We start from the raw sequence: 57,671 nt of genomic DNA, 5'->3' as shown, positions 1-57,671 counted from the left end.
TTGCGAGCAACAAAGCGATTATTATTGATGGAAGAGATGCTGGTACTAACATACTAAAGAACGCTGATTACAAGTTTTATTTGGATGCATCACCCGAAGTTAGAGCCAAAAGAAGATTTAACGAACAAAAAGACGATTCATCTTATGAAACGATTCTAAAAGACATAAAATTAAGAGATGAACAGGATAAAAATAGAAAATATGCTCCTTTGAAACGAGCCGAAGATGCTGTTTATATAAATTCTGATGATATGAATATTGATGAAGTTGTTGAAAAAATAATAGAGATAATTAGAGGTAGAAATGTTTTATAGATTTGCAAGATTTTTATTGAAAATAGTATTTAAAATAAGATACAAATTAGTTGTTCATGGAAATACGAAACTTCCTGAAACTCCTTTAATTATTTGTGCAAATCACATAAATTTATGGGATCCAATTTTATTAGCGATAATTTTTGAGAGACCCATACGATTTATGGCAAAAAAAGAATTATTTGATAATAAATTTCTAGGTTTTTTACTAAACAAGTTTGGAGCTTTTCCGGTTGATAGAGATAATGTAAATATTAAAACGATAAAAGACGCTATCAAGCTTGTAAAAAACAATGAAGTTTTGGGAATATTTCCAGAAGGAACAAGAGTAAAAACAGTTAGTGAAGAAAATATGAAAACAGGAGTTGCTATGATTGCGTCAAGAGCAGGAGCAGATGTTATCCCAGTATTCATAAATTCTAATTATAAGTTCAGATCAAAAGTAGAAGTGTTTGTAAGAGATAAAATAGCTATATCAAGTTTTGATGATGTTTCAAAAGATAGAAGAAATAAAGCAATAACTAGAGCTATATACGAAAATATTTACAAGGTGAATTGATGAATATAATAGTACAACAAAATGCGGGATTTTGTTATGGAGTTAAAAGAGCAATAGAGATAATTGAAAATGACCCATCAAAATTAAAGTATACTTTGGGTCAGCTTATCCATAACGAACAAGAATGTAAAAGATTAGAAGCTTTGGGTATAAAACAGATAGACGATTATACTCAAGCTGAGAAAGGCTCTACGATTTTTATTAGATCTCACGGTGCAACATTAAAATTAAAAGAAGAAATAAAAAATAATGGATACAAATTAGTAGATTTAACTTGCCCATCACTATTAAAAATTTATGAAAAAATAAATAAAAAACACGAAGAAGGTTACAAAATTATTATTATTGGAGATCCAAATCATCCGGAAATTATAGCGATGAAAGGACAAGTCGAAAATAATGTTGAAGTTGTTAACTCAATTGATGAGGCAAAAAAAATAAAAGGTGAAAAATTATATGTAATTTCACAAACTACTAATTTAAAGAGGAAATTTTTGGAAATTTCTGATATAATAGTAAGAGGTAATACTAACGTTGTGATAGATAATACTATTTGTGGGGCTACAAAAAGCCGACAAATGGCTTGTTTAGAGCTTTCTAAGAATGTCGATTGTATGATTGTGATTGGTGGCTTGAATAGTTCTAACACAAATAAATTGTATGATATTGCAAAACAAAATTGCAAAAAAGTTTTAAGAATTGAAACATACAAGGATATTTGTATCGATGATAGTATTATTGAATCTAAATTATTAGGTATTACAGCTGGTGCGTCCACACCGGCTTGGATTATTGAGGAGGTTGTAAATTTAATGGATAATTACAGCAAGGATTTTATGGAACAAGTAGAAGAAAGCATGAATAAGATTTACCCAAAAGAAATCGTAAAGGGTGAAGTTATTTATGTAACAGATGATGAAGTCATGGTTAATATTGGCTATAAGGCTGATGGTATTATTAAATTAGACGAATTATCAACAGAAGAAGGTAAATTACCTAAGGATTTGTACAAACAAGGCGACGAAATCGAAGTTTACGTTATTAAGCTAGATGACGGAGAAGGAAATGTTGTACTTTCTACAAAAAGAGTTGAAGGAATTAAAAACTGGAAGAATTTAGTTTCTAGTTTTGATAATGATTCAACTGTAGAAGCAAAAGTAACACAAGTAGTAAAAGGCGGCTTAATAGCTACAATTGATAATGTAAGAGCTTTTATACCAGGTTCTCAAGTAACTACTCACTTTGTAAAAGATTTATCTAAATATGTAGGAGAAACTTTGGTATGTAAAGTTTTGAATATAGATGAAAAGAAGAGACGTTTAGTTTTATCTCACAGAGCTGTTGTAGAAGCAGAACAAAAAGAAATTGAAGATAAGGCTTGGGAAAACATAACTGTTGGTGAAATAATAACTGGTAAGGTACAAAGATTAACAGACTTTGGTGCATTTATCGATTTAGGTGGAGTAGATGGTTTACTTCATATTTCAGATATTTCTTGGAATAGAATTGAATCCCCAGAAGATGTTTTAAAAGTTGGAGATGAAATCGAAACTTTAGTTCTTAAAGCTAACAGAGAAAAGAATAGAATCTCACTTGGCTTGAAACAATTACAACAAAAACCATTTGACGCTTTCGTTGAAAACAATCACGAAGGGGATGTTATTGAAGGAGAAGTTGTAAACTTAGTTGACTTTGGTGCTTTTATTAAATTAGCTGAAGGAATTGAAGGCTTAGTTCACGTTTCTGAAATTTCAAATGAACACGTTGATAAACCATCAGATGAATTAAATATTGGTGATACAGTTAAAGTTAAAATCTTAGAAATCAATCCTGAAAAGAAAAGAATAGCTTTAAGTATGAAAGCTTTATTACCAAAACCTGAAAAACCAGAAAGAAAGCCAAGACCTAAAAAAGTTAAACCTAAAAAAGTAGAAACTAAACCAGAATCAAGTGAAGAAACTTTGATTAACAGTGATTTAGGTGCATTATTAGATTTAAAATTAAAAGAAATCGAAGAAGATAACTAAAATCTACTTTATATACAAAAGCCAAACAGGTGTTTGGCTTTTTTTAATGTATTTATGAATTATACACCGTGTTTTGGGGTATATAAAAAATATAGATTAGGGTGTGATTTAATATGAATGTAGATTTTAAATTATATGAAAATTATTATAGTGAATTTGCTACAAAATCAAATGAAGCTGCGAGAATTCAATCCGAACCAAATGATAATTTAAGAAATCCGTTTCAAATTGACAGAGATAGAATTATTCACTCAAAATCTTTTAGAAGACTTAAACATAAAACACAAGTGTACTTAAATCCTGAAAAAGACCATTACAGAACAAGGTTAACGCACACATTAGAGGTTACCCAAATAGCTAGAACTATTGCAAGGTGTTTACGTTTAAACGAAGATTTAGTAGAAGCAATAGGCTTGGGACATGATTTGGGACATACACCTTTTGGGCATGTAGGTGAAAAGATATTAGATAAACTCAATCCAAAAGGATTCAAACATTATAAACAATCCATTAATGTTGTCCAATATATTGAACATTCAAGTTCTAGAATAGGTCTTAATCTAACGAAACAAACATTAGATGGAATAGTGAATCATTCAGGTAGCAACAAGGCAAATACCTTAGAAGGGCAAATTATTAAATATTCAGATAGAATTGCCTACATTAATCACGATATTGATGATTCTATTAGATCAAATATTATAAAACATAGTGATTTACCTATAGAAATTACAGAAGAACTAGGAGATAGAGGTTCAAAAAGAATTAATTTCTTAGTAAATGATTTAGTTGAAAATAGTTTCGATAAAAATCACATTGAAATGTCTGATAAAACTTATAGACTAATGGAAGATTTGCGATCATTTATGTTTAAGAACGTATATTTTAACGACATAGTAAGAAAAGATGATAAAAAAGTAGAATATGTACTAACTAATCTATATAGTTACTATTTAGAAGATATTAGTAGATTACCAAAATCACACACAGATATTTACAATAATATTGAGTTACAAAATAAAACCAAAGATGATATAGTTACAGATTATATCGCTGGTATGACTGATTCATTTGCAAAAAGAACTTTTAAAGAAATTTTCATACCAGATTCTTGGAGCATATAAAGATAGGATGATAAGATGGGATTTATACCACAAGATAAAATAGATGAGATAAAAAGTGTTGCAGACATAGTTTCTGTAATTGGAGATTATGTTGAATTGAAAAGGGCTGGTTCAAATTATGTTGGACTATGTCCATTTCACAATGAGAAGACGCCGTCTTTTAGTGTATCGCCATCAAAAGGCATTTTTCATTGTTTTGGTTGTGGTGTTGGTGGCGATGTTATATCCTTTATAATGCAAAAAGAGGGCATGTCATATCCTGAAGCTATTAAATTTTTGGCAGATAAGTTAGGTATTTTAGTCGAAACAAATGAAGTAAATAAAGAAAAATACGAACATCGCAAAAAATTATTTGAAATTAATAATGAAGCCAAATTATTTTATTACAAAAATCTATTGATAAATGACATACCGAAGGATTATATAAAAAAAAGAAATCTTAATAATAATTTGATTAATAAGTTTATAATAGGTTACGCTGATGGGAAAAACAGTCTTTATCGTCATTTACTACAAAAAGGGTATCAAAAAGATGATATAATAGAAGTCGGCCTCATAAATCAGGACGAAAAAGGGAATGTTTATGATAAATTTCGAAATAGGTTGATGTTTCCTATTATAGATATAAGAGGCAATGTTATTGGTTTTGGTGGTAGATCTCTTGCGGATTCAAGGGCAAAATATATGAATTCTCCTCAGAGCCTAGCTTACGATAAAAGCAAGAATGTTTATGGAGTTTCTAATTTAAAAAATTCTACTAAAGTTGGGAAAATCATATTGGTAGAAGGATATATGGATGTTATCTCATTGACAAATTATGGATTTGACTATGCTATTGCTTCATTAGGTACTTCTCTAACACATGATCAAGCAAAATTAATCAAAAGATATTGTAAAAATATTTATATATGTTATGATGGTGACTCAGCAGGTCAAAACGCAACATCACGTGCTATAGAAATATTTAAAGAGCAGGATATTAGTCCTAACATTATTGTCATACCTGATAATATGGATCCTGATGATTATATTAAACAATACGGAAATGAAAGTTTTAATAGGTTAATAGATAACGCAATGGATAGTGTTATTTATGAATACAAGAAAATACTTCAAAAATACGATATTAATGATGTAAAAGAAAAAATACAACTTATAGATGATTTGACAACTTTATTATCAAAATTAGATAGAGAAGTCATTAGGGATGAATATATTAAGAGATTTTCTGATGATTTAAATATAGAATATTTAAGTTTAAAAAAAGATGTCTCTAGTAAATTGAATGAAGTTAAGCCTAACATTACTTTTCATAATGAGAGAACTGATGATAAAAAAATTACAGAAAAAGATAGTATTAACAATCAGGAGAAAATAACCGCAATTGATATAATGACAATTGCTTGTTTTCATAGAGATATATATGATGATTTAAAAGAAGAATTCTTAAAATTCAAGACTAAAATCAGTTCTTATAATAATTTTATGGAGTTTGTGGATTTTTATTATTCTAAAAATAATGAAAATCAAATTGATGAAAAATCGGCTAGAGATTATTTCAAAAATGATATTCAAATGGATCGTACTATCGATTATTTATATCAAAAATCTAGAGATTCAATTAATATTAATAACATCGGAAGGGTTGTATTGGAGATTAAAAAATACCTAATGACCCAGGAAAAGGAGAATATTAAATCTCAGTTAGATCTAATGCAATCAGTAGAATTTAATGAAAAGATTAATAAAGAATATAATGAAATTTTGAATAAAATCTTAGAAATTAATAGACAAATTAAAGAGTACAAATAGTCAGAAAGGAGTTTTTTATGTCAGAAGAAAACTTGGATGTTGAACAAATAAAAAAAGAAGCATTAAATCAATTAATAGAGATAGGTAATGAGAATGATGGCATAGTAACTATCAAAGACTTCAAAAAGATTGATGATATTTCTTCTCTTGATGAAGATGATATAGAAGATATAAGAAATTTGCTAATTGAAAATAATATTGAAATTTTTGAAAGTAATGATGAAATAGAAAAGAAATCATCTTCAAAGGATGACGACAAAGACGATATCGAAGATGACGAGTCTATTGATGATGAAGAAGATGACGATATTAAGGATGACAAAAAAATCATCGAAGATGTTTCTGATATTAAAGGAATTAATGTCGACGACCCAGTAAAAATGTATTTAAAAGAAATCGGAAAAATTCCTTTGTTATCAGCTGAAGAAGAAGTTCAATTAGCGCAAGAAATGGAAAATGGATCTAAGAGAGCTAAGAAAAAGTTAGCAGAAGCAAACTTACGTTTGGTTGTAAGTATTGCTAAAAGATACGTGGGACGTGGAATGAGCTTTTTGGATTTGATTCAAGAAGGTAATCTTGGTCTTATGAAAGCAGTGGATAAATTTGACTATACTAGAGGTTTCAAGTTTTCAACATACGCTACTTGGTGGATAAGACAAGCTATTACAAGAGCGATTGCTGACCAAGCTAGAACAATAAGAATTCCTGTACACATGGTAGAAACTATTAATAGACTTGTAAGAATTGAAAGACAATTATTACAAGATTTGGGAAGAGACCCTACAAATGAAGAAATAGCAAAAGAAATGGGAATTGAAGTAGAAAAAGTTAGAGAAGTTAGAAAAATAGCTCAAGAACCTGTAAGTTTGGAAACACCTATTGGTGAAGAAGAAGATAGTCATTTAGGAGATTTTATTGAAGATGATACTGCTATCGCTCCAGATGAAGCAGCAAATTTTACTATGCTTAGAGAAGAATTAGAAGGCATTTTAAACACTTTAAATGAAAGAGAAAGAAAAGTATTAGCATTAAGATTTGGACTTGTTGATGGTACTCCTAGAACACTTGAAGAGGTTGGCAAAGACTTTGATGTCACAAGAGAAAGAATCAGACAAATAGAAGCAAAAGCTTTGAGAAAATTAAAACATCCATCTAGAAGTCAAAAATTAAAGGATTTTTTGGAATAAAATGAAAAAACGTAGGCTTGAAGAAATAATTAACTTAGTAGAAGATAATTCAATAGTTGCTGATATAGGAACAGATCATGGAATTGTTCCGTATGAATTAATAAAATCAAATAAAGCAAAGAAAGTTATCGCATCTGATATTAGTGAAAAATCATTAGATAAATTAAGAGAAAAACTAGATTATCTTGATGAACCTGAAAAAATAATACTAAATGTATCCGATGGCTTGGATAACCTTAACGAGTATCAAGTTGACACGATAATAATTTCAGGAATGGGAGGAAATTTAATCGTTGATATATTGAACAAAAATATCGATGTAGCTAAAAGTGCAAACTGCTTAATCCTAGGAGCAAATAATTCGCTTTCAGTACTAAGAAAATTTTTACATGATAATTCTTTTGAAATTGTCGAAGAAGTTGATTTGTTTGAAAATGACAAATATTATCAAATAATTAAAGTTAAAGTCGGTAAGCAATTATTTTTAAATGAATATGAGTATGAATTTGGAAAGTTTTTAATAGATAATAAATCTGAAAATTTGAAGCAATATATACAACAGCAGGTAGATAATAAAAAAACAATATTGTCGAATATATCAGAAAAAGACTCTGATAATGTAAAAAATGCTATTGATAATATTAATGTCGAAATAAAAGAACTTGAGAAAGTGTTTAATAAAATTGAAGCTTAAAGATTTTATAACTTGGTATGAAAAATTAGTTCCTTTAGAACTTCAGGAAGACTTTGACAATAGTGGTATTCAATTTGGTAATTTAAATAGAGAAATAAATAAGATTTTGATTTCCTTAGATTTAGATGATAATTGTCTGAATAGAGCTATTAGAGAAAAATATGATTTGATATTTACACATCATCCAGTTATTTTTCATCCATTAAAAAATATTATAGAACAAAAAAATAGTGTAAATACACGATTAATTAGTGCGATAAAAAATGAAATTTGTATTTATTCTTCGCATACCAACTTAGATAGTGTCGAATTTGGAGTAAGTGATGCGCTAGCTAAACAATTAGGCTTGACTAATACTAAAATTTTAGATTCTCATAAAAACAATACCGGATATGGAAAATATTCTGATATTGAAGAGGATTTTGCAGAGAATTTTATTTGTGATTTGAAAAATAAATTAAATCTTGAAAGTGTAATTGTATACGGTAATACAAATCGAAAGATTAAAAGAATAGCGGTGCTAGGCGGAAGTGGTGGCCACTTCATTGAAAATTGTATTGATACTAATTGTGATGTATTTGTATCTTCTGAATTTAAACACGATGAACAGATAGATGCACAAGATAACAATCTTATACTAATAGATATTGGCCACTATGAATCAGAAAAATTTATTCTTGAACCGTTAAGACAAACTATTCAAAAATCTTTTCCAGATATCAAAATAGATGTTCATTATTTAAAAAAACCAACTAGAAAAATTTTCTAATTATGTTATAATGTTATGGTGACTAAATCAGATAATCGCATGAATTCATGAGGAAAGTCCGTGCACTATAGAGCGAGGATGCTGGATAACGTCCAGTGGGGGCGACCCTAAGGCTAGTGCAACAGAGATATACCGCCATTTATTGGTAAGGGTGGAAAGGTAGGGTAAGAGCCTACCAGCATAAAGGTGACTTTATGGCTATGTAAACCCCATTCAGTGCAAAATCAAATAGGAATAAAGACGGCTGCTCGTCGTCTCCGGTAGGTAGATTGCTTGAACTAATTGGTAACAATTAGTCTAGATAGATGATTATCAAATACAGAACACGGCTTATAGATTTGGTCATAAAAAAAGATTGGTAGCATTATTGTTACCAATCTTTTTTATTTTACAATTATATCGTCATCAAAAGAAATCATCATAACTGTACCTAAGTTTAGTTTTGAATTAACTGATATATCAGCTCCGATTATATCAGCGTAGTTTTTTACAATTGACAAACCTAACCCGTAACCATTTTCTTTTGTGTTTCTACAATCATCAACTCTGTAAAATCTTTCGAAAATTTTAGGCTTATTTTCTTCACTAATTCCTACTCCAGTATCTTTTACTGAGATAACAATTTTTCTGTTGATATGTCTAGCTCTTAATAATACTGAATCTTTTGTTTGACACGCTTTAAGTGCATTAGATAATAAGTTGATAATTATATTAGCTAACTTTTCTTTGTCAGTATGGATATCCAGATCCTCTGATATTTCCATATCAAATAAAACTCCTGCTTTATCATATTGTGTTTTCATAGATTTAAATATTTCATGTAAAAATTCAGTTAGATTAAAATCTGTAGGATTATATATAGTTTCTGGAGTTGATTTTTTAAATGTATTATTTAGCTGATTAATTAAGCTAGTCAATCTATCAATTTCTATAAGAAGAGTACTTACATTTTGTTCATTAGGTTCCATAATGCCGTCTTGAATCAATTCTAAATTTAACCTTAAATTAGTTAAAGGGGTTCTCAATTCATGACTAATATTTTGTGCATATTGTTTTCGATTAAATTCTTGAGATTTTAAAGAATTTGCCATGTAATTGATATTTTGGGATAATTGATTTACTTCAACTATATTACTTTTTATAATTGGTAGAATGTAGTTTTGTTTTCTTATATTGACGGTAGCTTGAGTCAATTCTTCAATAGGGTTGGTCACCTTTCTTGAAAGGAAAATTGATATTATCAAACTTGTAAAGTATGATAAAAATGTGGATAAAATTATTAATCTTAATAAGTTTGTTATGAACACTTCTCCTCTTTGTTTGAAATTATTATTAATCCTATAAATATATTTGATATGACCTATTTTTTTGTTGTTTTCATCGTATACATCTTTTACTATAGTGTTATAAAGTGGAGTTTTCTTAGCTAATTCGAATCCTTCTTTAAAAGAATATAATTCCTTATCGTTATTGTCATAAAAAATAACATCAAGATCTAACTCGCTCAAATACCACATGTACTTATCAATACTTTTTATGCTCAGTCCTTGTTGTTGATCTAAAAATAAGTTTTTAGTTAGCTGTTCAATTTTGTTTCGTCTGTTTAGTTCTTCATTGTCAACAAAATTTTTGAATGATAATTGAAAAATGAATACCGCAATAAATGACAATAACATGATAGGAAATATAATAGCTCTTAAAAACTCATATAATATTTCCGACTTAAGCTTCATCGTATACACCTAACTTATAGCCGACGCCATAAATTGTTTTAATATAACGAGGTTTTTTTGGATTATCTTCAATTTTATGTCTAATATTTTTAATGTGAGTATCTATAGCTCTGTCAAACGCCTCATAATCATAACCAAATGATAATTCTATTATTTCATCTCTCGTAAATATTTTATTAGGATTCGAAAATAAAGTTTTGATTATTTGAAATTCATTGCTAGTGAGATTTATGCTTTCTCCATCTTTGATAAATGTGTTATCATCAAAAGAAATACTTACACGTCCATTATCAAAATAAATTTTTTCTGATTTTGGAAGGCCAAGCTTTTCAACTCTTCTGAGAATAGTTTTTACTTTTTGGACTAAGATTTTTAAACTGAATGGTTTAGTAATATAATCGTCAGCTCCAAGTTTTAAACCTTCTAATATTTCGGATTCATCTATTTTAGCTGTAACCATTATTACTGGTGTTTCAGTTCTTGATCTAATTATTTCCATTACTTTTTCACCACTAATTTTTGGCAACATTAAGTCTAAAATAATTAATGAATAATCAGTTGTATTAATCATATCAATTGCTTCTTGTCCATCAAATGCTTGATCAACTTCAAATCCTTCAACTTCTAGGTATTTTTTTTCTGCGTTTGATATGCTTTTCTCATCTTCAACTATTAAAATTTTTATATCGGTCAAATTTTCTTTAAACAATTACAAAACCTCCATTTGGACTTAATATTTGTCCAGTCATAAATGAATTTTTATCAGATATTAAAAATTCTACAAGATTTGCAATATCTTCAGGTGTTCCAAGTCTTCCCATAGGAGTGTCTTCTATAACGTAATCTAAATCATTACTTGAGATATTGTCTAACATAGGTGTATCTATAGCTCCGGGTGCGATTGCATTTATTTTAATGTTGCTGTATCCAAATTCCTTAGCTAAAGATTTTGTAAGACCAATTATTGCAGCTTTTGTTGCGGAGTAACAAGATTCCATAGAACCACCGATCATTCCCCAAATTGAAGAAATATTAATAATATTTCCTTCCTTGTTATCTAACATATCTTCCAATGCCAATTTAGACATGTGATATGTTCCGTGAACATTAACATCGAACATATTATACCAATCATCAACACTAATATCTTGGAACTGGTTAACAATAGATATTCCAGCGTTGTTAATCAATATGTCAACACATCTAAATTTATTTCTGATGAAATCGAACATTTTTTCGCATTCATCAAATTTTCTTAAATCACACTTATAAGCTATTGCATCTATGCCTTTATTTCTAATATTTTCAACGATTTGTTTTGCTTTTTCTTCATTATTAAAATAGTGCACAACGATTCTGTATTCTGGATGATTTTCTAACATTTTACAAATTCCTTCTCCAATACCACCGCTAGCACCAGTTATTAAAATTGTCTTCATTTTTTCTCCTTGTAACTGATTATATTATAACATATAGTCAAATTAACAAGTCAAAATGTTTATGATATAATATTAAAACATGTTAAAATATATTAGAGTATAGGATTTGATAATAAGTGAGAGTTTTAGGAATTGACCCTGGTATAGCAATCGTTGGATATTCTATATTGGATTATGATAATAACAAAATAAAATGTCTTGAATATGGTTGCATCACAACAAGTTCAAAATCACCATTACCTGACAGATTATCATTTATTTACAACGAGATGAACAAAATTATCGATGAATTTCAACCTGAAGATTGCGCATTTGAAGAATTGTTTTTCAATAAAAATGTAAAGACAGCAATAACTGTATCTCAAGCAAGAGGAGTAGAAATTCTAAGCTGTATCAATAAGAATTTATGTCTTTATGAATATACGCCTCTTCAAATTAAACAAGCAGTTGTAGGATATGGAAGAGCTGATAAAAGACAAGTACAAGAAACTGTTAAAACAATTTTAAAATTTAACGATATACCTAAACCTGATGATGCTGCAGATGCTGTAGCTGTGGCTTTGTGTCACATTTTTGGAAGTAAATTTAAATATCTAAATGAAATGAAATAGGAGATAATATGTATTCGTATATTATTGGAGTTATTACTGAAGTTCATGAAAATTACATAGTATTGGAAAACAACAAAATTGGTTATAAAATATTCATAACTGATTTTTTTAGGGATAATGTTAGTGCATTTGATGAATATAAAGTATATACTGAATTTGTCGAAAGAGAAGACGCAAGTATTTTGTACGGATTTTCATCTCAAAAAGAAAGAGACTTATTTAATTTGTTAACAGATGTAACATCTATTGGTCCAAAATATGCAATGAATATACTATCAACTATGACTGTTGATGAATGTAAAACCGCTATTATTACTGATGATATTAAACTTCTAACACAAGCACCAGGCGTTGGCAAAAAAACAGCATCAAGGATTATTTTAGAGCTAAAAGAAAAAATCGAAAAAGATTTTGTGCCATCAGAAAAACCTGTTAACAAAGAAGTGAAAAAATCAAGTGATTCAGAATTTGCAAGAGAAGCATTATTACAACTTGGTTATTTTAAAAATGATGTGGATGCATTTATCGAAAACACTGATATTTCAGGATTATCAATTGAAGATATAATGAAAAAAGCAATGAAAAGCTTGGACAGTAGTAGGTAGGTGAGAAAATGGAAGATAAAAACGATAGAATTGTTGGAGCATCTTTTACGAAAAGCGACGAAGATATTGATTTTAATTTAAGACCAAAATGGATGAGCGATTATATTGGTCAAGATAAAGTCAAGAAGAAATTGTCAATTTTTATTGAAGCTGCAAAGAATAGAAATGAACCATTGGATCACGCTCTATTATATGGACCACCTGGATTAGGTAAAACTACTTTAGCACACATTATAGCTAATGAAATGGGAGTTAACCTAAGGGTTACTAGTGGACCTGCAATCGAAAAGCCTTCTGATTTAGCAAGTATTCTTACAAATTTACAAAAAGATGATGTCTTGTTTATAGATGAAATACACAGAATTAATCGTTCTGTTGAAGAAATTTTGTATCCTGCAATGGAAGATTATGCTTTGGATATTATAGTGGGAAAAGGACCTTCTGCAAGAAGCTTACGAATAGATTTGGAGAAATTTACACTTATTGGTGCTACAACAAGATCAGGTCAATTAACAGGACCACTTCGCGATAGATTTGGTGTTCTATTAAACTTAGAACTATATGATATAGAAAGTTTGAAGAAAATAGTTACTAGATCTGCGGGTGTTTTGGGAATAGGTATTGATGAAGAAGGTGCTATGGAAATAGCAAGACGAAGTAGAGGCACTCCAAGAATCGCTAACAGGCTATTAAAAAGAGTTAGGGATTATGCAGAAGTTAGAGCAGACGGAACTATTACAAAGGAAATAAGTAATCGTGGTTTAAATTTGTTAGAAGTAGACAAATGTGGGCTAGATTATGTTGATAGAAAAATAATAATGACAATGATTAATAATTTTGATGGGGGACCTGTTGGTGTTGATACAATTGCAGCGGCAACTGGTGAAGAAAGAATTACTATTGAAGATGTTTATGAACCTTATTTGTTGCAAATAGGATTCATCAATAGAACCTCAAGAGGAAGAATTGTCACAGATAAAGCGTACAAACATTTTAATATAGTTAGAAAGAGGTGATTTTATAAGATGAATACAGATGATTTTGATTACGAGTTAGATGAAAAATTTATCGCACAAACTCCATTAGATAAAAGAGATGAATCTAAGCTAATGGTTATGGATAGATTTAACGGAAATACAGAAATAAAAAAGTTTTATAATATTATAGATTATTTAAACCCTGGTGATGTTTTAGTATGTAATAACACACGAGTTATTCCCGCTAGACTTTTTGGACACAGACCAGGAAAAGAAGAAAAAATTGAGGTTTTACTTCTACAACAAACAGAAGATAAGTGGGAATGTTTGGTAAAACCTGGAAAGAAAATGAAATTAGATCAAGTAATAGAATTTTCTGATAAAGTAAGCGCAAAAGTCGTAGACATTACAGAAGATGGATCTAGAATTTTAAAATTCGATTATGAAGGAATTTTTGAAGAACGATTAGATGAACTTGGAAATATGCCACTTCCTCCATATATTAAAGAAAAATTGGATGATAAAGAAAGGTACCAAACAGTTTATTCAAAACACAAAGGAAGTGCAGCAGCACCTACGGCAGGTCTTCATTTTACAAATGAACTTTTAGAAAAAATCAAAGAAAAAGGAATTTATGTAGTATTTTTAACATTACATGTGGGACTAGGAACATTTAGACCTGTTAAAGTAGATGATGTTAAAGATCATCATATGCATTCTGAATATTATACTATAAGTCAAGAAGCTGTAGATATTATTAATCGGCAAAAAAGTGAAGGACATAAGATTATAGCGGTAGGGACTACAAGCGTAAGAACTTTAGAAACAGTTACACACAATAATAATTCAAAACTAGTAGCTGAAAGTGGCTGGACAGATATTTTCATCTATCCAGGCTTTGAATTTAATATCGTGGACAGCTTAATCACTAACTTCCATTTACCTAAGTCTACTTTAATGATGTTGGTTAGTGCTTTTTCAAAGAAAGAATACATTTTTGATGCTTATGAAAAAGCAAAGCAAAATGATTTTAGATTTTTTAGCTTTGGGGATGCTATGTTCATAAATGGAGGCAAGAATGTTTAAATTTACACTAGAGAAAAAATCGTCTCAATGCAAAGCAAGAACAGGGACAATAGAAACAAATCATGGTGTTATAAAAACACCTGTGTTTATGCCTGTAGGCACAAGAGCAACAGTTAAAGCAATGAACAATGATGAATTGAAATCTATTGGTTCTCAAATAATTCTATCTAACACATATCATTTATACTTAAAGCCGGGTCAAGAAATTATCAGAAAAGCAGATGGCCTTCATAAATTCATGAATTGGGATAGACCAATTCTAACAGATAGTGGTGGATTTCAAGTTTTTAGTTTAAGTAAGACAAGAAAAATTACTGAGGAAGGAGTTCAGTTTAGAAGTCATATTGACGGATCAAAACATTTTATTTCTCCCGAAAAATCAATGGAAATTCAAAATGATTTGGGATCCGATATAATGATGGCTTTTGATGAATGTGTTCCTTATCCAGCAAGTTATGAATACACAGAAGACTCAATGAAAAGAACACTAAGATGGCTTAAAAGATGTAAAGATTATCATAAAAACACTGATAAGCAAAATCTTTTTGGGATTATTCAAGGTGGTATGTACAAAGATTTAAGAGAATATTCTGCTAAGAATACAATTGATTTTGATTTGCCAGGTTATGCTATAGGTGGATTATCCGTAGGCGAACCTAGAGATTTGATGATTGATTTATTAGATTTTACAACTGATTTTATGCCAGAAAATAAACCAAGATATTTAATGGGTGTTGGGACACCGGATTATTTATTTGAAGCAGTAGAACATGGTGTTGATATGTGTGATTGTGTTCTTCCTACAAGAATTGCTCGTAATGGTACAGCCTTAACTTCTAAAGGTAAATTAGTCGTAAAAAACGCAAAATATAAAGATGATTTTTCTGCACTTGACGATAATTGTGATTGTTATGCTTGCAAAAATCATACTAGAGCATATATCAGACATTTACTAAATGTAGATGAAATCTTAGGGGCTAGATTATTGTCTATTCATAATTTGAGATTTTTAATCAAATTGATGGAAAATATTAGAAAATCTATAGAAGAAGATAGATACTTAGAATTCAAAGATGAATTCTATAGAAATTATGGTTATGATTATCATCAAAAATGTGATAATATTAAATAAGTAAATATTTAAAGGAGGATTATTATGCCAAAAATGTTAGCATCATTATTGCCTTTGATTGCACTTTTTGCTGTAATGTATTTTTTAATGATTCGTCCACAACAAAAACAACAAAAACAATTAATGGATATGAGAAACGCTATAAAAGTTGGAGACGAAGTAATTACAATTGGTGGAGTTAAGGGAACAATAGTTTCTGTAACTGATGATAGTGTCATCTTGGAAACTTCATCACAAAAAACAAGACTTGAATTTGTTAAAAATGCTATTGCATCAAATGTAAAAGCAGCAAAAGTAACAGAAAGCAAAAAAGAAGATAATGAAGAAAAATAGAAATTGATTTATAGCTCAAACTTAAAATTTGAGCTATAAATCCATTTTTTTATTTGGAGAAAATGAATGAATAAATGGTTAATAAACAATAGAGGTAATAATTTTAGCGAAGTATCTCAAAGATATAATATTCATCCATTAATAGCAAAGATTTTATTAAATAGAAATATTACAAATTTTGAAACATTTTTGAATCCTAATGCCGAAAATTCATATCATAATCCTTTTTTAATGAAAGATATGGACAAAGCTGTGGAAATAATTATAAATGCTATTGAAAATGAGCAAAATATAAGAATAGTTGGTGATTACGATCAAGACGGAAATTCATCGACTATGACTTTATTAGATGGTCTTGGATATTTTACAGATAAACTTTCTTATGATATTCCTAATAGAATGATTGATGGATATGGGATTTCTTTTAGCATAATAGACAAATGTATTGAAGATAATATTGATTTAATAATAACATGTGATAATGGTATAAGTGCTATAGAACAATGTAATTATGCCAAACAAAATGGAATAAAAATAATTGTGACTGACCATCACCAAACAATAAAACTTGATGGAAAAGAAATCATTCCAAATGCTGATGCAGTTATTAACCCCCAACAGCTGACTTGCAATTATCCATTTAAAAGTTTATGTGGCGCAGGGGTTGCTTATAAATTAATTCAGGCTATAAATAACAAAAAAGGATACGGTATGTTAGAATGTGAAAATTTGCTCCAATATGTAGCAATGGGAACTGTATGTGATATCGTAGATTTAAAGGACGAAAATAGATATTTTGTGACTAAAGGATTAGAAGAAATCAATAATACAGAGAATTACGGATTAAAATGCTTGATTGATATGACTGGAATTAAAAATGGAGTAAATGTTTACAGTTTAGGATTTATTATTGGTCCATGTATTAACGCCGCCGGAAGATTAGATACTGCAAAATTAGGCGTTGAACTATTTCGTGATGAAAACATGGATAATGTAGAAGCTTACGCTAAAGTTTTAGTTGATCTAAATGAAAAAAGAAAAAAATTAACAGAAGATGGATTTAATAAAGCTGTTGAAATAATTGAAAACACAGGACTGATAAATGATGATATATTGATTTGTAATGTTGAAGGAATTCATGAAAGTGTTTGTGGAATCATAGCTGGAAGAATTAAAGATAAATACAATAAACCAACGTTAATACTAACACAATCAGAAAATCAAGATGTTCTTAAAGGATCAGGAAGAAGTATTTCAGAGTATGATATATTCAAAGAATTTGATGAGTTTAGAGAACTGTTTGTATCATTTGGTGGTCATCCTATGGCGTGTGGATTATCAATTGAAGTAGATAAATTAGATGAGTTTAGAACTAAAGTTAATCAAAGAAGCAGACTTACCAAAGAGGATTTTGTAAAAAAAATCCTTATTGATTCAAGCTTTTATGTAGACAAGATAGATTTTGATTTGATAGAAGAAATCGACCGTCTTCGTCCTTTTGGCAAGGATAATCCTAGACCGATTTTGGGAGATAAAAACTTGGAAATTATTTTTGCAAGGATGATTGGAAAAAATAAGAATGTTTTGAAGTTGAAATTACTCAAAAATAATAAAACAATTGATGCAATTATGTTTTCAGAAGCTATAGAAAAATATAATTATTTATTAGAAAAATTCGGTGAAAATGTAATGATTCAACTTGAAAACAGTATTTCTAGTAATGCAAAAATAGATATAATATATTACCCTGAGATTAATAATTTTAATAATGTGAAGAATATTCAATTAAATTTAATTGATTTAAGATAAGTGTTAACAATAATGCTCATGTTATGGTATAATTATAACAAAATAATTATTAGGAGGTAGCTTTATGCATTATGAACAATCGGATTTACAAAGTTTGATAAAATCTATAAAATCATATAATCCAAATACTGATGTAGATGAGATAACTAGAGCATATGGCTACATGGTTAGAGCTCATGAGGGACAATTTAGAAATTCTGGTGAGCCTTATGCAATTCATCCGATGGCTGTAGCTAAAATTTTGGCTTCTTTGAACATGGATGATGCAACTATTATAGCCGGGCTATTTCACGATGTCGTAGAGGATACAGAAATAACCTACGAAGACCTAGAGTATCTGTTTAGTAAAGAAATAGCTGACCTGGTCGATGGTGTAACAAAATTAAAACAAATTAAATTTAAAACTAAAAAAGACAATCAAGCGGAAAATTTAAAGAAAATGATATTGGCAATGGCCAAAGATATTAGAGTTATAATAATTAAGTTGTCTGACAGGCTTCACAATATGAGAACTTTGGAATACATGACTCGAGAAAAGCAGATTGAAAAAGCCAATGAAGTTTTAGAAATTTATGCACCACTTGCTCACAGACTTGGTATGTCCACTATAAAATGGGAATTAGAAGATTTAAGCTTAAAGTATTTGGAACCAAATATTTATCAAGATATTGTAAATAAAATAAACGAAACTAGACAACAAAGAGAATCCCAAATACAAAATATTATAAGACAATTTCAAGATGAACTTGAAAAATATAATATAAAAGCGGAGATTTTTGGAAGGCCAAAAAGTATTTTTTCAATATATAAAAAAATGTACAAAAAACATTTGGCTTTTGAAGAAATCAAAGATTTATCAGCCATCAGAGTTATAGTCAACAAAGAAAGTGAATGCTATGATGTTTTGGGAATTGCTCATAGATTCTTCAGACCAATTCCTAATACTTTCAAAGATTATATTGCAACTCCAAAACCTAATATGTACCAATCTTTACACACTACAATATTAGCTCATGACGGAAGAACGTATGAGATACAAATAAGAACTTGGGAAATGCATAAAACTTCTGAATATGGTATCGCTGCACATTGGAAGTACAAGGAAGGTACAACTAATAAAAAATCGAAATATGATAGCAAATTAGCATGGCTAAGAGAAATCATGGATTGGCAAAAAGATTATACTGATTCAAAAGAATTCATGGATTTATTCAAAGAAGAATTTGCCAATGATGAAGTTTTTGTTTACTCACCAAAAGGTGATGTAATGGATTTGCCATCTGGTTCAACACCGATTGATTTTGCGTACAAAGTTCACTCTGCAGTAGGAAACAAATGTGTTGGTGCAAAAGTAGACGGAAAGATTGTACCATTAACTTACAAATTAAAAACAGGAAATGTTGTTGAAATTCTTACAAATCCAAATTCAGGTCCTTCAAAAGACTGGCTAAAAATTGTAAAATCATCTCAAGCTAAAACAAAAATTAAACAGTGGTTTAAAAAAGAACAAAGAACTGAGAATATTGTTTCTGGAAGAGATATGCTTGAAAAAGAAGTTGCAAAAATGGGCTATAGTTTCAATGAATTACTAAAAAGAGAATGGCTTGAAGAAATTGCAAGTAAATTAAGCTTTTCATCTATTGATGATTTGTACGCTGCTATTGGTTACGGATCTACAAGGGTTACGCAAGTTATTCCTAAGCTAAAGGAATACCACAAAGACTATTACGAAACAGACCAAGTTGTAAATAAACCAAATCATGTCGATTTTGTTAATGAAGAGCCAAAAGAAAGTGGAGTAGTCATTGATGGAATTGATAATGTAGAAATAAAACTTGCTAAATGTTGTAACCCAATTCCTGGTGACGAAATAGTTGGCTACATTACTAGAGGTAGAGGAATTAGTGTTCACAGAAGAGATTGTTCCAATGTAAAATCAGTCAATGACAAAGATAGATTAATCACAGTTAGATGGGGCAATAATTTAATCAATCATAATTATCAAGTTGAACTTCAAATAATATCTTTTAGTAATGTCGGTTATCTTGCTGATATAACTAAAGTTATAAGTGAGTGCAAATTAAACATTAAAACATTTAACACTAGAACAAATAAAGATAAAACAGTAACGATTAATATAATATTAGAAATTAGTTCTAGTTCTCAGATCGATACAGTAATTGCTAGAATTAAAAATATTAAAGGAACTATAGACGTTTTTAGGGTGAATTCATAATGAAATTATTAGTTCAAAGAGTTAATAAAGCAAAAGTTGAAATAGATGGTACAACAAAAAGTGAAATTAAAGATGGTTTTTTAGTACTATTAGGAATTCATATGGAAGATAATGAACAGGATATTGATTATTGCATCAGAAAACTTGTTAATTTAAGAATATTTTCTGATGAAGAAGATAAGCTTAATCTTTCAATTAAAGATTTAAATTATGAAATTTTACTTGTCTCTCAGTTTACATTGTATGCAAGTACTAGAAAAGGGAATAGACCATCATTTGATAAATGTGCCAAAGGAGAATTTGCTAGAGATTTATACGAAAAGTTTATTGAAAAGTTAAAAAAAGAAAATGTACCTTTTCAAACTGGGGAATTTGGAGCTGATATGAAGGTATCACTTACAAATGATGGACCAGTTACGATAATTATAGATAGTAGGAGTGAATAATGACATTAGACAAAATAGTTACTACAAAATATGGAGAAAACATGTACATTTTATCGGAAGATAATAAATGTTTTGTTGTGGATCCAGGTGCACAATCTGATGATATTTGTGAATATATCAAAAATCGTAATTTAGAAATACAATTTATATTGATTACACATGGTCATTTTGATCATATATTTGCAGCTGAAGAATTAAAAAATAAGCTAAATACAGTTATTTACGCTCCAGAAAAAGAAAAAGATTTACTCGAAGATCCTGAAAAAAATTATACAAGAAAAGTTGGAAATCCAATTACTTTAAAAGCAGATTATTATGTAAAAGAAGGAGATACAATTGAGTTTAATGATTCTAAAATATCAGTTTTAGAAACTCCAGGTCATACTTATGGCTCTAGTTGCTATATTTACAAGGATGTAATGTTTTCAGGAGATATGTTGTTCAAGAATTCAATAGGTAGATATGATTTGCCAACTGCAAGTTTTGAAGACATTAAAAATAGTGTTGAAAAGCTAAAACTTTTAAATAATGATATAAAAGTTTATCCTGGACACGGACCAGAAACTAATATTGGTGACGAAAAGAAATACAATCCATATTTTAAATAAAATTTAGGAGAATTATGAAAAATTTAGAAAAAAATTACAATCCAAAAGATTTTGAAGATAAGATATATAAAATTTGGGAAAATGAAGGTTACTTCAAAGGCGTTATTGATAATGATAAAAAACCATTTACAATTGTAATGCCACCACCAAATGTAACAGGTAATTTACACCTTGGACATGCGTTAAATAACACTATTCAAGATATATTGATTAGAAAAAATAGAATGGATGGATATAGTGCTCTTTGGGTTCCAGGAACAGACCATGCTAGTATTGCAACTGAAGCAAAAGTTGTAAGTAAATTAAAAGAAGAAGGAAAATCCAAAGAATCTTTAGGTAGAGATAGATTTTTGGAAGCATCTTGGGACTGGACACGTGAATACGGTGGAAATATCAAAAATCAATTAAAAAAATTAGGAGTATCTTGTGATTGGAGTAGAGAAGCTTTTACTCTTGATGACAATTTAACAGAAGCAGTAGAAGAAGTATTCATAAAAATGTACAATGATGATTTGATTTACCAAGGTGACAGAATTGTAAATTGGTGTCCAAATTGTCATACTGCAATAAGCGACATAGAAGTTGTCCACGAAGATGAATCGGGACATTTTTGGAATATTCGATATAAATTCAAGGATTCTGATGATTATATTGTAATAGCTACTACTAGACCAGAAACATTGTTGGGTGATTTGGCAGTCGCTGTAAATCCAGATGATGAAAGATATACTGACATTGTTGGAAAAACTTTGATATTACCATTAGTTAATAGAGAAATTAAAGTTATTGCTGATAGCTATGTGGATATGGAATTTGGAACTGGAATTGTTAAGATTACTCCTTCACATGATCCTAATGACTTTGAAGTAGGTGCAAGACATGAGCTAGGTCAATGTGTTGTAATTGATGAGGATGCAAAGATTGTTGAAGGATATGGTAAATATTCTGGATTAGATAGATATGAAGCAAGAAAATTAATTATCGAAGATTTGGAAAAAATCGGACAACTAGATTCAGTAAAAGAACATGAACATGCTGTAGGTCATTGTGAAAGATGTCATACTACTGTTGAGCCATTAATCAGTAAACAATGGTTTGTTAAGATGGATAAGTTAGCAAAATTAGCTTTAGACGCTTATAAAAATGAAGAAATTAGATTTATTCCAAAAAGATTCGAAAAAGTTTATGTAAATTGGTTAGAAAACATTAGAGATTGGTGTATTTCTCGCCAATTATGGTGGGGACATAGACTTCCTGTTTATTACCATAATGAAACAGGTGAAGTTGTAGTTGCAAGAAAAAATCCAGACCCTGAAAAATATACTCAAGATCCAGACACTTTGGATACATGGTTCTCATCTGCGTTATGGCCATTTTCAACATTAGGTTGGCCAAACGAAACAGAAGATTTGAAATATTTCTTCCCTACAAATGTGTTAGTTACTGGATACGATATTATTTTCTTCTGGGTAATTAGAATGGTATTCTCTTCACTTTATAATTTGGGGGAAGTTCCTTTCAAAGATGTTTACTTGACAGGATTAGTTAAAGACTCTCAAGGAAGAAAAATGTCAAAATCTTTGGGAAATGGTATTGATCCTATAGAAGTTATAGATCAATATGGAGCAGATGCGTTAAGATTTGCGTTAATCACTGGTAATACCCCTGGAAATGATTCAAGATTCTACATGGAAAAAGTAGAAGCGAATAGAAATTTCTGCAATAAATTATGGAACGCATCCAGATTTGTTTTCATGAATGTAGAAGATGATGTTAAAAACATCGATGATGTCGAATTACAAATTGAAGACAAGTGGATTATATCAAGCTTAAATGATGTCATTGATGAAGTATCTACTAATTTAAATAAATATGAAATTGGTATAGCAGCTGAAAAAATATATGATTTTACTTGGAATGTATTCTGTGATTGGTACATTGAACTAGTTAAACCAAGACTTTATGGAGATGATTCTATTTTAAAAGAATCTGCAATCTCAGTTTTGATTTATACGTTGACTAATGTAATAAAATTATTACATCCATTTATGCCATATATCACAGAAGAAATATATAGCTATCTTCCTAATAAAAATGATATGTTGATTAACGAAACATGGCCAAAATATTCTGAAACAAAATCATATAAAAACGAAGAACAAATTATTGACAAGTTAGTTGAATCTGTAATTAGTATTAGAAATTCAAGACAAGAAATGAATATTGCGCCTAAAAAACAATCTGATATATATATATTGACATCTGATAAGAGCTTAGAGGAAGATTTTAAACAACTAGAGTCACTATTTAGATCAAGCGTTTCTATAAACGAATATAAGGTTAACGAAGATATATCAGAAGATAATAATATTGTAATTGTTAAAGATTCTTATAAAATCATTATTCCATTGAATGATTTAATTGATTATTCTAAAGAATTAGAAAGACTAGAAAAAGAATTAAATACAGCTAAATCAGAATTAAAGAGAGCGGAATCAAAACTTAACAATGAAGGATTCTTAAAAGGGGCTCCTGAAGCTCTTGTAGAGAAAGAAAAAGAAAAAGTCGAAAAATATTCACATTTAATTGACGATATTAATAATTCTATTAGTTCTATTAAGGAAAATATGTAATGAAATTCAAAATCATATTTGGTTTTGTTTTGATTATGGTGTTGGTCAGCGTACAATATACTTTAAATAAAATTTTAGTATTATTAGAGAAGATTGAAAAAAAGATAGATGAGAATGTAAATAGTTCAAATACAGGGGTGAATAATGAAAGAAGAAATATTATTAAGTGAACAACAAATTAAAGAAAAAGTTAAAGAATTAGGTGCTCAAATTACCAAAGATTACAAAGATAAGAATTTATGTGTAGTATCTCTTCTTAGAGGAAGTTTTATGTTCATGTCTGATTTGGTTAGACAAATAGATATGCCAATTTGTATTGATTTTATGACTACATCTTCTTATGAAGACGCTGAAAAATCAACAGGTAAAGTAAAAATCCTTACTGATGTAAGAGAAAATTTAGAAAACTATGATGTGTTAATAGTTGATGACATTATTGATTCTGGAAATACAATCGTAAATACTTTGGAATATATTAAACAAAAAAATCCAAAAAGTGTAAAAACATGTGTATTGCTAGATAAACCAAGCAGAAGACAAGTTGAATATAACGCTGATTACGTTGGTTTTGAAATTGATGATGTTTTTATAGTTGGTTATGGTTTGAACTATAAATCATCATATCGAAATATACCTTACATTTTCATTTGGAATCAAGATGTATAAAGAATTTGCGTATATTTATGATAAATTAACTTTTGATATTGATTATGAAGAGTATTCTGAAGTTATCAAAAAAGAATTAAAAAAATTAGACATAAAACCAGAATCTATTCTTGAGTTAGGAATCGGTAGTGGAAATATGACAAAATACTTCTATAACTCTTCAATTAATTATACTGGAGTGGATCTTAGTAAAGAAATGTTGAAAATTTGTGCAGATAAATTTTCTAATATCAATATTATTAATGGGGATTTATGTCAATTAGAGCTAACAAAAAATTATGATTTTATTTTTTCTACTTTAGATACAATAAACTATATACTAGACTCAGAAAAACTACAGAATTTGTTCTCAAATATTAATGAAAATTGTACAGGAGTGTTTATGTTTGATGTAAACACTCCTTATAAGCTAATAGAAGTAATGGGTAACAATCACTTTGTGTATGAATATGAGGATATTTTTTATACTTGGGTTAATCAATATTACGAAGAAGATAATTTGATAGATTTTTATATTGACTTTTTTGTGAAAAATCAGGATAATTCTTATCAAAGGATTAGGGAAACTCAAACAGAAAAAGTTTATAGTTTGGATGCACTAAGATTTATGTTGTACAACAGTGGATTTAATACTGTTAAAATAATAGATTTTGATACAGGTAAAACTCTTAATAATTGTACCCAACGTGCATTATTTATATGTTATTAGGTAACGATAATTATTTCGTTGTATATTTTTATTGTGTATGTTATATTAATATAGTAAATGAAAACTACGTTAAATATTGGAGGAAATATGACAAAAGGGACTGTAAAATGGTTTAATGCTACAAAAGGCTTCGGATTTATCTCAACAGAAGATCATGGAGATGTGTTTGTGCATTATACTGCATTGGAAGATAACGGCGAATATAGAAAACTAGAAGAAAATCAAGAAGTTGAATTTGATATCGCCGATGGACCTAGAGGTCTTCAAGCTTGTAATGTAAAAAAATTATAATAAAATATTATTAATATGCCCCTTTTTAGGGGGTTTTTTATTTGGAGGTTATATGATAAATAAATTATATATTGCTACCGATTCTACAGAATCATTTAGATTTATAATTGTAGATTCTACGGAGTTAGTACACTCAGTAAGAGATATTCATAATACATCAGCAACAGCATCCGCTGCGTTGGGAAGATTAAGTACTATGGCGTCAATTATGAGTCACGAATTAAAAAATGACAAACACAATATTACATTAAATTTACAAGGAAACGGACCAGGTGGAATGTTAATTTCTACAGTTAACGGTAGAGGAGAGGTAAAGAGTTATGTAAGTCATCCAGAAGTTGATTTACCACCAAAATCTAATAAAAAATTGGATGTTGGTAATTTTGTAGGAAATGATGGTCTACTTACTGTTATAAAAGATTTTAAATTAAAGGAACCTTATATAGGTCAAACTAGTTTAGTTAGTGGTGAAATAGCTGAAGATTTTAGTAATTACTTCTATCAATCTGATCAAAGACCAACAGTTGTGGCTTTAGGTGTCTTGGTAGATACTGATTTATCGATAAAAAGCGCTGGAGGATTATTTATTCAAGCATTGCCAGGATATGATGAATCATTAATTGATAAATTGGAAAAAGATATTAATAATTTCCCACCAATTTCTTCTCTATTTGTAAATCATGAAAATCCTTTTGACGTTTTAAATCAATTTTTTGCAGACTTTGATTTAAAATTATTGGGGGAAAAAGAAGTAAAATATTTATGTGATTGCAATAGAGATAGAGTTGAAAGATCTTTGATTTCATTGGGAAAAGAAACGTTAAATGAATTGATTGAAGAGGATGGAAAGGCTGAATTGGTATGTGATTTTTGCCATGAAAAATACAATTTTACTAAAGAAGACTTGATAAAATTAAGAGATAATATATAAAGGATGGTGTTAATTGAAAACTAGAAATCTTACTGAAGGTAATATTTATAAGGAATTAATAAGCTTATCATTACCAATTATGGCAACATCTTTTATACAGATGAGTTATAATCTGATGGACTTATTTTGGTTGGGAAGATTGTCTATAGAATCAGTAGCTGCGGCTGGAACTGTAGGGTTTTTTGGATGGTTGAGTTATGCGATATGTATGATGTTAAGCGTAGGTGCACAAATATCTGTAGCAGATTGCATTGGTAAAAAGGATATGGATTCTGTACAAAAATACATATCTAATGCGATAAAATTTGCATTAATAGTTGGATTTGTATTTATTTTATTAATGATTTTATTTAAAGTACAAATAATACATTTCTTTAATCTGGATGAATCGGTCACAAAACTAGCATTTGAGTATTACGGATTTTTTGTAGCTTCAATATTTTTTAACTTCATAAATCCAGTTCTAACAGGAATATTAAATGGACAAGGGGAAAGTAAAATTCCTTTTATAATAAACACAATTGCTTTAGGAATTAATATAGTGTTAGACCCTATTTTGATATTTGGATTTGGTTTTATAAACCCAATGGGAATAAAAGGGGCCGCCCTTGCCACTTTTATCGCTCAAATGTCAGCATGTATTATGTTTATGATAGTTAGATTTGAATATTTCAAATACTTGAAAGAAAAAATGCATTTAATTTATGCAAAGAGACTTTTTAATTTAGGATTTCCTATAGCCCTCCAAGAATGCCTTTTTGCGACGTTTTCTATAATAATGGCTGCTATTATAGCTCATTGGGGAAAAGAAGCTATAGCTGCACAAAAAATAGGCAATCAAATAGAATCTATTACATGGTTAACTGTAGGTGGATTCAGTGTTGCATTATCTACCTTTATTGCTCAAAATAATGGAGCGAAAAACTATTCCAGAGTAATGGAAGGATACAAAAAAGGTATGAAGATATGTGTTGGTATAGGAATATTCACAACTATATTCTTATTCACTTTTGCTCCTCAATTATTTAAGCTATTTATTCCAGATGATCCTGATACTTTAAATATTGGGGTAGTGTATTTAAGAATATTATCAATTTCTGAAATATTTATGTGTGTAGAAATAGCTACTACTGGATTTTTGAATGGAATTTCATTAACTAAGTATCCTTCTATAAACGGAATTATATTTAATTTCATCAGAATTCCATTGTCCCTTCTGGTTATGTATAATAACTTGAGAATTGAATGGATATGGGTAATTATATCTTCACTTGTTATATGTAAGGGAATTAGCTTGTTTATTGTATTTTACAGAAAAGTTTACAAAAATAAATTAAAATATTTATTGGATTAAAAAACTAGGATTGATTATTATATCAATCCTAGTTTTTATATTATCTGTGTTTTAGCGCAAATTCAAATAATTTATTTATAAATTTATTAAATACTATATCGAACTCTCCAATTGTAGCTAACATTTCAGTGCCAAATCTTTTCTTAAATTCATATAATCCAGCTTCATGGTCTTCTACATTATCTTCCGGAGTATAACCTGATACTCCACCGAAATCATAAGATGTGCATCCTTTTTCTATAGCTCTTTTCATCATAGTCCATTGCATTAAATAATTTGGACTTAAATCTCTGAAATCATTTGAAGATGCTCCGTAAAGATAGTATGATTTTTTTCCACAAAATGTTAATAATGCTCCTGATAATACAATTTCCTCAACATCATTTTCGATGTATCCATTCATTTGCTCGATTAAATCTTTACATCTTTTTCTTCTATTATCTAATACATCTAGTTCTTTTAAGAAATTATTCTTTTTTTCTTCCGTTATATCTTTTTCCAATTTATTTTTAGTTTTTAGCTCTTGTTTATCTATTTGATCTAATTCATCTTCATTTGATTTTTTTACACTTGATGGAATAAGCTTAGTTAGGTATAATTCACAATCATCATCTGGATTTAAAACATCATATAAATTCTCGAAATATTCATGACTTCTGTGATTGAATTCATCTCTTTTAGCTGTAATTTCCATTAATTTTGAAAACTTAGATAATTCATTCTTGTCGCATCTTTTACATACAAGTCCATTTTTTAAAGATTTTTTTACAACACTTTTAGTTCTAGATTGAAAAGAATTCAAGACTTCTTTTTCAGATTTATCTATATCAGTTATCATATAATATCTAGGTTGATTATATTCTAACCCTTTTTTTAAACCATGATGGTAACATCCAAGTTCTTTTAAGTAGTCAATTAATCCATCAATTTCCACAGAAACTTGAGGGTCAAATTTCAAAGAAAAAACTTTGTTTTGTTTGCAAAAATCCTTTAAAATTTGGATAGTCGATTTTAAATCATCTTTATTTTCATAGTCAATCACAGGTCCTTTTGGAGCATAAGCAAAATAATAGGGAAGAACCGGTAGTTTTCTCAATAAAATTAAACATGCACCAACAAGTTTGCCATCTTTTTTAATTCCAATATTTTTTCCAATCCATCCTTTTTTTACAAATTGCCATTTATATATTTGATTTAATTCTCCATATTTATGGTTTTTAACAAAATTATCATGTTCTTCACTACTAAGTGTAATCATTTCGTAAGCCATTTTATCACTTCCTTAACTTCATACATTATACCACAAATTGTTTCTATAATAAGTTATTAGAAATCAAAAAAAAGATAGAGTAAACATGTTTACTCTATCTAATTAACCTAATTATTTTAATTTTTCTCTTGCTGCTGCTTGAGCTGCTGCTAATCTTGCGATTGGAACTCTGTATGGGGAACAAGATACATAATCTAATCCAATTCTGTGACAGAATTCAACACTTTCAGGATCTCCACCATGTTCACCGCAAATACCTACGTGCAAATCAGGATTTGAAGATTTACCTCTTTCAATAGCAATTTTGATTAGCTGACCAACACCTTCTTGGTCTAATCTTTCAAAAGGACTTCTTGAATAGATTTTATTTTCTTTATATTCTGATAAGAATTTACCAGCATCATCTCTCGAGAAACCAAAAGACATTTGAGTTAAGTCATTTGTACCAAAACTGAAGAAATCAGCTTCTTCGGCAATTTCATCAGCCATTAAACATGCTCTTGGGATTTCAATCATAGTACCAATTTCATAATCTAATTTTTGATTTTTTTCTTCAAATACTTGATTGATTTCTTCAATTATTTGATCCTTAACGTATTTTAATTCTCTCTTTTCTCCAACAAGCGGAATCATAATTTGAGGAACTATTTCATGTGAAGTTTCTTCTTTAACTTTTAGAGCAGCACTAATAATTGCTCTTGCTTGCATTCTATAAATTTCTGGATAAGTTACAGCTAGTCTACAACCTCTGTGTCCAAGCATTGGGTTTACTTCGTGAAGTTCTAAAATAATATCATTTACTTCATCAAAAGTTAAATCCATTTCTTTCGCTAATTCTTCAATATCATGTTTTTCTTTTGGTAAGAATTCATGAAGTGGTGGATCTAAAAGTCTAATAGTAACTGACAAATCTCCCATTTCTTTGTATATATTATAGAAGTCATCTTCTTGGAAAGGTCTTAATTTATCAAGAGCTTTTTGTCTTCTTTCGGTAGTGTTTGAGAGAATCATTTGTCTAACGATTGGAATTCTTTCTTCGTTGAAGAACATGTGCTCAGTTCTTGTTAATCCTATACCTTCAGCACCAAATTCTTTTGCTTGATGTGCATCTTTAGGAGTATCAGCATTTGTTTTTACGCCTAATCTTTTAATTTCATCAACCCATTGCATAAATTGTGCAAAGTTACCAGTAAGTTGTGGACTTACTTTAGAAATTTCTCCTTTATAAACATATCCAGTACTACCATCTAATGAAATCAAATCTCCTTCTTTGATTTCGATATTTTTACCTCTTATTATTTTGTTCTCTTCGTCTACTCTTATTTCACTAGCACCTGCTACACAACATGCACCCATTCCACGAGCAACTACTGCAGCGTGAGATGTCATACCTCCTCTTGCAGTTAATATACCTTCGGCTTTAATCATTCCTTCGATATCTTCAGGAGATGTTTCTTGACGAACTAATATTGATTTAATGCCCTTAGATGCAGCTGTTTTACAATCTTCAGCACTAAAATAAACGTGACCACTAGCGGCTCCAGGTGAAGCAGCTAAACCTTTTGTAATAACTTCAGCATTTTCTAATTCTTTTTGATCAAAAGTAGGGTGTAGGAGTTGATTTAAACTATTTGGTTCTATTCTTAAGATAGCTTCTTCTTTTGAAATTAAACCTTCATTTACTTGATCTACTGCAACGTTTAATGCACTGATAGCAGTTCTTTTTCCGTTTCTAGTTTGAAGTAAATATAATTTAGAATTTTCAATTGTGAATTCCAGATCTTGCATATCTCTATAGTGTTCTTCCAATCTTTTAGTTATAGAATGGAATTGTTCATATACTTCAGGCATAACGTCTTGTAATTGACTGATTGGTTGAGGAGTTCTTATACCAGCAACAACATCTTCACCTTGTGCATTCATTAAGAATTCACCAAATAATTTATTTTCACCAGTTGCAGGGTTTCTTGAGAATGCAACACCTGTTCCAGATGTATTTCCCATGTTACCGAATACCATTGATTGAATGTTTACTGCAGTACCTAATTTATCATCGATGCCGTTTAATTGTCTATAAATTTTGGCTCTAGGATTATTCCAAGATCTAAAAACTGCTTCTATTGCATATCTCAATTGATCGATAGGGTCTTGTGGAAAATCTTCGCCCATTTCTTCTTTGTAGATTTGTTTGAATTTTTCAACAATTTTCTTTAAATCTTCGCTATCAAGATCTGTATCATCTGTAACGTTTTTTTCTTCTTTTATTTTATCTAATTCGTTTTCAAATAATACTTTAGGAATTTCTCTTGCAACATCTGAAAACATTTGAATAAATCTTCTATAAGAATCATAAGCGAATCTTTCGTTATTTGTTGATTTGGCTAAACCGATAACAGATTTATCATTTAAACCTAGGTTTAAGATTGTGTCCATCATACCTGGCATAGATATTACAGCGCCAGAACGAACAGAAAACAGTAGAGGATTTTCTTCATCGGAAAATTTCTTGTTTAATTCTTTTTCTGTTTCTTCAATATGAGATTTGATTTCTTCAAATAATCCATCCCATAATTTTTCGTCTTCTTGATAAAATTTGTTACAAGCTTCAGTAGTAATAGTAAATCCTGTTGGAACAGGTATATCCATATTAGTCATTTCGGCTAAGTTGGCACCTTTTCCACCAAGAAGGCTTCGCATGTCTTTATTACCTTCTTTAAAACTGTAAACATATTTTTCTGTCATTTAAAAAACTCCTTTTTAATCATTCATTTTTTTTAGATGTCTGATAATAACTTCTGCCGTTTCTTCAATTGCTCTGTCAGAAACGTTTATAATAGGACATCCGATTTTCTTCATTACCTTCTCAGCATAATCTAATTCGTCAAGTATTCTACCCAAATCAGAGTATGTACTTTCAGTTGGCAATCCCATAGATTTTAGTCTTTCTTTTCTGATTTTGTTTAGCTTATCAGGAGAGTTAGTAAGACCGATGACTCTTTTTGGTTCGATTTCAAAAAGTTCCTTTGGGACTGGTGACTCTGGTACAAGTGGAATGTTGCAAACTTTGTAATGCTTATTTGCAAGATACATAGATAATGGTGTTTTCGAAGTTCTAGAAACACCAATAATCGTTATATCAGCTCTAGCGACTCCTCTTGGATCTTTTCCATCATCATATCTTACAGCAAATTCAATTGCATCAATTCTTCTAAAATAATGTTCGTCAAGTTTACGTAATGCACCTGGATTTGTTGCTGGAGATCGTTTGGTTAGCCTTTGGATGGCTACAATTGATGGAGTTAAAATATCTACCGATATGAGATTATTCATATCACAAAATTTCTTTAAACTATCAATTAAACTTTCTTCAACTAAACTATAATATATAATAATATTATCCATTTCTAAGCATTTTTGTAATGTAGAATTAAGATGCTCGATAGATCGGATATGTCCAAATAAGTGAAATTTAGCATTTTCACAAGTAATATCAAATTGAGCTAAAGCGGCTCTTGCTATTTGATCACCTGTGTCCCCGGTAGAATCTGATAAAACTACCAGATTAATATTTTCCATAATTCACCCCTTTAATGTATCATCAATTTAATTATACATCATTTTTTACAATTTTAAAGCAAATCTTTGTTATTTTATTTAAAATTATCACAAATTTAATTAAGTATAGATTATAGAAAAAGTATAATTTAATATAAATGTTTACTAGTGTTGTGTATTTATGATATCATTCTAGGTACAGAAATAATTAATAGAAGGTGATAAATTGAAAGATGATTTACAAAAATATGAAGACAATAAAACTAGTCAAGTAAATAATGAGTCTTCAAAAAATAATAGTATTTATAAACTGAAAGAATCACAAAAATCACACTTATGGATTTGGGTTGTATCAATTCTTTTAGGTATTTATATATTGGTTTCAATATTTTTTAGCTTCATGACTTATCCTAACGCAAAAATTAATGGTGAAAATTTAGGTGTAAGAAAAATTTCTGATGTTAAAAATATTTTTGATGAACAAACCACATCAATTATCGGAAGAGATAATAAAACTGTTGCATTGAATAATTCACAAGCGGGTTTAAAACAAGTTGCTTTGGAAAATCAAACCTATGTGCAACATGGTTTTTTGTGGCCAGTAGAACTTATAAAAGGAATAGAAACAGATGTAAAAGTTAAGAAAAGTGTAGATTCTGATAAATTAAAAGAAACCTTAAAAAATAGTGAGTTATTTAAAAATATCAAAGAACCAAAAAACGCCCAATTGATTTTTGAAAACAAAAAAGCAATAATCAAACCTGAAGAATTAGGTAATAAGCTTGATTTGGATAAAGTTTGTGAATCCGTAATAAAAGGATTTAATGAACACAAGGATGAAATCAAATTATCTTCAGAATATATTAATCCTCAAGTTACAAAAAAATCATTGGAGCCAAACAAAAAAGAACTTGAAAATATTGCAAAAGCTTCTATTACCTTAAAATTGCCAAACGGAGAATCACAAAAAATAGAAGATAATTCTATTTTCTTAGATGAAAATTATAAGTTTGAAGATAAAAAAGTTCGAATTTTTGTAGATGACTTGAAAGAAAAATTTGAAGTTGTTGGGAAAGATTTTGATTTTACAACTCATAATGGTAAATCCATAAAAGTTAAAGCAAAAGTTTTTGGAAATGAAATTAACAAAAAACAAACAGTAGCTATGATTACAGATGCTTTAAAAAATGGTAAAACCATAGATAGTGATTTAGTATATAGCAGAAGAAGCCGAAATAATGGAGTTCTTGGAAAAAGCTATATTGAAATAAGCTTGGGAGCACAACATTTGTGGTATTTTAAAGATGGTAAACTAGTATTAGACACACCTGTTGTTACAGGAGATCCATCAATTGACCATGAAACACCAACAGGCTTATTTGAAATTTGGTCAAAAGAAACTGATAGATTTTTAAGAGGATTTAATCCAGACGGATCAAAATATAAAGTTCATGTAGATTATTGGATGCAAATTGACTATACTGGTGTAGGAATTCACGATACAAAGGGAAGGGCCGCCTACGGTGGACAAATCTTTAATGGTGCTGGAAGTCATGGTTGTATAAATACTCCTATAAATCATGTTCGTACAATTTTCAATTCGGCTGAAAATGGAATGCCAGTTGTAATCTATTAAAAATTAGTCGATTATTTTATGATAGTCGACTTTTTTTATTGAAAAAAAATATATATTAATGGTATTCTATATGTAAAGAAAAGGGGTAAATTATGGATTCAGATTTATTATTATTTTTAAGTAGTTTGAACACGAATTATAATTGGATAGGTCCAATTCTTGAAAATTATAGCTCATTAGAGGATATTATCTACGATAATGCAAAAAAACTTTTAGAAGTAGATCCTAAAATTTACGAATTTATTCTAAAAAATATGAAAAAATTCGATATAAATTTGTACAAAGAAAAATTATGGAAAAACAGTATAAAATTTACTACATACGGTGATTCAAAATATCCGAAAAAATTACTTGAAATAGATGATGCACCATATACTTTGTACTATAAAGGTGATTTGACTGAAGAGTTCAATAATTGTGTTTCATTTGTCGGAGCTAGAAAATGTAGTCAATATGGATCTTATGCATGTAAAAAATTTGTATCTGAAATATCACAATATAAAATACCAGTTGTTAGTGGATTGGCTCTTGGCATAGACAAAATTTCTCATCAAACTTCTCTTGAAAATAATAATAAAACAATTGGAGTTTTAGGGTGTGGAATAGATCAAGTATATCCCAGGAGCAATTATAGAGTGTTTCAAGATATGATTTCATCACATAACGGAGTAATTATGAGCGAATATCCTTTTGGAATAGCACCATTGCCATATAATTTTCCATTTAGAAATAGAATTATTTCTGGTTTATCACTTGCAACTGTCGTTATTGAAGCAAAAGAGAAAAGCGGTACATTAATCACATCATCTTATGCCTTGTCTCAAGGTAGAGATATATTTGCAGTTCCCGGAAATATTAATTCAGTATATTCAACTGGAACTAATCAATTAATAAAAGATGGAGCTTACATATTAACCGACGTTTTGGATATTATAACTCAAATCCCTGAATTTCAAAATAAATATATAGAAAAGCCACAATTAAGTTTTGATTTGAATGATTTAGAACGTAAAATATATAATTTATTGAAAATTGAGGCCAATTCACCAGATGAAATTTCTATAAAATTAAATGAAGATATATCTGATGTATTGATGAGTTTAACAAAAATGGAATTGTTGGGAATTGTTGTGGATATTGGAAGCAAATACTCATTAAAGTAGATTAAATAATGTGATATAATAACATTGGAATTTTATAGAGGAGAATGATATGGACAAAAAACAATTAGCTATTAATACTATTAGATTATTATCTGTAGAAATGATTCAAAAAGCGAATTCAGGCCACCCTGGACTTCCTTTAGGTGCAAGCCCTATGACATTTACATTATTTAATGACATAATGCATTTTTCACCAAAACACAGCGATTGGATAAATAGGGACAGATTTATTTTATCGGCTGGACATGGGTCTGCAATGTTATATTCACTTTTACATTTATTTGGATTTGGAATAACTGTTGATGATTTAAAAGAATTTAGACAATACAACAGCTTAACACCAGGACATCCAGAATATTTGCATACAAAAGGAATTGATGCTACGACTGGTCCTCTAGGACAAGGATTGAGCATGGCTGTTGGTATGGCAATTGCTCAGGAATATATGGCCAGCCAATTTAATACCGAAAACCACAAAATTTTTGATAACTATACTTACACAATTGTTGGTGATGGTTGTCTTCAAGAAGGAATAACTAATGAAGCTAGTTCAATAGCTGGATCATTAAAACTTTCAAAATTGATTTGTTTATATGATTCTAACAATATAACAATTGAAGGCGATACAAAAAATATTTTCTCGGAAAATGTCAGAGCTAGATATGAAGCGTTGGGCTGGGATACTTATTTTGTAGAAGATGGAAATGATATAGAAAAAATAAGAGAAACTATCGAACTTGCGAAAACAACAGATAAACCATCATTTATTGAAATAAAAACAAAAATTGGTTATGGAAGTGTTGTTGAAGGAACTGCAAAAGCGCATGGAGCTCCAATTGGCGCAGAAAACATTCCAAGTTTAAAAGAAAAATTAGGATTAGACTTTACAGAAGAATTTTATATTCCGCAAGAAGTTAAGGAACTTTTTGCACAATCAACTTCAGAAAAGGAAAAATATTATTCTGAATGGGAAAGTATGTTTGAAGACTATAAACACACTCACAAAGACCTTTATGATAAATTAATGAAATTTTTATCTAAAGAAATTGATGAAGAATATTTAACATCTAAAGAGTTTACTAGCTTCGAAAAAGATGATGCTACAAGATCATACTCACATGTTTTATTAAATAGATTAAAAGATAAACAATTAAATATTGTTGGAGGATCTGCGGATCTAGCTCCATCTAATAAAACATTTATGGATGGTTTAGATGTATTTACGCAAACAAATAGATCCGGAAGGAACATACAATTCGGTGTTAGAGAACACGCAATGGCTGCTATCACGAATGGTATAAGTTTATATGGTGGATTAATTCCTTATTGCGCTACATTTATGATTTTTTCAGATTATTTAAAACCAGCGATGAGATTGTCATCTTTAATGAAGAGACAAGTTCTATATATATTGACTCATGATTCAATTGGTGTTGGAGAAGACGGACCTACTCATGAACCAATAGAACAATTAGCAATGCTTAGAACTATTCCAAATCTTAATACTATTAGACCTGCTGATGGATTTGAAACATCAATGGCATACAAGATAGCATTAGAAAATAAAGAAACACCAACAGCTTTAGTATTATCTAGACAAAAATTAGTAAATTTAAAAGAAACTAACGAAGAAGCTCTAAAGGGTGGATATATTCTTAAAAAACAAAATTCTCCTGATTTAGTTATAATAGCAACAGGTTCTGAAGTTAAGCTTGCATTAGATGCATGTGAGGCTCTTGAAAAAGAAGGAGTTAAAGCTCAAGTTGTATCAATGATGTGTCAAGAAATTTTCGACAAACAAGATCAAGAATACAAAAATTCTGTTATTCCAAAAAATGTTGAAAAAAGAGTTAGCATTGAATGTTTGTCAACTTATGGATGGCAAAAATATACTGGACTTAATGGATTAAATATAGGAATAGATGAGTTCGGAATGAGCGCTCCAGGTAGTAAAATAATGGATCACTTTGGATTTACAACAGAAAAAATAGTTGAAAAAATAAAACAATATTTATAATCGACAGACCGTCAACAATTTTGTGTTGATGGTCTTTTTGTTTTAAAATTTTAATCGTTTTTAAAATTGAAATACTATTTCTTTTATGGTATATTTTTTATGGGAATATTAAAATATAGTTAAAGAATCGTAAAGAGGTGGATATGATAAATATTGTTCTTTTAGAACCTGAGAAACCTTCTAATACAGGAAATATAGGAAGAACTTGTGTTCTAACTAATTCTAGATTACATTTAGTTAGGCCATTTAGCTTTAGACTAGATGACAAATTATTAAAGAGGTCCGGCATGGATTATTGGGATAAAGTTGATTTAGTTATTCATGATGATATGAATGAATTTTTAGAATATATTAAAGGAAATGATAGAGTTTTTTATGTTGAAACTTTTGCAACAAAATATTATCATGAGCTTGAATATCAAGATGGTGATTTTTTCGTGTTCGGAAAGGAATCTTCAGGTATAGATAAAGATTTGGTAGCTAAGCACAATGATCATTCTATAAAGATTCCAATGAATATGGAAATTGATAGATCATTAAATTTAGCAAATTCGTGCAATATAGTTTTATTTGAAGCATTGAGACAGATAGATTTTCCAGGATTAAAGTAGGAGGTATTATGGATATTATAACTCCGGTTTTAGGTGGGTTGGCACTTTTCTTGTTCGGAATGACAATAATGGGTGAAGGTCTCCAAAAATCGTCAGGTAATAAATTAAAAAAGATAGTAGGTTCTTTAACTAGGAATAAATACATAGGTGTGTTACTAGGTATAGTAGTAACGATGGTAATACAATCATCATCTGCAGCAACAGTAATGGTTGTGGGCTTTGTAAATGCAGGTTTAATGCCTTTGAATCAAGCTGTTGGAGTAATTATAGGAGCAAATGTCGGAACTACAATTACTGCGCAAATAATCGCTTTTGATATTGCAAAATATGCACCATTAATTGTAGCTTTTGGTGTACTTTTATATATGAGTGCAAAAGATGATAGGAAAAAAAATCTAGGCGAAGTTTTTGTTGGTCTAGGTTTAATTTTCATAGGAATGAATACCATGGGAGATGGATTGAATCCACTATCAAAAGAATTGTGGTTTAAAAATGCTTTATTAAAATTAAACTCACCGGTAATTGGAGTTTTTGTAGGATTTTTCTTAACTACTGCAGTACAATCATCTTCAGCCTCAATCGGTTTGATACAAGCTCTAGGTAAACAAGGATTATTGACAATCAATCAAGCAGCTCCTCTTTTATTAGGGGGAAATATTGGTACTACAACTACTGCATTACTTTCATCTGTAGGAGCGGGGAAAAATGCCAAAAGAGCAGCCATAATACATTTGTTATTTAACGCAATTGGTACAATAATTGTCCTACTATTTTTAAATAAATTGATGCAAAACATAGTATCTATGTTAACTCCATTAAATGTTTCAAGACAAATAGCAAATTATCATACTTTATTCAATATAATAAACGTTGCAATTCAACTTCCAGTTTCAAACTTTTTAGTTAAAGCTGCTATGAAAATTGTTCCAGGTGAAGAACACGCAAAAGACTTACAATATTTAGATGACAGAATTTTAGAGACTCCTTCTATTGCGGTTGAACAAGCTAGACTTGAAGTTATTAGAATGAGTGACATTGTATATCAAAATTTTAAAAATGTTGATGAATACTTTATGACAGGTAACAAAAAACTAAGATCAAAAATATTAGCAGAAGAAAAAAGAATTAATAATTTGGAAAAACATATCGTTGAGTATCTTGTAAAATTATCTAATAAATCTATTTCAGATGAAGAACATACACAAATTTTTATTATGCAAGATATGCTTAATGATCTCGAGAGAATAGGAGATCATGTTGAAAATATATGTGGAATTGTAACTCTTGTTTATGACGAAGAAAAAGAATTTAGCAAAGTAGCTATCGATGAATATAAAGATTTATATTCAAATGTAGAAAATGCAATTATAGATTCAACTATGGCATTTAAAAATAATGATCAATCATTGGCTTCTAAAGTCGCAAATATTGAAAATAATGTAGACTTTTTAGAAAAAAAATATAGACATAATCATATCAAACGAATTAACAACAATGAATGTGATTCTACAGTTGGAGTTAATTTCTTAGATATTCTATCGAATTTGGAAAGAATATCTGACCATTGCACAAATATATCCAATTATACTCTTCATATTGAGGTTTAAAATTTGATTAATAAGATTATATATCGGGTATATAATAAAAGTATGTATTATGAAATATTTCAAGGAGGATTAAATGAAAGTAGCAATTAGTGGATTTGGAAGAATAGGTAGAGATGTAACAAGAATTTTAATTCAAAAAAATGACCCTGATCTTGAATTAGTGGCATTGAATATTACAAGTGACCTTAAAACAAATGCACATCTTTTAAAGTATGACTCAATTTATCGTACTTTTGAAAAAGACGTTGAAGTATTAGCGGATGACAAAATTAAAATTGGTGATAGGGAAATAACTGTTGTAAATAACAGAAATCCAGAAGAATTACCTTGGAAAGAATTAGGTGTTGATCTAGTTATCGATTCAACGGGTGCTTTTAAAGACAAAGAAGGTTTATCAAAACATATTAAAGCTGGTGCAAAGAAAGTATTATTAACTGCTCCAGGTAAATCAGATGTTAAAATGATCGTAGTTGGAGTAAATGACAAAGAATATGACCCAGAAAATGATGAGATTATTTCCAATGCATCATGTACAACTAACTGTTTAGCTCCAGTAGCTAAAGTTTTAGATGATGAATTTGGAATTGAAAAAGGGTTAATGACAACAATTCACGCTTATACTAATGATCAAAACATTCAAGACGCTCACCACAAGGATTTAAGACGTGCAAGAGCAGCTGCTTTAAGTATGATTCCTACAACTACAGGTGCTGCTAAAGCTGTTGGTAAAGTTCTACCACAATTAGAAGGCAAAATGACAGGACTTGCAGTTCGTGTACCAACACCTACTGGATCTATTACTGATTTAACAGTTCTTTTAGGTAAGGAAGTTACAAAAGAAGATATCAATAATGCTATGAAAAAAGCTAGTGAAGGCGAATTAAAAGGAATCTTAGGATATTCTGAAGATCAATTAGTATCTTCAGACATTATTGGAGATGAAAGAAGTTCAATATTTGATGCTGATATGACTTATGCTTTAGGAAATATGGTAAAAATTGCTTCTTGGTATGATAACGAATGGGGTTATAGTTCAAGAGTATTTGATTTAGCAAAGATTATAGCTACAAGATAATAAAACTATTTAGAGTCGATGGTAAAATATTTTTGCAATCGACTCTTTTCAAAGAAAGGTTAATCTATGAATAAAAAAACACTAAAAGATTTAAATGTTGAAAATAAAAGAGTATTAGTTAGAGTAGACTTTAATGTTCCAATTAAAGATGGTATTATTACTGATACGAATAGAATAGAAGCATCTATCGCAACAATAAAGTATTTAATAGATAATAATGCTAAAGTTATTTTAATGAGTCACTTAGGTAGACCAAAAGGCGAACCAAAACCTGAATTCACATTAAAACCGGTTGCAGAAAAGCTTTCTGAAATTATTGGTCAAGAAGTAAAATTTGTTGATAATGATAAAGTTGTGGATAATTCTGTTATTGAGCAAAGTAAAAAATTACAACCCAAAGAAATTATGTTAATTCAAAACACAAGGTATAGAAAAGAAGAAGAAAAAAATGATGAAGAGTTTTCTAAAGAATTATCACAATTAGCTGATTTATATGTAAATGATGCTTTTGGAACCAGTCATAGAGCTCACGCATCAAACGTAGGAGTGTCTAAGTTCTTACCAAGTGCTGTAGGATTTTTAGTTCAAAAAGAAATAGAAATCATGGGAAAAGCTCTTGATGATCCAGAAAGACCTTTTACAGCAATATTAGGTGGTGCAAAAGTTTCTGATAAAATTGGGGTTATAGAAAACTTATTGGATAAAGTTGATACTATACTAATTGGTGGTGCTATGGCATATACTTTCATCAAGTCACAAGGAAAAAATGTCGGTAAATCTTTAATCGAAGAAGATAAATTAGATTTAGCAAAATCACTATTAGAAAAAGCCCAAGAAAAAGGGGTTAAAATATTCTTGCCAGTTGATTTTGTCGCAGCTAAAGAAATGACAGAAGAATCTGATTCAAAAGTAATTGGTATAGATGAATTTACGGACGATATTGCAGGATTTGACATTGGAACTAAAACTATAAAGATTTTTGATGAAGAAATACAAAAGTCCAAGACTATTGTATGGAATGGACCAATGGGTGTATTTGAAATCAAACAATTTAGTAAAGGTACTTTTGAAGTTGCAAATTCTTTAGTAAAATCTGATGCTACAACTATTGTTGGTGGTGGAGATAGTGCTTCAGCAATTGCAAAATCTGGAAATAAAGACAAAGTAACACACGTTTCAACAGGCGGCGGAGCTTCTTTGGAATTCTTAGAAGGCAAAGTCTTACCTGGTATTGATTGTATTGATGAGAGATAGTAATATGAGAAAACCATTAATTGCAGGAAACTGGAAAATGAATATGACAGATGGAGAAACTAAGCAGTTTCTAAATGATTTAAAGAATTTCGAATTTTCTGATAATGTAGAAGCTTGTATAATATCTCCATTTACATCACTAAAAACTCTCACAGAAGCTTTAAAAGGTACAAATATTTCTACTGGAGCACAAAATATGTATTTCGAAGATAGTGGTGCATTTACAGGAGAAATTTCTCCGAACATGCTGAAAGATCTAGGAGTTGACTATGTTATAATTGGTCATTCTGAAAGAAGAACTATTTTTAAAGAAGACGATGAATTGTTAAATAAAAAAATAATATCAGCTTTAAATCACAATCTTAAGCCAATACTTTGCTGTGGAGAAAACTTAGAACAAAGAGAATCTAACAATCACGAAAAAATTGTTGAATCACAAATAAAATCAGACTTAAAAGGAATAAGTGAAGAAGAATTAAGATCTAAACTAGTAATCGCTTACGAGCCAATATGGGCTATTGGAACCGGTAAAACAGCTTCAAGTGACGATGCACAATCAATGTGTAAATTTATAAGAAATTTATTGGAAGAAATGTATAGCAAAGATCTGGCTGATTCAATTAGAATACAATATGGCGGAAGCGTAAAACCTGAAAATGTAACTGATATTATGTCAAAAGAAGACATTGATGGAGCTTTAGTAGGGGGTGCAAGTTTAGAAGCAGAAAGTTTTTCTAAACTAATTAATTATGGGAAATAAGAAAGACAAATTAATTCTTGTAATCTTAGATGGTTGGGGATTAGGCAAAGACTATCCAGGAAATGTTATTAAATTAGCTGATACTCCAACTTTTGATAGACTAATAAGTGAATATCCAAATTCACAATTGATTGCTTCAGGAAATGAAGTAGGTCTTCCAGCAGGCCAAATGGGAAATTCCGAAGTAGGACATATGAATATTGGTTCTGGTAGAATAATTTATCAAGATTTAAGTAAAATTACTAATGACATAGAATCTGGAAAATTTTATGAAAATAAAGTTTTAAAAAATATTATCTTAAAAACTAAAGAAAAAAATAAAAAACTTCATCTACTAGGATTAGTTTCTTTTGGTGGAGTTCATTCTCATTATGATCACCTTGTAGCAATCCTTAAAATGTGCAAAAAGTTAGATTTTTATGATGTAGTAATACATTGTTTTACAGATGGAAGAGACGTATCACCAACATCTGCAAAAAATGATTTACAAAAATTACTAGGTGATATAAAAGAAATTGGTGTAGGTAAGATTGCATCTGTTTGTGGTCGTTATTATGCAATGGATAGAGACAAGAGATGGGACAGAGTAGAAAAAGCATATAATTGCATTACTAATGGAGTAGGAAATAAAAATAATGACCCAGTCGAATATTTACAAGATAGTTATGATAAAAATATCACTGATGAATTTATTGAACCATGTGCAATAGTCGATGAAAATGATAACATAACAAAAGTCGAAAATGAAGATTCTTTTATATTCTTTAATTTTAGACCAGATAGAGCAAGACAACTTACAAGAGCTTTTGTAGACGATGATTTTGATGGTTTTAAAAGAACAAAATACAAAGATATTTTGTTTGTAACAATGACAGAATATGATAAAACTATCCAAAATGTCCAAATAGCTTATCCAAAACAAAGATATAATAATGTGTTAGGACAAATTATTTCTGAAAATGGATTAAAGCAATTAAGAATTGCAGAAACAGAAAAATATGCCCATGTAACATTTTTCTTTAATGGTGGTATAGAAAAAGAATTCAAAAATGAGGATAGGATACTAATTCCATCCCCAAAAGTATCAACTTTTGATCTTAAGCCAGAGATGAGTGCTGTAGAAGTTAAAAATCATGTAGTTGATGTCATTAATAAAGATATATACGACTTAATCATTTTAAACTTTGCAAATTCGGATATGGTTGGTCATACCGGTGTAATTTCAGCAGACAAAATAGCCGTTGAAACTGTTGATAAATGTCTAGACGAAATATTACAATCTATAGATAAAAATGGAAAATATCACGCTTTGATAACTGCTGATCATGGGAATAGTGAATATTTGATCGATGAAATGACAGGAGGACCATTCACGGCACACACAACTAATCCTGTGCCTTTTATAGAATATCCAGACAAAGATATCAAATTGAATAATGGTATCTTAGCTGATATAGCACCAACAATTTTAGAATTGATGAAAATAGATAAACCTTCTGAAATGACAGGTAAATCTTTAATTAAAAAAGGAGAATAAATAATGAGCTCAATAATTGACATTTATGCAAGAGAAGTTTTAGATTCTAGGGGAAATCCTACAGTTGAAGTTGAAGTTTATACTGAAGCCGGAGCAATGGGATCAGCGATAGTTCCTTCAGGTGCTTCTACTGGAGTACACGAAGCTGTGGAATTAAGAGACAATGATGAAAAAAGATTTCTTGGAAAAGGAGTAGAAACTGCTGTTGATAATGTAAACTTAGAAATAGCAGATGAATTAGTAGGTTGGGATGTGTTTGATCAAGTTGGAATAGATAATTATCTAATAGAATTAGATGGCACTGAAAATAAATCTAGACTTGGCGCAAATGCTATTTTAGGTGTTTCTTTAGCTGTTGCAAAAGCTGCTGCAGATGAAAATGGACAAAGATTATTTGAATATATTGGAGGAGTAAACGGTAAGACTTTACCTGTACCAATGATGAACATTCTAAATGGTGGACAACACGCTGATAATAATGTAGACATTCAAGAATTTATGATTATGCCTGTAGGTGGAGAAAACTTCAAAGAATCTTTAAGAATCGGTACTGAGGTATTTCATAATTTAAAGAATGTATTAAAGTCTAGAAAATTAAATACTGCTGTAGGAGATGAAGGTGGTTTTGCACCAAATCTCGAATCTAATGAGGAAGCATTACAAACTATAGTTGAAGCTATTAAAAAAGCTGGCTATGAACCAGGAAAAGATGTAATGATTGCTATAGATGCTGCAGCTAGTGAATTCTATGAAGATGGTAAGTACAATATGGCTGGAGACAATGCAGTTAGATCAAGTGATGAAATGATTGAGTATTATAAAAACTTAGTTGAAAAATATCCTATTATTTCTATTGAAGACGGATTAGCTGAAGATGATTGGGATGGTTGGAAAAAACTAACTAAAGAATTAGGTTCAAAAATTCAATTAGTTGGCGATGATTTATTTGTAACAAATGTTAAGAGATTACAAAAAGGTATAGAAATGGGTGTATGTAACTCCATTCTAATTAAATTAAATCAAATAGGAACTTTAACTGAAACTCTTGATGCCATAGAACTAGCTAAAAGACATGGATACACTGCCGTAATATCTCATAGATCGGGAGAAACAGAAGATACTACTATAGCCGATGTTGCTGTCGCTACTAATGCTGGACAAATCAAAACTGGCTCAACATCAAGAACTGATAGAATCTGTAAATATAATCAATTATTAAGAATTGAAGATATGCTAGAATCCACTGCAGTATACGATGGAATAAAGACTTTTTATAATTTAAGCAAATAATTAAAAATACAAGGAATCACAGCGATTATTAGCTGTGATTCCTATTAATTAGGTGAAAAATGTTAATCACTACGGTAATTTTAATACAGATAATTTTAACAACAATTTTATACATATATTTCAATCCAATATTTCTAGCAGTTGATGTAGTGATTACAGGAATATTTCTGTTTAAAGATAAAAATAAACTTATTGTATCACTGTTGGTATTATTTCTGACTATTTTTCATTTAAACCTTATTAATGATAATTACAACAATATCAAGGATAATGAATTTGTAGATATTAACGCTGTAGTAATAAATAAAAACAGATCAAATAAAAAGTATATTGTAAAGGGAACTAATCAATATAAAATAAAATTTTTATTAACAACAAAAAAAGATTTAAATATTGGTGATATTGTCAATATTAGATCAAAAGTTAATAAAGCATATACAAATGGTAATCCATATATGTTCAACTATAAATTTTATTTACTAAAGAGCAATATATATGGAGATATATACTGTAGGACTGATCCTGATATAATAGGAAAGTCTAATTCACTTTTTTTAAGTATTAGAAGCAAAATTTTAAACCACATAGTTTTTAAATTATATTCAAATTTTAATGATATTGAATCATCTGTTTTAAAGTCAGTATTTACAGGGTTTAATTTTTTGAGTGAAGATTACACTAATAATGTTAAGACATTAGGAATAAGTCATATATTTGCAATAAGTGGGCTACATATTATTATTCTATACACGATTTTTAATAAATTATTTGGTATTTTTAAGATTAACAGAAAAATTATTTCTTGGTTATCTTTGTTTTTAATTGCAATATATGGATATGCAGTAGGACTACCTTCATCAATATTAAGAGCGTTTATTATGTTAGTTATAGTGGAATTATCTAATCAAATGCAGATAGACTGGTATAATTTAAATAATTTAATTATTGCAGCTATCTTAATTTTGCTTATGAATCCATATAATCTATTTGATGTCGGATTTATTTTTTCATTTTTAGCAACATTTACTATTTTATATTTGTATCCAAAATTCAAAAAACAAAACAGCAAACTACGTAATTATTTGATGCTTTCCTCTTTAGTTTATATAATATTATTACCAATACAACTTAGGTTTTTTAATGAATTTACATTTGGTTTTATCATTGGAAATACCATTATTTTACCTATTTTTACACTTATCATACAATTGTCGGCTATTGTACTTTTGATACCTAATAGCTTTAATTATGTATTTGTTCAAATTATAAAATTTTGTTTAAAGATTATAAATTATATCTTCATTACAATTAATTCATTTAATATACAAATTCATAGTTTTATGAGCTTTTCTATATTGATGATTTTTGTTTATTATATAATAATATTTGAGATTTATAACAGACACTACATTAAAACTTTAAACGATTTTAATAAACAAACTTTAAAAAATATGTTTTTTATAAGCGTAATTATGCCGATAATTTTAAATATTTTTAATCCTATTACGCATATAAACTTTGTGGATATTGGTCAAGGTGATTGCTTACTTGTAAGACAATATTTTAAAAGTTTTATGATAGATACAGGAGGTTCATACAAATCAGAAGATAAATCTGGAACTTACCTTGTAGAATATCTACACAAAATAGGTTTAAATAATCTTGATTATGTATTCTTGACTCATTTTGATGAAGATCATAGTAAAAATTTAATTAATATTAACAAATCTTATAATCCAATAGTTTTATCTAGAACTAATGGAGAAAAAATATTAAAAAGCAAGTATAATCAAAATAACCATTACGTAAATCTACAAGATAATCAATTACTAAAAATTGGAAATGTTTATATCAAAGTCATTGATAAACCCATAAGTGATGAAGAGAACGATAAATCTATAGTTTACAAAGTATATGTTAATGATATTTCATTACTAATTACAGGAGACATTTCTAGAGAATATGAAAGAAATATTTTAAATGAAGATATAACATCTGATGTGTTGAAAATTTCCCATCACGGAAGTAAAAACAGTTCAGATTTAAATTTCTTAAAAAAGGTTAATCCCAAAATATCTATTATTTCTGTAGGTCTAAGAAATGATTATGGACACCCACATCATGAAACACTAGATAATTTAAATAAACTAAATATTCCAATAAAAAGAACTGATAAAGATGGAAACATTGAGATTGTCTCAAGCAAGATATTTAATACTATAAGATCTAATAGAGATAAGTATTCGATTTATAATATTTTAGTGAAAGAACAAAATTCAATTATTACAACAATTTTCGTATTATATTACTTTAAGAGTAGAGGAGCAAAAGATGGATTTTTCATTGGCGAAACAAAAATTAGATAATAATTTGTTGTCTAATCTAATTTTAATACACGGAGAAGAAAAGTTTTATATAGAAAAATATCTGTCATTAATAAAAGAGCACTACAAGGCTCAAAGTTTTGATGAGTACGAAATATCAAATTTCGAAAAAATATATAGTTCTTCTGAAACTATTCCTATGTTTAGTGATAAAAGACTCATTTTAATCGATGATGTAGATTTAACTAAAACAGGAATTTCAAAAAACAAGGAAAGTATTGATAATTTATTACCTTATATTAGAGAGATTCCAGAGTATACTTTGATTATAATGACATCATACGGAAATGTATTTAAGTCTAAATTTTTAAAAGAAATAATAAACTATGGATCAGATATTGAATTCAATAAGTTAAACAGAAATCAATTAAAAGCTTATATAATAAATTACCTAAAAGGGAAGAAGATTAATAATAATATCGTTAACATTTTTATTGAATATTCTCTTTATCTTATAAAAAATTCTGAAAAGACTTTAATTGATGTTAATAATGAATTAGATAAGTTTATAAATTTAGAGAAAGATGAAATAACAGAACATGATTTGAATTCTCTAATAAATCAATATGATAAAAATATTTTCGATTTAACAGATTCAATAGCATCAAAAGATTTATCTAAGACGATATATTACTTAAATTTACTTATAAATGACACATCAGACACTTTTAAAACACTTCATATGGTTATTAGATTATTTAGAAATTTATTATATATAAAAGAACTTCTACGTTTGAAAGTTTCGCAAACTGAAATCACAAAGAGAGTAAAAATATCATCATACGAATTAAATAAAGTTCAAACTTTTGTGAAAAATTGGAGGTATGACCAGTTAAGATTTGCGATTCATAAAATGTATGAAATAGAAACTACCTTAAAAACAAATACGTTAAATTCTAAGTACTATATAGAAAATAGTATTTGCGAAATTTTAGCAAAAAAATAAAGGTTGAATTTACTTCAACCTTTAAATAATGTAATGGATCCTTTACATTATTTCTATGCTAATTTGTTTAATTCTTTAGCCATTCTGCTAATTTTTTTAGCTGCACTGTTTTTAGAAATTGTGTTCTTACTTGCAGCTTGGTCAATCTTTTTAGTTGCTAAATTAAATAATTTAGTAGCGTCTTCTTTATCGTTTTTTTCAACAGCTGCTTCAAATTTCTTTATGAAAGTTTTGATAGCTGATTTTTTAGATTTATTTCTAGCTGTTTCAAGTTTAGTTACATCAATTCTTTTAATTGCTGATTTAATATTTGCCATAATATCCCTCCTTTATTTTTGAACAGTGTTATTATTATACACTATAGAATTAATTATTTCAAGTAATCTAGAACATTAATTGTAAATTATGTTATAATAGGTTGGTAAAGAATGGTGATAGTATGAAGAAATTTTTAAATAGTAAGTTTTCAAATTTGCTATTTGCAATATTTATAGCTTTAGTAGTATGTTTCGTAATAAAAACTTTTATTTTAGAAACACAAATAGTAAAATCATCAAATATGAGTCCCACTTTAACTTCTGGAGATTTTGTTCTCATTAACAAATTAAACAAAATTACTGGATATATTAAAAAAACTGATATAGTTCAGTATTATGATCAGAAGGATTCAGAATCTAATATTGCAAGAGTTATTGCAATGCCTAAGGATTCAGTGGAAATTATAAATGATGATATTTTTGTTAATGGAAAAAGAATATATGAACCTTATATTCTGCTACAACAGTCCAAAAAATTAAACAACAATAAATGGGTTTTAAGTAAAGATGAATATTTTGTTATAAATGATGATAGAGAATTAGATAATTATAATGACAGCAGGTACATAGGACCTATTAATAAAGATTCGATAATCGGTGTAGTTTTCTTTAGGTTATATCCTGTTGATAAGATTGGTTCGATTTAGGAGATTTAAATGAAAAACGATAAAAAATACATAAGAAATTTTTCAATAATTGCGCATATAGATCATGGGAAATCAACATTAGCTGATAGATTGATTGAAGAGACAGGTATGCTTACTCATAGAGAAATGAGTGAACAGGTTTTGGATTCTATGGACTTGGAACGCGAAAGAGGTATAACAATCAAATTAAAAGCCATTAAATTATCTTATAAGGCTAAAGATGGTAATGTATACAATCTGAATTTAATAGATACACCAGGTCATGTTGACTTTACTTATGAAGTAAGTAGATCATTAAAAGCGTGTGAAGGTGCAGTATTAATTGTCGATGCAACGCAAGGTGTAGAGGCACAGACATTAGGAAATGTATACTTGGCCATCGACCAAAATTTAGAAATTTTACCTGTAATAAATAAAATAGACTTACCAAGTGCCGACATTGATTTTGCAAAAAAGGAAATAGAAGATATTATTGGATTAGATGCTGAAAATGTTCCTGCAGTATCGGCAAAAGAAGGAATAAATATAGTAGATGTTCTAGAAGATATAGTTAATAACGTTCCTGCACCAATTGGGGACGAAAATAAGCCTCTAAAGGCATTAATATTTGACTCATATTACGATTTTTATAAAGGCGTTGTCGTTTATGTCAGAGTTTTTGATGGTTGTATAAAGCCAGGATCTGAAATTTTAATGATGTCTACTAACAAATCATTTGAAGTTACTGAATGTGGTTACACATCTTCCGGAATGATAAGCACAGATGAAATTAGCGCTGGAGATGTAGGATATGTTGTCTGCAGTATCAAAAATGTAAAAGATGCTAGAGTAGGTGACACTATAACAGATAAAAACAATCCTGTAAATAAACCTCTGGAGGGATATAAGCAAGTTACACCAATGGTTTATTGTGGTATTTATCCTGCTGAAGGTGAAGATTTCAATTCTGTAAGAGATGCACTAGAAAAACTTCAAGTTAATGACGCAGCTTTAACATTTGAAAATGAAACATCAATCGCACTAGGTTTTGGATTGAGATGTGGATTTTTAGGGTTGTTACACATGGAAATTATTCAAGAAAGATTAGATAGAGAATTTGACTTAGATATCATTGCTACTGCTCCAAGTGTAATATATAAAGTTCATAAAAAAGATGGAACTGAAGTAGAAATACAAAATCCTACAAATTTCCCAAAGGAAACTGAAATTGATTATGTTGAAGAGCCTGTTGTTCATGCTGAAATCATGACTCCTACAGATTATGTCGGAGTAATTATGGAACTTTGTCAAGGAAAAAGAGGAACTTTCATAGATATGACTTACCTTGATGAAAAAAGAGTAACAATAAAATACAAATTACCATTAAATGAAGTGATTTATGATTTCTATGATGCTTTAAAATCAAAAACAAGAGGTTACGCATCTTTGGATTATGAGTTAATTGGTTATGAAAAATCTGATTTAATTAAACTAGAAATAATGATTAATTCAGAAAAAGTTGACGCGTTAACATTAATTGTTCACGAAGATTTAGCTTATGAAAGAGCAAGAAAAATAGTAACGAAACTTAAAGATGAAATACCAAGACATCAATTTGTAATTCCTGTACAAGCTGCAATAGGAAATAAAATTATCGCAAGAGAAACTATAAAAGCATACAGAAAAGATGTACTTGCTAAGTGTTACGGTGGAGATATAACTAGAAAGCGTAAACTATTAGAAAAACAAAAAGAAGGTAAAAAGCGAATGAGATCGGTAGGTAGCGTAGATGTTCCTCAAGAAGCTTTCTTATCAGTCTTAAAATATGATGAAGGAAATTAAATTTATTAAGCCAAGCGAAAGTTTGGCTTATTTTTATAGGAGGAGTTATGAAAGGAATCTATATTCACATACCTTTTTGTGCTTATAAGTGTAATTATTGTGATTTTTCAACAATGACGAAACAATACCAAAGAATTGATGAATACTTTGATTTATTACAAAAAGAAATAAATATGTACAATAATCCTAATGACAGAATAGATACCATTTATATAGGAGGAGGAACACCGAATCTTGTGGATTCTAAATATATTGAAAAAACGTATAACGTAATAGATAGCTGTTTTAACTTACAATTAAAGGAATTTACTATTGAATGCAATCCAGAGTTCGTCACAAAAGAAAAAATTGAAAACTATAAAAAAGTTGGTATAGATAGAGTATCATTAGGAGTTCAATCATTTAATGATCAGTACAACAAATTTTTAGGAAGACAGCATACAGTATCAGATGTTTTTAAGTCATTTGAAATAATTAAAGGTTACATTGATAATATTTCAATTGATTTAATATTTGGATTTCCAAATCAAACCTTAGAGTCTCTAGATAATGATCTTTATTATATTAGAAAACTTAATCCAAACCATGTTTCTTGGTATAACATGATATTAGAACCTGGAACAAAATTTTACAAAAACTATAAAGACATAAATAGAAATGATGATATAGAATACGAAATGTATATGAAGATTTGTAATGGATTAGAAAATTACAAACACTACGAAATTTCTAATTTTGCAAAAGATAATTTTGAATCCATTCACAACAAGATTTATTGGAAAGACGAGCAGTATTACGGATTTGGTTTATCTTCATCTGGATATTTAAATCAAATGAGATATACAAATGAGTTTTTCTACCCCGATTACAAAAACAAAATAATAAAAAATGAAAAGCCTATTAGTTTTTCTGAGATAATTGATTTAGAAAAAAGAGAATTTGAATTCATAATAACCAATATGAGATTAAAAGATGGATTAGATTTAAAAGAATACTTTGAAAAATTTGGTATAAATTTATATACGAATAACAAAAAATTAATCGATAACTGGATCAATAAAGGATTGTTAACTTTAAACAACAACCATATAAGCTTTACAAATCAAGGCTTTTTCGTGTCAAATAGTTTTTTCGTAGATATTTTAGTATAACACTTGACACAGTATAAATCGTAGTGTATAATTTTATTATCACTCAAGGTAATAGGTTGCTAACAAAAAAGAGGTGAGGTCTTGAATGAAAATTTAACACAAAGAAAATTTAATATCTTAATCGCTACTATAGACAATTATATTAAGACTGCTCAGCCAATAGGATCTCGAGTTTTATCAAAGAATTATAATATAGGTTTCAGTCCAGCAACTATCAGAAATGAAATGAGCGACTTAGGTGATTTGGGATATTTAGTTCAATCTCATATTTCATCAGGAAGAATTCCATCGCAAAAAGCTTTCAGATTGTATGTGGATTATATTTTAGACAAACTTTATAAAACTGATGATTCTAGCTCTTCGTTGATGTCTATAAGAAAACCCTATGAAAGAATTGTTGAACCGGAGAAATTAATTAAATCTTCTTCTCAATTCATATCTGAGATAACTCAGTATCCAGTTATTTCTATGTTAAAAAAATCGGATAGGATGCATTTATCTCACATAGAGCTGCTTCCAATTAGCGAATATAATTATGTTTTATTAACGTTATATGATTCTGGTGATTTAAATCATACTGTCATTTCATCAGAGCAAGTCATAGAATCAAATGAATTAATTAAGATTAATTTTCTATTGAAGAAACTTTTTTTAGGGAAAAATTTAAATGAAGTTTATGATAATTTAGATGAATTTTCTTCAAAATACAAATATAATGATCTTTTTAAAGGTGCAATTACCGATATTATTGAAAATGAAAAAGATAAGTTATCTTCAATGTATATATCTGTTGAAGGCTTATCAAATATTTTCAAGTATAGTGAATACAGCGACTTAGACAAAGTCAAAACCATAATAGAATACCTTGAAGACAAAGACAAAATAGTGAATATTTTGAATTCTTCAGATAATTTCTTGGACATTAAAGTGGGAGATGAAAATAACGAACAATCACTTGTTGAAAACACAATCATCAAGAGTTCTTATTTCTTCAACAAGAATAACATCGGTGTTATAGCTATTGTTGCTCCCATGAGAATGAATTATGAACTTTCAATAGAAGCTATGTTTAAATTATCTAGAAGAATTAATGGATTAATTATTAGGGGGGATTATTATGAAAGATAATGAAGAAAAGTTGAAGCAAAATCAGTCTTCAGAAGATGTAAAAAATGGAGAAAAAGACTTAGAAAAAGAAAAAATAAATAAAAATGAAAATGAAAATGAGTCAGTAAAAGAAGAAGTCGAAAGCGATAAAGATGAAGTTGTAAATTCTGAAATAGAAGATTTAAAAGATTCTTTAAAAAGATTACAAGCGGATTTTATCAACTATAAGAATAGAACAAATAGAGAAAGACAACAGTCTATTGAATTAGCCAATGAGTCTTTGATTTTGAAAATTCTACCTATAATAGATGACTTAGATAGAGCTATCAGTAGTAAAGAAGAAAAAGATGAGTTCTCTAGCGGTGTTGAATTAATTAGAGACAACCTACTTTTATCTTTAAAAGACTTTGGATTGGAAGAAGTAGATTGTTCAGATAAATTTGATCCAAACTATCATCATGCGGTTATTACTGAAGATAGTGATAAGGATTCAGATATGATCTTAGAAGTATTCCAAAAAGGTTACATTTTGAATAACAAATGTATTAGACCTGCAATGGTCAAAGTTAGTAAATAAGAATTTTAAATATAGATAAAAATCTAAAAGGAGGATTTTATAATGAGTAAAGTAATAGGTATTGATTTAGGTACAACAAATTCAGCAGTAGCAGTTATGGAAGGTGGAGAATCTGTTATAGTTCCTAACTCTGAAGGTAATAGAACTACTCCATCAATCGTAGCATTTACTAAAGATGGTGAAAGATTAGTTGGTGAAACAGCAAAAAGACAAGCAATTACAAATCCAGACAGAACAATCACATCAATTAAAAGAGAAATGGGTACTGAATACAAAGTAAACATTGATGGTAAAGATTATTCTCCAGAAGAAATTTCAGCAATGATTTTGCAAAAATTAAAAGCTGACACTGAAAGTTATTTAGGAGAAGAAGTTACAGAAGCAGTAATTACTGTTCCAGCTTACTTTACAGACTCTCAAAGACAAGCAACTAAAAACGCTGGTAAGATTGCTGGTTTAAACGTAAAAAGAATAATCAACGAACCAACAGCGGCTGCATTGGCTTATGGTATTGATAAAGAAACTGATCAACACAAAGTTATGGTTTATGACTTAGGTGGTGGTACATTCGACGTTTCAATCCTTGAAGTTGGAGATGGCGTCTTCGAAGTATTAGCTACACGTGGTAATAACAGACTAGGTGGAGATGATTTTGATGAAAAATTATTAAACTATCTTGCAGATGAATTCATGAAACAAAATGGTGTAGATTTAAGAAAAGATGCTACTTCTAAACAAAGACTTAAAGATGCAGCAGAAAACGCTAAGAAAGAGCTATCTACAAGAGTTTCTACTAATGTTAACTTACCATTTATTTCTGCAGTAAATGGAACTCCAGTTCATTTAAATATGGATATTACAAGATCAAAATTTGATGAATTAACATCTGACTTGGTTGAAGAATCTTTAAAACCAGTAAGACAAGCACTAGAAGATGCTGGATTAAGTCACAACGATATTGAAAAAGTATTATTAGTTGGTGGTTCTACAAGAATTCCAGCTGTTCAAGAAGCTGTTAAAAAATTAATCGGAAAAAATCCACAAAAAGATATTAACCCAGATGAATGTGTTGCTATTGGTGCAGCATTACAAGGTGGAGTATTAACTGGTGAAGTAAAAGATTTATTGTTACTTGATGTTACACCTTTATCATTGGGTATCGAAACTTTAGGTGGAGTATGTACAAAATTAATCGAAAGAAACACTACAATTCCAACTAAAAAATCTCAAGTATTTACAACAGCAGCTGACGGTCAAACATCCGTGGAAATCAAAGTGCTACAAGGCGAAAGAGAAATGGCAGCTGACAATACTTTGTTAGGACAATTCAACTTAACTGAAATTCCAGCAGCCCCAAGAGGAGTACCTCAAATTGAAGTAACATTTGATATTGATGCGAATGGTATTGTAAACGTAAGTGCTAAAGATTTAGGATCTGGAAAACAGCAAGCTATGACAATTACTTCTTCAACTAAAATGAGCGATGAAGAAATCAAGAGAAAAGTTGACGAAGCAAGTAAGTATGCTGAAGAAGATAAAAATAAAAAAGAAACTATTGAAACAAAGAATAACGCTGAATCTGTAATTTACCAAGTTGAAAAGACAATCAAAGACTTAGGTGACAAAGTTTCAGAATCCGAAAAATCTGATATCAGTTCAAAAGTAGAAGCTTTAAAATCAATCTTAGACTCAGGAGATAACAACGATATTAAAGCTAAGACAGATGAATTAACTCAAGAAATGTACAAATTAAGTTCTAAACTATATGAAAACACAGCTCAACAACCGGGAGCTTCACAAGAATCTAAAAAAGATGATGATGTTGTAGATGCTGATTATGAAGTTGTTGATGACGACGAAAATAAATAATAACTAAAAAATCTTAAAAAAGGGGTAAAATTCTTACCCCTTGATTTTTTTGTATCTTTTAGTAAAATAGAAAAGTCAGTAGATTAGGATGGTGAATAATGAAAAATTTGTACGAAATACTTGAGGTTAATGAAAACGCAACTCAAGAAGAAATAAAAAAATCATATAGAAAATTAGCAAAAAAATATCATCCAGATATAAACAGTGGTGATCCTGAAGCTGAAAATAAATTTAAAGAAATTAACGGAGCATATGAGGTTTTAGGTGATAAAGAAAAAAGAAAAAAATACGATATGTACGGAGATAGAATATTTGATCAAGGATCAGGTGGAGGATTTTCAGATATCGGTGATATATTTGGCGATTTTTTCGGTGATATATTTGGTGGTTTTAGTTCTAGATCATATTCTAGAAATCCAAATGCCCCTAGAAAAGGCTCTAATATTCAAGTTGAATTGGAAATAGATTTTGAAGATTCAATTAACGGTACCAAAAAAGAAATTTCTTATAAGAAAAAGGTAAAATGTCATGTTTGTAATGGCGATGGAGCAAAGCCAGGAACAAAAAAGAGAAAATGCGATAAATGTAATGGTACTGGGATCATAAACGATACTAAAAGAACACCTTTTGGAATTTTTACACAACAATCTGAATGTGATAAATGTCATGGAGAAGGCTATGTAATCGATGAAAAATGTGAAAATTGTAAAGGTAAAGGATACGAAGTTCAAAGAAAAACAATAAACATTACTATACCTAAAGGAATAAACAACGGAGCTATTATGAGTGTAAAGGGCGAAGGTAATGATGGCGAAAACAATGGTAGTCCAGGCGACTTATATGTTATCATAAAGATTAGAGAACATGAATTTTTCAGAAGAATTAATAATGATATTGTTTTTGATATGCCTATCACATATGCTCAGGCTGTACTTGGTTCAAAAATTGAAGTTCCAACTTTAGATGGCATAGAAGAATTTGAACTTCCAGAA

Annotated in this window: 51 protein-coding genes and 1 other RNA gene (2 of these 52 running past the window's edge); 45 read left to right on the top strand and 7 right to left on the bottom strand. The window is 29.2% G+C overall.

What is annotated here, in order from left to right; genetic code table 11:
• The 9 genes from cmk to rnpB all read left to right on the top strand — a co-directional run.
• Window positions 1–314 carry the final stretch of a (d)CMP kinase gene (gene cmk, locus GKG00_RS03415; RefSeq protein ID WP_110058002.1) on the top strand. The gene continues 556 nt to the left of window position 1, outside the view, so 314 of the gene's 870 nt are visible here — the last part of the coding sequence; its start codon lies beyond the left edge, outside the window; the stop codon is at window positions 312–314.
• Window positions 304–873, top strand: a complete 570-nt coding sequence (locus GKG00_RS03410) for a lysophospholipid acyltransferase family protein (protein ID WP_154254268.1) — start codon at window positions 304–306, stop codon at window positions 871–873. Before cmk ends, GKG00_RS03410 begins: the two co-directional genes overlap by 11 nt.
• Window positions 873–2,900 (top strand): bifunctional 4-hydroxy-3-methylbut-2-enyl diphosphate reductase/30S ribosomal protein S1, encoded by a 2,028-nt coding sequence (locus GKG00_RS03405; protein WP_154254266.1) that lies wholly within the window; start codon window positions 873–875, stop codon window positions 2,898–2,900. Before GKG00_RS03410 ends, GKG00_RS03405 begins: the two co-directional genes overlap by 1 nt.
• Window positions 2,901–3,013: 113 nt before the next feature.
• Window positions 3,014–4,024, top strand: coding sequence for a deoxyguanosinetriphosphate triphosphohydrolase (locus tag GKG00_RS03400; protein WP_154254265.1), 1,011 nt, complete (start codon window positions 3,014–3,016; stop codon window positions 4,022–4,024).
• Between the two features lie 15 nt (window positions 4,025–4,039).
• Window positions 4,040–5,836, top strand: coding sequence for a DNA primase (gene dnaG, locus GKG00_RS03395; protein WP_154254264.1), 1,797 nt, complete (start codon window positions 4,040–4,042; stop codon window positions 5,834–5,836).
• Window positions 5,837–5,853: 17 nt separating this feature from the next.
• On the top strand, window positions 5,854–7,023 hold the full coding sequence (rpoD, locus tag GKG00_RS03390) for an RNA polymerase sigma factor RpoD (protein ID WP_154254263.1): 1,170 nt from the start codon (window positions 5,854–5,856) through the stop codon (window positions 7,021–7,023).
• Window position 7,024: 1 nt separating this feature from the next.
• Entirely contained in the window at window positions 7,025–7,717 is a 693-nt protein-coding gene (locus tag GKG00_RS03385; RefSeq protein WP_154254262.1) for a class I SAM-dependent methyltransferase, read from the top strand.
• Entirely contained in the window at window positions 7,707–8,486 is a 780-nt protein-coding gene (locus GKG00_RS03380) for a Nif3-like dinuclear metal center hexameric protein (protein WP_154254261.1), read from the top strand. The genes GKG00_RS03385 and GKG00_RS03380 overlap by 11 nt, the downstream gene beginning before the upstream one ends.
• Window positions 8,487–8,505: 19 nt before the next feature.
• Window positions 8,506–8,835, top strand: an RNA gene (gene rnpB, locus GKG00_RS03375) — RNase P RNA component class A.
• Between the two features lie 34 nt (window positions 8,836–8,869).
• On the opposite strand, the gene GKG00_RS03370 is transcribed toward rnpB, so the two are convergent.
• The 3 genes from GKG00_RS03370 to fabG are packed head-to-tail and all read right to left on the bottom strand — an operon-like array spanning window position 8,870 to window position 11,658.
• Window positions 8,870–10,219 carry a HAMP domain-containing sensor histidine kinase gene (locus tag GKG00_RS03370; protein ID WP_154254260.1) on the bottom strand — a complete coding sequence of 450 codons (1,350 nt, stop codon included), beginning with the start codon at window positions 10,217–10,219 and terminating at the stop codon, window positions 8,870–8,872.
• Window positions 10,209–10,928, bottom strand: a complete 720-nt coding sequence (locus tag GKG00_RS03365; protein WP_154254259.1) for a response regulator transcription factor — start codon at window positions 10,926–10,928, stop codon at window positions 10,209–10,211. Before GKG00_RS03365 ends, GKG00_RS03370 begins: the two co-directional genes overlap by 11 nt.
• Window positions 10,921–11,658 carry a 3-oxoacyl-ACP reductase FabG gene (gene fabG, locus GKG00_RS03360; RefSeq protein WP_154254258.1) on the bottom strand — a complete coding sequence of 246 codons (738 nt, stop codon included), beginning with the start codon at window positions 11,656–11,658 and terminating at the stop codon, window positions 10,921–10,923. The genes GKG00_RS03365 and fabG overlap by 8 nt, the downstream gene beginning before the upstream one ends.
• A 116-nt stretch (window positions 11,659–11,774) precedes the next feature.
• Here fabG and ruvC point away from each other — a divergent pair, with 116 nt between their 5' ends.
• The 17 genes from ruvC (at window position 11,775) to GKG00_RS03280 (ending at window position 28,085) form a co-directional block, all read left to right on the top strand.
• Entirely contained in the window at window positions 11,775–12,269 is a 495-nt protein-coding gene (gene ruvC, locus GKG00_RS03355) for a crossover junction endodeoxyribonuclease RuvC (protein WP_094208643.1), read from the top strand.
• A gap of 8 nt (window positions 12,270–12,277) precedes the next feature.
• The gene (ruvA, locus tag GKG00_RS03350; RefSeq protein WP_094223498.1) at window positions 12,278–12,874 is read left to right on the top strand and encodes a Holliday junction branch migration protein RuvA; all 597 of its coding nucleotides are present in this window, start codon (window positions 12,278–12,280) and stop codon (window positions 12,872–12,874) included.
• Window positions 12,875–12,882: 8 nt separating this feature from the next.
• The gene (gene ruvB / locus GKG00_RS03345) at window positions 12,883–13,890 is read left to right on the top strand and encodes a Holliday junction branch migration DNA helicase RuvB (protein WP_094205723.1); all 1,008 of its coding nucleotides are present in this window, start codon (window positions 12,883–12,885) and stop codon (window positions 13,888–13,890) included.
• A 9-nt stretch (window positions 13,891–13,899) separates the two neighbouring features.
• Window positions 13,900–14,937 carry a tRNA preQ1(34) S-adenosylmethionine ribosyltransferase-isomerase QueA gene (queA, locus tag GKG00_RS03340; protein ID WP_154254256.1) on the top strand — a complete coding sequence of 346 codons (1,038 nt, stop codon included), beginning with the start codon at window positions 13,900–13,902 and terminating at the stop codon, window positions 14,935–14,937.
• Window positions 14,930–16,069: a tRNA guanosine(34) transglycosylase Tgt gene (tgt, locus tag GKG00_RS03335; RefSeq protein WP_094208640.1), complete on the top strand. Its 1,140-nt coding sequence runs from the start codon at window positions 14,930–14,932 to the stop codon at window positions 16,067–16,069. Before queA ends, tgt begins: the two co-directional genes overlap by 8 nt.
• A 24-nt stretch (window positions 16,070–16,093) precedes the next feature.
• Window positions 16,094–16,402, top strand: coding sequence for a preprotein translocase subunit YajC (yajC, locus tag GKG00_RS03330; protein ID WP_102164619.1), 309 nt, complete (start codon window positions 16,094–16,096; stop codon window positions 16,400–16,402).
• A gap of 66 nt (window positions 16,403–16,468) precedes the next feature.
• Window positions 16,469–18,211, top strand: a complete 1,743-nt coding sequence (gene recJ, locus GKG00_RS03325; RefSeq protein WP_154254254.1) for a single-stranded-DNA-specific exonuclease RecJ — start codon at window positions 16,469–16,471, stop codon at window positions 18,209–18,211.
• Between the two features lie 64 nt (window positions 18,212–18,275).
• Window positions 18,276–20,447, top strand: a complete 2,172-nt coding sequence (locus tag GKG00_RS03320) for a bifunctional (p)ppGpp synthetase/guanosine-3',5'-bis(diphosphate) 3'-pyrophosphohydrolase (protein ID WP_154254252.1) — start codon at window positions 18,276–18,278, stop codon at window positions 20,445–20,447.
• Window positions 20,447–20,893, top strand: coding sequence for a D-aminoacyl-tRNA deacylase (gene dtd / locus GKG00_RS03315; protein ID WP_154254250.1), 447 nt, complete (start codon window positions 20,447–20,449; stop codon window positions 20,891–20,893). Before GKG00_RS03320 ends, dtd begins: the two co-directional genes overlap by 1 nt.
• Window positions 20,893–21,501 carry an MBL fold metallo-hydrolase gene (locus GKG00_RS03310; protein WP_094224732.1) on the top strand — a complete coding sequence of 203 codons (609 nt, stop codon included), beginning with the start codon at window positions 20,893–20,895 and terminating at the stop codon, window positions 21,499–21,501. The genes dtd and GKG00_RS03310 overlap by 1 nt, the downstream gene beginning before the upstream one ends.
• Before the next feature lie 14 nt (window positions 21,502–21,515).
• A complete protein-coding gene (locus GKG00_RS03305; RefSeq protein ID WP_154254248.1) occupies window positions 21,516–24,134 on the top strand; it encodes a valine--tRNA ligase in 2,619 nt (872 codons plus the stop codon).
• Window positions 24,134–24,304, top strand: coding sequence for a cation:proton antiporter (locus GKG00_RS08870; protein ID WP_110057924.1), 171 nt, complete (start codon window positions 24,134–24,136; stop codon window positions 24,302–24,304). The genes GKG00_RS03305 and GKG00_RS08870 overlap by 1 nt, the downstream gene beginning before the upstream one ends.
• Window positions 24,279–24,800, top strand: a complete 522-nt coding sequence (gene hpt / locus GKG00_RS03300; protein WP_002836478.1) for a hypoxanthine phosphoribosyltransferase — start codon at window positions 24,279–24,281, stop codon at window positions 24,798–24,800. The genes GKG00_RS08870 and hpt overlap by 26 nt, the downstream gene beginning before the upstream one ends.
• A complete protein-coding gene (locus GKG00_RS03295) occupies window positions 24,793–25,509 on the top strand; it encodes a class I SAM-dependent methyltransferase (protein ID WP_154254247.1) in 717 nt (238 codons plus the stop codon). The genes hpt and GKG00_RS03295 overlap by 8 nt, the downstream gene beginning before the upstream one ends.
• Before the next feature lie 87 nt (window positions 25,510–25,596).
• Complete coding sequence (locus GKG00_RS03290; protein ID WP_002836476.1) at window positions 25,597–25,800, top strand: cold-shock protein; 204 nt, start codon at window positions 25,597–25,599, stop codon at window positions 25,798–25,800.
• A gap of 52 nt (window positions 25,801–25,852) precedes the next feature.
• Window positions 25,853–26,731: an Hsp33 family molecular chaperone HslO gene (gene hslO / locus GKG00_RS03285; RefSeq protein ID WP_154254245.1), complete on the top strand. Its 879-nt coding sequence runs from the start codon at window positions 25,853–25,855 to the stop codon at window positions 26,729–26,731.
• A gap of 13 nt (window positions 26,732–26,744) precedes the next feature.
• Window positions 26,745–28,085: an MATE family efflux transporter gene (locus GKG00_RS03280; protein WP_110057927.1), complete on the top strand. Its 1,341-nt coding sequence runs from the start codon at window positions 26,745–26,747 to the stop codon at window positions 28,083–28,085.
• Between the two features lie 40 nt (window positions 28,086–28,125).
• On the opposite strand, the gene GKG00_RS03275 is transcribed toward GKG00_RS03280, so the two are convergent.
• The 3 genes from GKG00_RS03275 to GKG00_RS03265 form a co-directional block, all read right to left on the bottom strand.
• Window positions 28,126–29,355: a peptidoglycan bridge formation glycyltransferase FemA/FemB family protein gene (locus tag GKG00_RS03275; protein ID WP_154254244.1), complete on the bottom strand. Its 1,230-nt coding sequence runs from the start codon at window positions 29,353–29,355 to the stop codon at window positions 28,126–28,128.
• A 111-nt stretch (window positions 29,356–29,466) separates the two neighbouring features.
• Window positions 29,467–32,097, bottom strand: coding sequence for a pyruvate, phosphate dikinase (ppdK, locus tag GKG00_RS03270; protein ID WP_110057929.1), 2,631 nt, complete (start codon window positions 32,095–32,097; stop codon window positions 29,467–29,469).
• A 15-nt stretch (window positions 32,098–32,112) separates the two neighbouring features.
• A complete protein-coding gene (locus GKG00_RS03265) occupies window positions 32,113–32,931 on the bottom strand; it encodes a pyruvate, water dikinase regulatory protein (RefSeq protein WP_094205708.1) in 819 nt (272 codons plus the stop codon).
• 205 nt (window positions 32,932–33,136) lie between these two features.
• On the opposite strand from GKG00_RS03265, the gene GKG00_RS03260 reads away from it, so the two are divergent.
• The 12 genes from GKG00_RS03260 to holA all read left to right on the top strand — a co-directional run bounded on the left by GKG00_RS03260 (window position 33,137) and on the right by holA (window position 49,190).
• Window positions 33,137–34,546 carry a L,D-transpeptidase family protein gene (locus tag GKG00_RS03260; RefSeq protein ID WP_154254242.1) on the top strand — a complete coding sequence of 470 codons (1,410 nt, stop codon included), beginning with the start codon at window positions 33,137–33,139 and terminating at the stop codon, window positions 34,544–34,546.
• 92 nt (window positions 34,547–34,638) lie between these two features.
• Entirely contained in the window at window positions 34,639–35,709 is a 1,071-nt protein-coding gene (gene dprA, locus GKG00_RS03255; protein WP_110057931.1) for a DNA-processing protein DprA, read from the top strand.
• A 49-nt stretch (window positions 35,710–35,758) separates the two neighbouring features.
• Window positions 35,759–37,726 carry a transketolase gene (tkt, locus tag GKG00_RS03250; protein ID WP_154254241.1) on the top strand — a complete coding sequence of 656 codons (1,968 nt, stop codon included), beginning with the start codon at window positions 35,759–35,761 and terminating at the stop codon, window positions 37,724–37,726.
• Between the two features lie 143 nt (window positions 37,727–37,869).
• Window positions 37,870–38,337: a tRNA (cytidine(34)-2'-O)-methyltransferase gene (locus tag GKG00_RS03245; protein ID WP_094207153.1), complete on the top strand. Its 468-nt coding sequence runs from the start codon at window positions 37,870–37,872 to the stop codon at window positions 38,335–38,337.
• Window positions 38,338–38,345: 8 nt separating this feature from the next.
• Window positions 38,346–39,944 carry a Na/Pi cotransporter family protein gene (locus GKG00_RS03240; protein WP_154254239.1) on the top strand — a complete coding sequence of 533 codons (1,599 nt, stop codon included), beginning with the start codon at window positions 38,346–38,348 and terminating at the stop codon, window positions 39,942–39,944.
• 73 nt (window positions 39,945–40,017) lie between these two features.
• A complete protein-coding gene (gap, locus tag GKG00_RS03235; RefSeq protein WP_094207151.1) occupies window positions 40,018–41,019 on the top strand; it encodes a type I glyceraldehyde-3-phosphate dehydrogenase in 1,002 nt (333 codons plus the stop codon).
• Window positions 41,020–41,085: 66 nt separating this feature from the next.
• Window positions 41,086–42,273, top strand: coding sequence for a phosphoglycerate kinase (locus GKG00_RS03230; protein WP_094205701.1), 1,188 nt, complete (start codon window positions 41,086–41,088; stop codon window positions 42,271–42,273).
• 4 nt (window positions 42,274–42,277) lie between these two features.
• Window positions 42,278–43,033, top strand: a complete 756-nt coding sequence (gene tpiA, locus GKG00_RS03225) for a triose-phosphate isomerase (RefSeq protein WP_094205827.1) — start codon at window positions 42,278–42,280, stop codon at window positions 43,031–43,033.
• Window positions 43,023–44,570, top strand: a complete 1,548-nt coding sequence (gene gpmI, locus GKG00_RS03220) for a 2,3-bisphosphoglycerate-independent phosphoglycerate mutase (protein ID WP_154254237.1) — start codon at window positions 43,023–43,025, stop codon at window positions 44,568–44,570. Before tpiA ends, gpmI begins: the two co-directional genes overlap by 11 nt.
• A gap of 3 nt (window positions 44,571–44,573) precedes the next feature.
• Window positions 44,574–45,860 (top strand): phosphopyruvate hydratase, encoded by a 1,287-nt coding sequence (gene eno / locus GKG00_RS03215; protein WP_094205699.1) that lies wholly within the window; start codon window positions 44,574–44,576, stop codon window positions 45,858–45,860.
• A 59-nt stretch (window positions 45,861–45,919) separates the two neighbouring features.
• The gene (locus GKG00_RS03210) at window positions 45,920–48,226 is read left to right on the top strand and encodes a DNA internalization-related competence protein ComEC/Rec2 (protein WP_154254236.1); all 2,307 of its coding nucleotides are present in this window, start codon (window positions 45,920–45,922) and stop codon (window positions 48,224–48,226) included.
• On the top strand, window positions 48,192–49,190 hold the full coding sequence (holA, locus tag GKG00_RS03205) for a DNA polymerase III subunit delta (protein ID WP_154254234.1): 999 nt from the start codon (window positions 48,192–48,194) through the stop codon (window positions 49,188–49,190). The genes GKG00_RS03210 and holA overlap by 35 nt, the downstream gene beginning before the upstream one ends.
• A gap of 53 nt (window positions 49,191–49,243) precedes the next feature.
• Here the strand turns inward: holA and rpsT are convergent, their stop codons facing one another.
• Window positions 49,244–49,507, bottom strand: a complete 264-nt coding sequence (gene rpsT, locus GKG00_RS03200; RefSeq protein WP_002836452.1) for a 30S ribosomal protein S20 — start codon at window positions 49,505–49,507, stop codon at window positions 49,244–49,246.
• A 122-nt stretch (window positions 49,508–49,629) separates the two neighbouring features.
• Here rpsT and lepB point away from each other — a divergent pair, with 122 nt between their 5' ends.
• The 7 genes from lepB to dnaJ form a co-directional block, all read left to right on the top strand.
• On the top strand, window positions 49,630–50,154 hold the full coding sequence (gene lepB / locus GKG00_RS03195; protein WP_094224712.1) for a signal peptidase I: 525 nt from the start codon (window positions 49,630–49,632) through the stop codon (window positions 50,152–50,154).
• Window positions 50,155–50,163: 9 nt separating this feature from the next.
• Window positions 50,164–51,975, top strand: a complete 1,812-nt coding sequence (lepA, locus tag GKG00_RS03190) for a translation elongation factor 4 (RefSeq protein ID WP_094224711.1) — start codon at window positions 50,164–50,166, stop codon at window positions 51,973–51,975.
• Between the two features lie 47 nt (window positions 51,976–52,022).
• Window positions 52,023–53,126, top strand: coding sequence for a radical SAM family heme chaperone HemW (hemW, locus tag GKG00_RS03185; protein WP_154254232.1), 1,104 nt, complete (start codon window positions 52,023–52,025; stop codon window positions 53,124–53,126).
• A gap of 81 nt (window positions 53,127–53,207) precedes the next feature.
• Window positions 53,208–54,254 (top strand): heat-inducible transcriptional repressor HrcA, encoded by a 1,047-nt coding sequence (gene hrcA / locus GKG00_RS03180; protein ID WP_154254231.1) that lies wholly within the window; start codon window positions 53,208–53,210, stop codon window positions 54,252–54,254.
• Window positions 54,244–54,810, top strand: coding sequence for a nucleotide exchange factor GrpE (locus GKG00_RS03175; protein WP_154254229.1), 567 nt, complete (start codon window positions 54,244–54,246; stop codon window positions 54,808–54,810). Before hrcA ends, GKG00_RS03175 begins: the two co-directional genes overlap by 11 nt.
• A 42-nt stretch (window positions 54,811–54,852) precedes the next feature.
• On the top strand, window positions 54,853–56,679 hold the full coding sequence (gene dnaK, locus GKG00_RS03170) for a molecular chaperone DnaK (RefSeq protein WP_094224707.1): 1,827 nt from the start codon (window positions 54,853–54,855) through the stop codon (window positions 56,677–56,679).
• Between the two features lie 98 nt (window positions 56,680–56,777).
• On the top strand, window positions 56,778–57,671 hold the 5' portion of the coding sequence (gene dnaJ / locus GKG00_RS03165; RefSeq protein WP_094207141.1) for a molecular chaperone DnaJ. 225 nt of this gene lie beyond the right edge of the window; 894 of the gene's 1,119 nt are visible here — the first part of the coding sequence; its start codon is at window positions 56,778–56,780; its stop codon lies off the right edge, out of view.

Origin of the sequence: Finegoldia sp. BIOML-A1, assembly GCF_009678325.1 — a bacterium.
Taxonomy (GTDB): domain Bacteria; phylum Bacillota; class Clostridia; order Tissierellales; family Peptoniphilaceae; genus Finegoldia; species Finegoldia magna.
The sequence above is the reverse complement of the archived record's forward strand: the minus strand, read 5'-3'. Positions and strand labels throughout refer to the sequence as shown.

What these genes read in the sequence shown, in the direction of transcription:
- GKG00_RS03410 (WP_154254268.1), top strand. Translation starts at nt 304, where the DNA reads ATGTTTTATAGATTTGCAAGATTTTTATTGAAAATAGTATTTAAAATA.
- GKG00_RS03405 (WP_154254266.1), top strand. Translation starts at nt 873, where the DNA reads ATGAATATAATAGTACAACAAAATGCGGGATTTTGTTATGGAGTTAAA.
- GKG00_RS03400 (WP_154254265.1), top strand. Translation starts at nt 3,014, where the DNA reads ATGAATGTAGATTTTAAATTATATGAAAATTATTATAGTGAATTTGCT.
- dnaG (WP_154254264.1), top strand. Translation starts at nt 4,040, where the DNA reads ATGGGATTTATACCACAAGATAAAATAGATGAGATAAAAAGTGTTGCA.
- rpoD (WP_154254263.1), top strand. Translation starts at nt 5,854, where the DNA reads ATGTCAGAAGAAAACTTGGATGTTGAACAAATAAAAAAAGAAGCATTA.
- GKG00_RS03385 (WP_154254262.1), top strand. Translation starts at nt 7,025, where the DNA reads ATGAAAAAACGTAGGCTTGAAGAAATAATTAACTTAGTAGAAGATAAT.
- GKG00_RS03370 (WP_154254260.1), bottom strand. Translation starts at nt 10,219, where the DNA reads ATGAAGCTTAAGTCGGAAATATTATATGAGTTTTTAAGAGCTATTATA.
- fabG (WP_154254258.1), bottom strand. Translation starts at nt 11,658, where the DNA reads ATGAAGACAATTTTAATAACTGGTGCTAGCGGTGGTATTGGAGAAGGA.
- ruvA (WP_094223498.1), top strand. Translation starts at nt 12,278, where the DNA reads ATGTATTCGTATATTATTGGAGTTATTACTGAAGTTCATGAAAATTAC.
- ruvB (WP_094205723.1), top strand. Translation starts at nt 12,883, where the DNA reads ATGGAAGATAAAAACGATAGAATTGTTGGAGCATCTTTTACGAAAAGC.
- queA (WP_154254256.1), top strand. Translation starts at nt 13,900, where the DNA reads ATGAATACAGATGATTTTGATTACGAGTTAGATGAAAAATTTATCGCA.
- tgt (WP_094208640.1), top strand. Translation starts at nt 14,930, where the DNA reads ATGTTTAAATTTACACTAGAGAAAAAATCGTCTCAATGCAAAGCAAGA.
- yajC (WP_102164619.1), top strand. Translation starts at nt 16,094, where the DNA reads ATGCCAAAAATGTTAGCATCATTATTGCCTTTGATTGCACTTTTTGCT.
- recJ (WP_154254254.1), top strand. Translation starts at nt 16,469, where the DNA reads ATGAATAAATGGTTAATAAACAATAGAGGTAATAATTTTAGCGAAGTA.
- GKG00_RS03320 (WP_154254252.1), top strand. Translation starts at nt 18,276, where the DNA reads ATGCATTATGAACAATCGGATTTACAAAGTTTGATAAAATCTATAAAA.
- dtd (WP_154254250.1), top strand. Translation starts at nt 20,447, where the DNA reads ATGAAATTATTAGTTCAAAGAGTTAATAAAGCAAAAGTTGAAATAGAT.
- GKG00_RS03310 (WP_094224732.1), top strand. Translation starts at nt 20,893, where the DNA reads ATGACATTAGACAAAATAGTTACTACAAAATATGGAGAAAACATGTAC.
- GKG00_RS03305 (WP_154254248.1), top strand. Translation starts at nt 21,516, where the DNA reads ATGAAAAATTTAGAAAAAAATTACAATCCAAAAGATTTTGAAGATAAG.
- GKG00_RS08870 (WP_110057924.1), top strand. Translation starts at nt 24,134, where the DNA reads ATGAAATTCAAAATCATATTTGGTTTTGTTTTGATTATGGTGTTGGTC.
- hpt (WP_002836478.1), top strand. Translation starts at nt 24,279, where the DNA reads ATGAAAGAAGAAATATTATTAAGTGAACAACAAATTAAAGAAAAAGTT.
- GKG00_RS03295 (WP_154254247.1), top strand. Translation starts at nt 24,793, where the DNA reads ATGTATAAAGAATTTGCGTATATTTATGATAAATTAACTTTTGATATT.
- GKG00_RS03290 (WP_002836476.1), top strand. Translation starts at nt 25,597, where the DNA reads ATGACAAAAGGGACTGTAAAATGGTTTAATGCTACAAAAGGCTTCGGA.
- hslO (WP_154254245.1), top strand. Translation starts at nt 25,853, where the DNA reads ATGATAAATAAATTATATATTGCTACCGATTCTACAGAATCATTTAGA.
- GKG00_RS03275 (WP_154254244.1), bottom strand. Translation starts at nt 29,355, where the DNA reads ATGGCTTACGAAATGATTACACTTAGTAGTGAAGAACATGATAATTTT.
- ppdK (WP_110057929.1), bottom strand. Translation starts at nt 32,097, where the DNA reads ATGACAGAAAAATATGTTTACAGTTTTAAAGAAGGTAATAAAGACATG.
- GKG00_RS03265 (WP_094205708.1), bottom strand. Translation starts at nt 32,931, where the DNA reads ATGGAAAATATTAATCTGGTAGTTTTATCAGATTCTACCGGGGACACA.
- dprA (WP_110057931.1), top strand. Translation starts at nt 34,639, where the DNA reads ATGGATTCAGATTTATTATTATTTTTAAGTAGTTTGAACACGAATTAT.
- tkt (WP_154254241.1), top strand. Translation starts at nt 35,759, where the DNA reads ATGGACAAAAAACAATTAGCTATTAATACTATTAGATTATTATCTGTA.
- GKG00_RS03245 (WP_094207153.1), top strand. Translation starts at nt 37,870, where the DNA reads ATGATAAATATTGTTCTTTTAGAACCTGAGAAACCTTCTAATACAGGA.
- GKG00_RS03240 (WP_154254239.1), top strand. Translation starts at nt 38,346, where the DNA reads ATGGATATTATAACTCCGGTTTTAGGTGGGTTGGCACTTTTCTTGTTC.
- gap (WP_094207151.1), top strand. Translation starts at nt 40,018, where the DNA reads ATGAAAGTAGCAATTAGTGGATTTGGAAGAATAGGTAGAGATGTAACA.
- GKG00_RS03230 (WP_094205701.1), top strand. Translation starts at nt 41,086, where the DNA reads ATGAATAAAAAAACACTAAAAGATTTAAATGTTGAAAATAAAAGAGTA.
- tpiA (WP_094205827.1), top strand. Translation starts at nt 42,278, where the DNA reads ATGAGAAAACCATTAATTGCAGGAAACTGGAAAATGAATATGACAGAT.
- gpmI (WP_154254237.1), top strand. Translation starts at nt 43,023, where the DNA reads ATGGGAAATAAGAAAGACAAATTAATTCTTGTAATCTTAGATGGTTGG.
- eno (WP_094205699.1), top strand. Translation starts at nt 44,574, where the DNA reads ATGAGCTCAATAATTGACATTTATGCAAGAGAAGTTTTAGATTCTAGG.
- GKG00_RS03210 (WP_154254236.1), top strand. Translation starts at nt 45,920, where the DNA reads ATGTTAATCACTACGGTAATTTTAATACAGATAATTTTAACAACAATT.
- holA (WP_154254234.1), top strand. Translation starts at nt 48,192, where the DNA reads ATGGATTTTTCATTGGCGAAACAAAAATTAGATAATAATTTGTTGTCT.
- rpsT (WP_002836452.1), bottom strand. Translation starts at nt 49,507, where the DNA reads ATGGCAAATATTAAATCAGCAATTAAAAGAATTGATGTAACTAAACTT.
- lepB (WP_094224712.1), top strand. Translation starts at nt 49,630, where the DNA reads ATGAAGAAATTTTTAAATAGTAAGTTTTCAAATTTGCTATTTGCAATA.
- lepA (WP_094224711.1), top strand. Translation starts at nt 50,164, where the DNA reads ATGAAAAACGATAAAAAATACATAAGAAATTTTTCAATAATTGCGCAT.
- hemW (WP_154254232.1), top strand. Translation starts at nt 52,023, where the DNA reads ATGAAAGGAATCTATATTCACATACCTTTTTGTGCTTATAAGTGTAAT.
- GKG00_RS03175 (WP_154254229.1), top strand. Translation starts at nt 54,244, where the DNA reads ATGAAAGATAATGAAGAAAAGTTGAAGCAAAATCAGTCTTCAGAAGAT.
- dnaK (WP_094224707.1), top strand. Translation starts at nt 54,853, where the DNA reads ATGAGTAAAGTAATAGGTATTGATTTAGGTACAACAAATTCAGCAGTA.